Source organism: Rhizobium sp. 11_C7_N12_5 (genome assembly GCF_051811145.1).
Lineage (GTDB): Bacteria > Pseudomonadota > Alphaproteobacteria > Rhizobiales > Rhizobiaceae > Rhizobium > Rhizobium lusitanum.
The window spans coordinates 1-56,184 of record NZ_JBPWPY010000003.1; the positions used below are offsets into that span (position 1 = coordinate 1).

Genomic DNA, 56,184 nt, shown 5'->3' on the forward strand with positions numbered 1-56,184 from the left:
ATGCATCAGATGGTATCCAAAAGCGTCACAGATACCGCATCGAAAATCGGCGTATACACGTCGAAGCTTTCTGCGGAGCTCCGCGACATGCGCGAGGCGGTCTATCCGCCTGAAGCGCGAAAGACATTTTCAAAGACTTTCTCGACCGTCGATCTGGTTCGCCTCCTCGGCGTGCCCGAGAGCACCCTACGCCAACTCACTATCGAAGGAAAAGGGCCGCTTCCTGATAGAGCGGAGAACAACCGCCGTACCTACACGATCGAACAAGTTCGAGAACTACGCTCGTTTCTCGCTTCGCTGCGACCCGACGATGCCGGACACCTCGTGCCTCATCGCCGAAAGGGCGAAAAGCTCCAGATCCTTGCGACCGCGAACTTCAAGGGTGGAAGTTCAAAGACCACAACATCCATCCATCTTGCACATTTTCTCGGTTTGCAAGGTTATAGGGTCCTTTGTGTTGATCTTGATCCCCAGGCTTCGATGACCGCACTGTTCGGCATCCAACCGGAATTCGATCTCAACGATAACGAGACCACCTATGCTGCGATACGATACGACAACGAGCGACGTCCATTCCGGGACATAATCCAACCGACTTATTTCCCAGGCGTCGATCTCGTTCCCGGCAATCTCGAACTGATGGACTTCGAGTTTGATACACCAACCTATCTGACATCGAAAACGCGCGACGAGCTTGGTCTTTTCTTTGAGCGGATCAATACCGCGATAGCGAGCGTCGATGATCAGTACGATTTCGTCATTCTGGATACACCACCTTCACTGGGCTACTCCACGCTTGCTGCCCTGTATGCCGCAACGTCCCTCATAATCACTGTGCATCCAGCCATGCTCGATGTTGCCTCGTGCAATCAATTCCTGATCATGATCTCGGATCTTTCCGAAGTGCTCGCACAGTTCGGAGCTAAATTCGAGCATGACTTCTTTCGTTTCCTGCTCACGCGCGTGAACCCGAACGACGGCCCACAAAAATACATGGGCGGCGTGATGCGGCGACTGTTTGGTGATGACGTCCTTGTGGCCGAAGCCCTCGAATCCACGGCAATCGCCGGGGCCGCCGTCGCCAAAAAAACCCTTTATGAATTGGAAACAGGTGAGGTCGGCAGGGAAGCCCTCAAGCGCGCGCTCGAAAGCGCCGATCGGGTGAATTTCGAAATCCTGGCACTCGCTCACAAAATTTGGGGACGCAGCCCATGAAGAAGAGCATCCTTCAACGAATGGCCGAGGAGGCCGTCAATCGCGCCGAGACGGTTGAGGCTGACGCCACTGAAAAGCCTGTCCCTTCACGACGGCATTCATCGCCTGTTATCGCCAACGTCGGAAAATCCCTTGCGCACCTTGGTGAGGACAGCATCCTGTCGATCGATCCGTCTAGAATCGATCGCTCACCCTACCAGGACCGATTCAACAACGATCACGAGGCCGAAGCCGAACTTGAGGCCTTGAAGGTTTCGATCGCGGCCGAAGGACAGAAAATACCCGTCCTCGTTCGGCCGCATCCAAGCAAACCTGATTACTACCAGCTCGCTTATGGCCACCGCCGTCTGGCAGCCATAAAATCCTTGATGGCGGACTCCGAACGACCGGAGACCGTCAAAATAAAGGCGCATGTCCGCAATCTCACGGATCGGCAGCTCATCGAAGAACAGGCTGTTGAAAATGGTGTGCGCGAAAACCTGACCTGGATAGAGCAAGCAATGTGGGCGGTTCAGTTAAAGGAAGCCGGCTTGTCTCATCGTGCCATTTGTCCGGTATTGGCTCTGTCCGAAGCGGCCGTGTCACACCTGTTTCGTGTCACCTCCGTCATTCCGGCTGACATCATCTTTGCCATCGGTCGCGCCAAATCCGTCGGTCGTCCGAAGTGGACTGCTTTCGCCGAGCTTCTGAAGGACGATAGCAAGGTCGCCGCTGTTCGCCAGATCCTGGACACCACCGATTTTCTGTCGAAAGACGGAGCGGGCCGTATCGGCATGGCAATGGACAGGGCCAGTGGCATCATTCCTACAGAGCCGGACGAGTCGTCCAATGTGATCAACTTTACGCTCGGCGAACGGCTGTTCGGGCGGATGAAAAGTTCGTCCACAGGTACCACAGTCACTATCCCGAAAAAGCAAGATGCGTTCGCTCGCTGGTTGGCGGAGCGGATGCCTGAGCTCGTACGGGAGTACGATCATCAATTGGGCCGCGTAAAATGAGGTCTGGTAAAGCAGTCTATCTGGTTCAAAAGGAGCAATAGCGCAAAGAAAAAGGCCACCAAAACGTTCCCGTCGTGGAAGCCTTCCTCAAGTCCTTAAGCAAGATCGAGAATCGCATTTCCACGAATCACAGTCAAGAGTCTTGGCACCGTTTTTGGTGAGCGGATTTCTTTTGCCTTATGAAAGGTGAAGAAATGGAACGTGGACATGTCACGACGCCCTTTGGGCGGCGGTCGATGTCGTTTGCCTTGTTGGCACGGCAACGACAAATCAGCGAAGCAAAGCCTGAGACCAAGCGAAATAAATGGAAGCTCTTCAGGGCCGTTTGCGAGGCTCGCGAGGAACTGAATGTCTCCGATCGATCTCTATCGGTCCTCGATGCTCTATTGTCGTTCTACCCGTCTGATGAACTCACTGCGAACAACGACCTCATCGTCTTTCCGTCGAATGCCCAGCTTTCGATACGCGCAAGAGGTATGACTGCAGCTACGTTGAGACGTCATCTGGCCGCACTCGTCGACGCTGGCCTTATCCTTCGCAAAGACAGCGCTAACGGCAAGCGATTTGCACGGCGGAGCAGGGCAGGGGAGATCAACGAAGCTTTCGGCTTCAATTTGGCTCCGCTGCTGGTACGCGCAAGGGAGATCGAGGGGATCGCCGCGAAAATCACAGCCGATCGGGAGTATTTTCACACAACAAGGGAACGGATCAGCCTATGCCGGCGCGACATAACCAAGCTTATCCAGCTGGCGCTAGACGGTCACGTAGAAGGCGAGTGGGGCCTGATCCACGACCGGTTCCGCACGTGCCTTGCATCTTTGCCTCGCCGCCCGTCGCTCGAAGAACTCCAATTTCTCCTCGGCCGTTTAGTTGAGCTTCGCACAACGATCGTCAAGCTCTTGGACGAGCACGATAAAACGCAAAATATGTGCGCCAAAGAATCCCAAAATGAGCGCCACATACAGGATTCACAAACACAATCCATTTCTGAATCTGAAACCGTCCAGGAAGCGCAACCGACGAAGCCTCTTGGTTCACCGTCCGCCTTTGAGGCTGGGAAAAAAATCCGCCCATCCGCCGGCGAAACTACTGGCGTGCCGCTAAAGTCGCTTCAGCCCTCAGTTCCACTAGATACTGTGCTTCGAGCATGCCTTGAAATCGCTCCCTACGGTCCGGGTGGAGAGATCCGGACATGGCACGACCTCCTGACTGCAACAGCTGTTCTGCGACCCATGCTTCAAATAAGCCCGTCAGCTTTCCATGAAGCCTGCCAGGTCATGGGACCCGAAAATGCCGGCGTCGCCATTGCGTGCATTTTTGAAAGGGGAGGTCATATCAACTCTGCAGGCGCTTACCTCCGCAACCTCACAAGACGAGCTACAGAGCGACAATTCACAATCAGACCGATGGTCTCAGCCCTCCTAAGGGCTAGGGCAGGCGCATCGTGAAACGGCCGCGTCATTGATAGAAAATCTCGACATCGTCTTCTAGCTCGACGTAACCGGCGCCGACTCACCGCTGACCAGGGAAGTGGCAGGTCTGCTGCTTCAATGTGCAGAACTGATCGATTGCGTCTTTCCGTAACCGCCGTTCCGGCACCACGTTGTCCTAGCCGCTGTAATCTGTGATCGGCTTTCCATGGATGAGCGAAGGGAGTTTCTCCATGGAGAGTACATTGGAGGTTCTAGCGACCACGAAGTCTGGACGTGAGGTTCACCGGCACTGGCCGGACGAGGTAATCAGGAGCAGTATATCATTATGTGATTATCTGGCAGAAGGATCGAAGGCCGAGTGAATGCTCTTCCATTCGTGGCCGAAGAGCTGGTCGCAGCAACGGTCTATCAGGCTACTTGCAGCGCTGGCATCCTCAAGCGCTCCAGCGATCCGTCAACCACCGGGTCAACATACAAAATGCGATCGGGGAAGGATTCCACGATGAAGTCTAACCACGCCTCTAACCGCTTAGAGCGTTCGACTCCGCCATTCGACTCCTCACAAGGCGCGCAAGATCCGGTGTTGGCGATGACGCATGCCTTGGCTGAGGCCGCTTCGTCCGTCGCCATATCAAGTTCACGCCGACGATCGCTATCTTTGGCGATGCCACATGGTGGGCAGCAACCAAAGCTCGCCGGCGCGATCAAAGCGTTACTGCACGAGTTCCCGGATCTTGTAGGCAACTTCCGTGCGGTTCGTCGCATTGAGCTTCTTCATGATGTTGCGGATATGAACCTTCACGGTGCTCTCGCAGAGGTTCATTTCATAGGCAATGATCTTGTTTGCCTTGCCGCGCCTCAGCGCCTCGGCAACGACGACCTCGCGCGGTGTAAACAGACTGTCGAGGTAGCAATTCTTGCTCGCGGCGGGAGTAATCGACTCCTTGGCAGCCAGAATGCTGCTGGCAGGCACGAATACACCTCCCGCACGGGCAAGGGCCACCGCTTCCGCTGCGACCTTGACGTCGACACTGGTCGGAATATAGCCGCGGGCACCGCATTCCAGCGCTTGCAAAAGCTGTGCGAGCTCGTCGCTGTCGGCGCCGACGATCACGGGGCTGGCCTTGAATCTCTCCACCAAGGCGCAAATTTTCGTGCTGATTTCGGAGTCGGAAACCTTGCGTCCGCCAATCATGAAGAGAATGGCTGACGGTGCGACCTGCATGTCCCGTATCTGCCATTCCTCGAATGACGCTACGGTGACGATATTCATGCTGTCGTCATAGTCTGTGAGACTTCTTGAAAAATACTCGCGACCCAGAGCCCTGGAATCGATCAGAAGGATATAGTCCTCTGATTCTGCCGCGCCGGCGATGCCCGAGGCAACAAACGGCCTCAATGAATCCGGTGTTCGAACTGAAATGATGCGAGCTGCTGTTTCTGAAGCGAATTTCTCATTCGTTAATGACTGTCCGTTCATGGTCGATACCCCCAACCTTTAGTGTGACCCTTATTCTTCTTGTGACCGCCCGAATACTTCTATTCTTTGGATAGCAAAGCCCCTGTCTAAATTTCGGCATTGCTTCTTGCTTCATATTGTTCTCCTCAATCTAGGTTTCTCATATTGTCGACCATTAGCTAATATACTTAATCTTTTTTTAGTGCATCAACATGCGTTGATAATAATCAAGGATGTTGTCACGTATTGACGCCGCTTATGAGGGTGGTCATGGAGGTGATGAGATATAGAATTGGGCCATCGGTAATATGATCCGGGCGCGACACGGTTTTCCGCCGCAGCTTTGCTCGTGGCGGGGATCTGCTGCCGGAAATGTCGGCAACAAGAAACCTATAGTCCGTGTTTCACTTGCGAGTGGCCCTATATTGCTGACAGGCTGCGACAGCACCTGGGTGACAAAAACGAGCGATCGCAAGCGTCATTGCAGTCATCAGATATGCAGGTCAGCAATATCGTGTTTTCAAGAACGCGGGAAATTGCGAAACGGGTCAAGGGGTCGACTCCCTTCAAGAGCGCCAGGGTGCCGTCGTGCGAATGATCTAAAGTCATTGCCTGAGATCGGGTGTTGCCAAGACTGTTCAAGATACGCCGGATTTCCGCAATTTCATCCGGCCCTTGCCATTTGCATTAGGGTAACGCGTTGCTGAAGACGCCGCTGCGCCTGGTCGACAACCACGGCGATGATGATGACCAGCCCCTTGATGACCATCTGCCAGAAGGATGATACGCCCATCATCACCAGCCCGTCGGACAGGATGCCGATGACGAAGGCGCCGATGATCGTGCCTCCGATCGTACCGCGTCCACCCGACATCGAGGTGCCGCCGAGAACAGCAGCCGCGATGGCGTTGAGTTCGAAGCTCTCGCCGGTCGCCGGATGAGCGGCCATCAGCTCCGACGAAATGATGATGCCGACGATCGCAGCACACAGCCCTGAGAACATATAGACGAAGATCTTCACCCCATCGACGCGGATGCCCGACATGCGTGCCGCGCGCTCATTGCCGCCGACGGCGAAGATGTGCCGGCCGATCGGCGTCGAGCGGGACACATAGGCGGCGATCAGCGCGAGAAAGATGAGTATCCAGATGGAAACGGGGAGGCCGAGCAGCCTGCCGGCACCGAAGACGTCGAAACCGGTCGTGTCGAACTCCGGCCTGCCGACCAGGTTCGGAAAGGTCTGGCCGTCCGAGGATAGCAGCGCGAGGCCGCGAGCAACGTAGAGCGTCCCGAGCGTTGCGATGAAGGGGGCAACGTTAAGCTTGGTGATGAGTAGCCCGTTGATGAGCCCAATCAACAGTCCGACGGCAAGCGTGATCAGGATGATCTCGTATATGTTGAAATAGACGGTGTATCCGATCGGCAATGCGACGCCATTGAGGATGAGAGCGCCCGCCACCATGCCGCACAGGCCGACGATCGAGCCGACCGAGAGGTCGATGCCGCCGGTGATGATGACAAAGGTCATGCCCATCGCCAGGAAGGCATTAAGCGCAACATGCTTCGACATTAGAATCATATTCGCGCTCGAGGTGAAGTTCGGGGCGAAGATGGCGAAGAAGATAATGACGGCAAAGAGCGCGATGAAGGTTCTGAGTTTCATCAGCGTCAGGAGTGCCGAGCCATTCGACCGCTTGGCCGCAAAAGAAGTGGAGGTATCTGCCGTCATGACGCGAGTTCCCTTGTATGTCCGTGTCCCTTGGCCGAAGCGGCGATGATGGTTTCTTCCGTGGCATCGCTTCTTTCGAAGACCGCGACCAGCCTGCCGTTGCTCAAGACGGCGATGCGGTCGGAAAGTGCCATGACCTCTTCCAGGTCTGATGTCGAAAACAGGATTGCCAGACCCTTGCCGGCAAGCTTGCGCATGGTACGAAAGACATCGGCCTTGGCGCCGACGTCGATGCCCCGGCTGGGCTCGTCCATCAGAAGCACCCTGGGGTCTGTCATCAGCGCCTTACCAATGACGACCTTTTGCTGATTGCCGCCGGACATCGATGTCACCTCGAAATCCGGATTGGGTGCCTTGATCGACAGGTCACGGATCATGTCGCGCATGGCCCGCCTTTCGGCGCCGGCATCGATGTGAAAGAAGCGGGCGAAGCGTCCGAGGCTTGCGAGCGTCAGGTTGCTGGCAATGGACAGCACCTGCACCAGCCCCTCGCGCTGCCGGTCTTCCGGTATCAGCGCCAGGCCGCGCCGGATGCGGCGGGTGGTATCGCGTTCGCGAACCTCGACGCCGTCGATGAAGATCTTGCCGGTCGAATGCACGTGCCGACCCATGACGCATTCGAAGAACTCGCTGCGGCCCGCGCCCATCAAGCCATAAATGCCGAGAATCTCGCCTGCGCGAACGGAGAGCGAGACGTGATCGACGGCAAGGCCGCCGGTCGAGCGCGGAAGGCTGATCTCCTCGGCACGGAAGGCTTCCTTACCGATCGTGTGGCTGTCGCCCTTGGCAAAATCCTTGGCTTCCGATCCGATCATCGACCGGACGATCCATTTCGTATCGATATCGCGAACCATAGCCTGGCCGGTGATCTGCCCGTCGCGCAGCACGGTGATGTAATCACCGATCCGCATCAGTTCTTCCAGCCGGTGCGAGATATAGACGATTGCCACACCCTGCGCCTTAAGCTCGGCGATCACCTTGAAGAGAATGTCGACTTCCGCAGCAGACAGCGCCGATGTCGGCTCGTCCATGATCAGGATGCGGGCATCAAGCGAGATGGCCTTGGCGATTTCGACAAGCTGCTGCTGCCCGATCGGCAAATCCTCGATCATGGTCTCGGCATTGATGCCCGCGTCCAGTCTCTTTAGGAATTCATTGGCTTTGGTAATTTGCGCCTTGTGGTCGATGCCGAAGATGCGGCGCGTGATTTCGCGCGTCGCAAAAATATTTTCGGCGACCGACATGTTGGCGAAGAGGTTGAGTTCCTGGAAAATCATTCCGATGCCGCGCGCTTGCGCGTCAGCCGGGCTATCGAAATGAACGGCTTCACCTTCAAGGACGATGCGGCCGAGGGTGGGCCGCTCAACGCCGGCGATAATCTTCATCAGCGTTGATTTGCCGGCGCCGTTTTCTCCAACCAGGACATTAACCGCGCCGCGCCGCAGCTCGAGATTGGCGCGCTTGACCGCAACGATTCCGGAATAGACCTTCGATACGTCTTCCAGGCGAAGGATGATGTCGTCCTCTGTCGTGTCGCCCATGGTCATTGCCCCAACGCCAGCGCCGAAGGGGTGATCAGCGGAAGTTGGCCGGAGGCTGGCAGCGGATACGCGCCGGTCACCGTGACGGTCTTGCCCACGAGGCCATCGCGTGGCAGGGCCGCGAGGAAGGACGTGTTTGCCTTCTCGTTGAATGCCTTGCCGAATTGCGCCCATTCAATCTGGTTTCTGAATTCATTGAAGTCGAGGAAATCCAGCGCGTCGCGCAGCGCCGTACCGCGGACTGCCGGGCCAATCTGCACCTTTGCGTCCGCCTTGCCGTCGCTATCCACATCGACGTCGACGGTTCCTGCGCGAGAGGTTGTATCCGCGGCGACGATCTTGCCGCTAAGCTTGACCGCATAGGTCCAGGGCGATGAGGCCTGCTTGCGCGGATTTCCATATTTTGCGCCGGCCTCATCCGGGTTGGATGCGACTGCCTGCAACACCGTCTTGAAGTCGCCCGCTCGCTTCTCAAGGTCGGGAAGCACTTGTGACTGCCAGATCGCCTCGACCTTGGTCGTCGGATCGAAGGCGGTCTTTGCCGCTTCCGCCGCCTTTTCCTCAGGTGTCGGCGTTTTGATGATCTTGCAGCCAGGCAGCGCTGCGACCAGCATGAGGGCCGCGACGGCGCCTCTGATCCTCAACATGCAATGCACCTCTATCTCACAGGAAACATATCTGGAGAGCGTGGGTTTTCCACGCTCTCCATGGTGCTCGGTCTGCCGTTAGTTCTTCAGCGCGAAGGTCTCAAGCTTGTCGGCATTGTCCGCGTTGATGAGGACGCAATCCATCAATTGCTTCTCATCCTTCGGCACGGTCTTATTTTTGATGTAGGCGTCGGCCTGCTGGACCGCGATCTGAGCCTGGGCATAGGCCGGCTGCATGACAGTCGCCTTGATGCCGCCCGCCTTGATTGAGTCGCGCACGTCGTTGGAACCGTCGAAGCCCACGACGATGACATCTTTGCGGCCGGCCGCCTGAAGGGCTGCGATTGCGCCCATCGCCATAGTGTCGTTGCCCGAGATGACGCCCTTGATGTTCGGGTTCGCCTGCAGGATCGTTTCCATCTTGGCATAGGCTTCGGTTTGGCTCCAATTCGCCGATTGCTTGGCGACCAGCTTCAGATCCGGATAGTCATCGATGACGTCATGATAGCCCTGCGAGCGGATACCGGCATTGGTATCGGCTTCGCGGCCAACAAGTTCGGCATAATTGCCCTTCTCGCCCATCAGCTTGACGAATTCCTGCGCGCCGAGCTGTGCACCTTGGTAATTGTTGGAAACGATCTGGGCGACGGCGATACCGGTGACGTTGATTTCGCGGTCGATGAGGAAGGCGGGGATGCCGGCATCCTTGGCCTTCTTGATGGCGGCAACCGTCGCGTCAGCGCCGGCATTGTCGAGAATGATGGCCTTGGCGCCACGCCCAATTGCCGTATCGATGACCTCGGACTGCTTGTTCGCGTCGTCGTCATGCGACATGACGAGCGTGTCGTAACCAAGCTCCTTTGCCTTGGCTTCGGCACCGACAGCTTCGGCCTTGAAGAATGGATTGTCGAAGGCTGGCGTAATGATGGCAATCAGATCCGCCGAGAAGGCAGGTGCGGCCGTGCCCAGGGCAAGAACGCTGGTAAAGGCAGCAAGTGTCAGTCTGCGTGTCAGTTTCATGGTTTCCTCCCAGTTATGAAACAGGCCCCGTTCCCAGCGAGGCAGAAAAGGGAGGACTGACGCCCTCCCCAGGATCTCCTCAGGTAATGCGCCGGATGCTTTCGGCGATCTCCTGCGGTTCGAAAACCTTCTTCCAGTCGTCGCGCATCAGGGCGGGGATGCCGAACTCGATTGCCTTGTTGCAGGCATCGGAGAAGACGCCGTCGACTTCCTTGAAGATCACGGCACCGAGAACATTCATATGGCCGAGCAGGAAGTCGCGGGCGGCTTCCGCCGGAACGCCGCGGGAAACACATTCATCCATGGCCTGACGCATGACGACGAGCAGCGAGGCGCAAACCGTCTCGGAAAGGCCCGGCTCCAGCATCGCCATCTGCTCGACGGTCACGCGGTGCGAGCGCATGACGGGTGCCCAGATGACCTTGGCGATTTCCTCGCCGAGCGCATAGGCGGTCTCCGGCCCCTGCATCAGGGCCGAGACGATGTGCTGCTTGGCAAACAGGCCACCGAAATGGTCCTTCTTGGCCTGCATGTCCGTCTCGTCGTTGAAGATCGGCGGGTGGCATGGATGGGTGACGAAATAAGTGAGATCCTCGCGCTGCGGCAGATGGCCTGCAAAGGGAGCGGCGGCGTCGAGAGCGACGACCATCGTTCCTGGCTTGAGCTTGTCGACGATGCCGGCGGCGACCTTGCCGATCGCCGTATCCGGAACTGCAAGAATGACCACATCGGCGCCGTCGAGTGCTGCGTCCGCCGGTACGCAATCGATGGCAAGGTCATTCTTCAGCCGCGCTTTGCCGGCGTCGCCGACCTCGACATGGCGCACGTCGAAACGCGAGCCTTTCAGATTCTTGGCGAGCCGGTAGCCCATTTTGCCGCCAGCGCCGAAAAGAGCAATTGCAGTCATATCTTCCTCGCCTGTCTCCCATTCGTGGAATGGAGCACATACTGGTGTGATGAGTCAATCACCATGTCAGATGATATCTTTCGAGGCGCCGCCGAAAGGACTTGTTGATTATGGAATGGCCCGCCCTTCCGCGTTCTGTCGCAAACTCGAAGCTGCGACGCGGAAATGGTTCTGCTCAGTTTTCACGCGGCCAAGATTTCAATGCCCCGCGAAGGCCGCGCCGGGCACGACATGCCGCTGCGACCGACGTTAGGCGCGCTGGAGAAGTTCAGCCGGCACTATTGGCCTGTGGGGATGTCAATTGAAAGCTGACTGAAAGGTTGCGCGTGCGAAGCTACCTGGCTTCGTGGAGGAAGCTCATGCCAAGGCGGTGACCAGGTGTCGCCGCGGCATTCAAACAGGAGGAGACATCTATGCGTTCATCGCGCGCGCTTATTCATACCGCAGCCCTTTCTCTCATCATGACCGCCGTTTCCCTCGGCGCGACAGCGGCGCACGCCGCCGACAAGATTTCCATCATGGTGGGCGGCTACGAGAAGCAGATCTATCTGCCGGCCAAGCTTGCCGAAGGGCTCGGCTATTTCAAGGATGAAGGCCTCAATGTCGAGCTCCTCAACGAGCCGGCCGGTGTCGATGCGGAAAACGAAATGCTTGCCGGCGCGGTTCAGGGTGTCGTCGGCTTTTACGATCATTGCATTGACCTTCAGGGCAAGGGCAAATTCGTCGAATCCGTCGTGCAGTTCAGCCAGGCGCCGGGTGAAGTCGAGCTGGTGTCGGCCAAGCATCCGGAGATCAAGTCGCCCGCCGATTTCAAGGGCAAGAACCTTGGCGTCACCGGCCTCGGTTCCTCCACCAATTTCCTGACGCAGTATCTGGCCGTCAAGGCCGGTCTGAAGCTTGGGGAATTCACCTCCGTTCCGGTCGGCGCCGGCCAGACCTTCATCGCCGCCATGCAGCAGGACGCCATCCAGGCCGGCATGACGACTGAGCCGACGATCTCGCGTCTGCTGAAGACCGGCGAAGCCAAGGTCCTCATCGATATGCGTACCATGGCCGGAACGAAGGCGGTCCTTGGCGGCACCTATCCGGCCGCGTCGCTTTATATGGATGCGGCGTGGGTCGACGCCCATAAGGACGAAGTCCAGAAGCTCGCCAACGCCTTCGTCAAGACGCTGCATTTCATCAACACCCATTCCGCTGCCGAGATCGCCGACAAGATGCCGAAGGACTTTTATGTCGGCGACAAGGAGGGTTATGTGAAGGCGCTCGAAAACGGCAAGGCGATGTTCACACCTGATGGCGTGATGCCGGAAGATGGTCCGAAGACCGTTCTTGCCGTGCTCTCCGAGTTTTCGAAGAATGTTCAAGGCAAGACGATCGACCTGTCGAAAACCTATACGACGGCGTTCGTCAAGAACGCCAAGTAAGTGATGCTGCTCCGCTCTCGGTGTTGACCGGGAGCGGTTTCCGTCCGGAAATTTTTCGTCATCCCCGGCCGCACGTCAGCCAATCCGCTGTAGCCAGATCCTCGGTCTCGTCATTGTCGTGCGCCGACAACAGCACTGGATCGCTAACGTTACCAACATTTGGGCCTTTTGCTCAAAGCGATTTCATTCGAAATCGGCTACGGCACGAAAGTGGGGTTCGCGCCGATCCACACACGGCTCCCTGCTCTGCTCGACGAATTCGAGAAGGGCAGGGCGTGCGCAATGCGGTGAACTCATCCTTGAGCTCCGTGAGGGTCTTCAGCTGCGCTGCTTGCCCCGAAGCCCATCGCTGGTGGAATGCGCCTGTACAGGAACCGCCCGCGTCATGCCGACCGACGCCACGGCTAGGACCTGATGCGGCCTACAAACCACCTCTTCTATATGCTGCGTGATGCTCGGCAGGATCTCTGTCAAACTGCCGGCTTGAAAAATCCGCCGTCAAAGAGACGCAGATCACGGAGCGGCTTGGCGGGACATTATCGCACCGGCCAGGCGGGTCTTCTCCTCTGTGCATGTAAGGCAATCATATTTCTATTGCGGTCTACGGTGACTGATGCGCGCATTCAACCAAACACTCAAGACGGCGATGATGGGGGTCGCGAAGCTCAAACCCCACTTCCAGAGTGTAAACCCTAGTCCCAGAGTCAGCGAGCCACGCGGCCACGCGTGATAGGAATCAGCACAAAGCTCGTCGTTACTGCACGAGTTCCCGGATCTTGTAGGCAACTTCCGTGCGGTTCGTCGCATTGAGCTTCTTCATGATGTTGTGGATATGAACCTTCACGGTGCTCTCGCAGAGGTCCATTTCATAGGCAATGATCTTGTTTGCCTTGCCGCGCCTCAGCGCCTCGGCAACAACAACCTCGCGCGGTGTAAACAGACCGTCGAGGCAGCAATTCTTGCTCGCGGCGGGAGTAATCGACGCCTTGGCAGCCAGAATGCTGCTGGCAGGCACGAATACACCTCCCGCACGGGCAAGGGCCACGGCTTCCGCTGCGACCTTGACGTCGACACTGGTCGGAATATAGCCGCGGGCACCGCATTCCAGTGCTTGCAAAAGCTGTGCGAGCTCGTCGCTGTCGGCGCCGACGATCACGGGGCTGGCCTTGAATCTCTCCACCAAGGCGCAAATTTTCGTGCTGATTTCGGAGTCGGAAACCTTGCGTCCGCCAATCATGAAGAGAACGGCTGACGGTGCGACCTGCATGTCCCGTATCTGCCATTCCTCGAACGACGCTACGGTGACGATATTCATGCTGTCGTCATAGTCTGTGAGACTTCTTGATAGGCACTCGCGGTCCAGAGCCCTGGAATCGATCAGAAGGACATAGTCCTCTGATTCTGCCGCGCCGGCGATGCCCGAGGCAACAAACGGCCTCAATGAATCCGGTGTTCGAACTGAAATGATGCGAGCTGCTGTTTCTGAAGCGAATTTCTCATTCGTTAATGACTGTCCGTTCATGGTCGATACCCCCAACCTTTAGTTTGGCCTTTGTTCTTCTTGCGGCTGCCTGAATATTTCTTTTCTTTCGATAGAAAAACGTTTGTCTAAATCGAACCATTGCTTCTTGATGTACGCTGCACTCTTTATTCTCGTTTATGTTGTTGCAGATTGTTACTCATGACGCAATGTATTTATTGAGTAAGTGAATATATATGAATAATGTTTCGGGAGAGTTGCCACGCAGTTCTACGCCTATAGATGTACTCCGTAAGAGTAGTTTGATACCGAATTAGGCAGCGGCTTTCTATGATTGCAAAACAAGCGGTTTCGGCTACCTCTTAGCAAATGTAGTTCACGTAGCTAAAAGTATAATGTCTCCATCAGAACCGATTGGTTTTCACTATCTATTTGAAATCAATGGTTCATGTGTGAGACGGTCGACCAATCGACCGTTGGGGCCGACGGTTCCGATCCCTCAAGAGCTCGACTCTGATTGTTTACGCCGGAATGTCTGACGCAATGCCCATTTAGGATTCGGCGGGTCTCATTTGATGTTCGATCTGGCAATAGCTTTGACACAAGCAGGTCGACTGAAGTCGGTAACGAAAAAAATGCATCTGCCTCGTCTGCTAAACCTGGCAGCGATATGCCAGTTTCCCACTTGAAGGGCCAAACCGAAACGGACACTTGTGGGCGCCTTCAACGGCGATGTCCGGGTCCGATCCGATTGCAGGCCGAACATTCGGATGTGTGTGGCCGAAAGCAGGTTGGAGCAAGAATGTATGTTCTCAGAAGGCACCTTCACCTAGGTTAATTTGATAGTATCGCATATTATACTTTAGTTGTTGGCACTATTTCTGGGTGACCGTGTTTAAATAGTGTTGAAAGTCGTCAACGACGTCGAGAAGTGCCCGAATGTAACCATTCCTAGGCATTTTCGGGGGAAACCATTAATCCTGTTTCAATGAAGCTGGACTATTTTGTCTCCGATTGGACAGGCCATGAGGCGCCTGCGCTCGAGAGTCCCCTCAGCAGCTCGCGGACTGTTTTTGCAAAAAACCGCCGCAAGTACTCCAAAAATTCGGGTTTCGGCGAAGCGGGCTAGCGTCCCGGAGCCCCGAACGTAGGTTAGGAATTATGATTTTCTCTCTTCGCAATATACTCGTTGGAATTTTCCTTTTTCTCAGCCTTGCTCTGTGCGTGCTAACAGGATCGTCCATGCTCACTGCCTATCGCAGCGAGAGCACCTATGCCGACGTCTCGAAGTTCACCATGCTCGACCGCGCGTTCTTCCAGGCGCTGGCTAACTTCCGCAACGAGCGAGGTGACGGCTCGTCGCTCGCCAAGCTCGAGCTTGGCACTCAGGACGCAACGCTTGCCTTGTTGAAAACAGATCGGCCCATCGTCGACAAATATATGGCTGAGGCAAAGTCGGTCTCTGCGAACATTGACGACGAGACCCTCAAAGCGCCGATTGCCGACGTCATGAGCGCCTACGATCGGGTCGTCGCATTCCGCTCAAAGCTCGACGGCGAAGTCGCCAAGAAGCTCGCCGATCGCGATCCAACGCTGCAGGCAACCACGCTGGACCTCGGCCAGCAGCTCCTAACCGCGCTAGAAACAGGTTCGGCCGCCGTCGAGAGCCAGATCCGCGCGCGTGACCCCTCGATGGCGGCTATGATCCAGATCCGCGCATTGACGTGGTATACCCGCGCGACAGCTGGAGCGGCGAACCTCCTGTTCGTCAACACGCTCGCCTCGGGCGAGGCGATGAAGCCGGAGGACGTCAGCAAGATCCAACAGTTCGATTATGCTGCGAACTTCATCTGGGGGCAGATCGGCACCCTGGTCAACCATCAGTCAACGCCCCAGGTTGTCAAGGACGCCTACAAGGTCAGTAATGCGACCTATTTCGGCGGCGACTTTGCGGCGAAACACAGTGCATTGCTTGCGAAGTTCGCAGCCGGTGAGAAGAAGGCGATGCCTCTCGACGACTGGCGGCCTCTCGGCAACGCCGCCCTTCTCACGATCACAAACACCGCCGCTGCCGCCGCGGATGGCATGGTGGCCAAAGCAGCCGCGAGCCAGAATGATGCATTCATCAGCCTGATCGCCTACGGGCTTACCTTCCTTGTCGCCGCGGTTCTGAGTATCACGGGCATCTGCGTCATCCTCTTCCGCGTCACCAAGCCCGTCGGCGCGCTAACCAATTCGATGACGACGCTCGCCCGAGGCGACCTCTCGGTCTCGATCGGCGGCGTCGAGCGGCGCGATGAGATCGGCGCCATGGCGCGTTCCGTACAGGTGTTCCAGCAGGCAGCCCTGCGCAACAAAGCGCTGGAAGCCGAAGCTGCCGAGGCACGCGTGACATCGGAGCGTGAACGCGTCGAAGTCCAACGCCGCGCCGAAGCCGAGGCCGAGCAGAGGCTGCTGCAAGCAACAGGTTCGCTTGCGACAGGTCTGCGTCATTTGGCATCCGGCAACCTGGTCTGCGAGATCGAAACGCCGCTCGCTGAGCAGTTTGAAGCGCTGCGCCAAGACTTCAACTCGTCGGTCAGCCGGCTTCGCGCCGCCATGTCCCGCGTCGGCCAGGCCGCGTCGCTCGTAAACGGCGGCAGCTACGAGATCTCGCAGGCTTCCGATAACCTCTCCAAGCGCACCGAGCAGCAGGCCGCATCGCTGGAAGAGACGGCGGCAGCGCTTGAAGAGGTGACGGCCAACGTTCAGTCGACCTCCAAGCGAGCTGGCGATGCGCGCGACTTGGTACGCGGTGCCCGATCGCGGGCAGAAAACTCCAGCCAAGTCGTCAGCAATGCCGTCAGCGCCATGGGCAGGATCGAGCATTCCTCCAAACAGATCAGCCAGATCATCAGCGTCATCGACGAAATTGCGTTCCAGACCAACCTGCTTGCGCTTAACGCCGGCGTCGAGGCGGCGCGTGCGGGCGAAGCCGGTAAGGGCTTTGCCGTCGTTGCTCAGGAAGTGCGCGAACTTGCTCAGCGCTCTGCCAATGCCGCCAAGGAGATCAAAGCCCTGATCGGCAACTCCGAAGTTGCCGTTAGCGAGGGAGTGAAGTTGGTCAACGACACCGGCGAGGGCCTCGCGGCTATCGCCGACCTCGTCCTGCAGATCAATCATCACATGGATGCGATCGCCACCGCCGCCCATGAACAGTCCATGGGTCTATCGGAGATCAACAGCGCCGTCAATCACATGGACCAGGCGACACAGCAGAACGCCGCAATGGTGGAAGAGATGAACGCGGCTGGCGCAGGCCTCGCCGAGGAAAGCAGCCGTCTCGGCGAACTTCTGAGTGCATTCCGCACAGGCGAAACCGAGCGTAGGGAGCCGCAGGCGAGGGCCGTCGCCCGGCCTGCCCCAGCCCCGACAACGGGCCGACTTGCTGCACGCGCCGCTCCGGTCACGCAGGGTAATGCCGCGCTGAAGCATCTCCAGCAGGAGTGGTCGGAGTTCTGATGGTCTGAGGTCGAGAGAGGCACTCAAGTCTTGTTGCGGTTAACGCCCAAAGAATCGCCCCGGACAAATCGTCCGGGGCATTTTTGCGTTGCCGTTTCAGCCACCCCTAACGCAGACTTCATCTTGATGCTTATCGCCATCGAGATTCCATCATCTGGTTATGGTAACTTATGTGATTGCAGAACGTAAGTTCGGAGCCTTTCAAGAGCTTCGGTTGCCATACAGTAGAACGACCGTTCAATTTCATTTAACTGCGTAAAGCCATTGGTTCGGCGAGCAGTTCCACTCTCAATCGCCATGACGTATCGGCGTGGCGCGGAGGCCGTTGAGCGATCATCGATCCGCTCCGGCAGTTTCACAGTGAGATGACGTCCGGCCGCAGCACCTTAAACTTCAAGCCAGTGTGTCCTCGCAGGGCAGGCGATCAGATAATCATGCCACAGATGATGCCATCGGCGCTTAATTCGCACAGGGACAGTGGTGCTTGCGAACGACCGTGGGCAATCTGGAGCCTCCAGTCGCAAAGATCCTTGCGAGGTTCTGTTCGAACGTGTCCTGGATATCGCCGCGGCCGGGACCGAGCATCCTGATGCGCTGTCGCTGCACACGGCGGCCAGTCAGGAACAGGCGACCATCGCGCATCGGGCCGAGCAGGACGGCGCTGGCGGCCGACAGATAAGCATTCGGATAGAGATATTTGGCGATGCGTACAGCATGGGTCCGTATTGTCTGGTCTATATCGTCGTTAGCATCGACATAGATGCCGCGCACGAGGTGCACGAGCTTACCGGCCTCCGCTTGGCGGTGACCGCGCATTTTGTCAATATTTTCGCCGACGAGATGAAGAGGCATATATGTAACTATCGCGTATTTCAAATACGCGATAGTTTCACAATGAAAATCTCCAATCGTGTCGACTTTATCGATAAGGCGTTGATTATAAAACAATATCCATTAAATTGTCATTGCGGGTTCGAAGGGATGCCCAGGGGCTCAGCTAGCTGGCGAGCCGGCTTGCCGCGCGGCGCTGAAACACCATTCGGCAGCACCTTTGTCGCTTAGCGGCCGTGAATAGAGGTAGCCCTGCACCAGCGTACCTCCCAATCCCCTAAGCGCCGCAAGCTCTTCTGGCGTTTCAACACCTTCAACCACGCATTCAAGCCCCATGTCTCGGCTGAGAGTGAGCAGAGACTTTACTATTTTGAGGCTGGCAGGCCTTTTGTGTAAGTCTGTGACGAAGCTGCGGTCTATTTTGATCTTGGTGAGAGGAAGAGCATGTAACCGTGTCAAGCTGGAGTAGCCTGTGCCAAAATCGTCCAGTGAAATGCCGCAACCGAGGCGTCGTAGCATTTCCACTGACAATTTGATCTGCTCGAAATCATGTGCAAACGCCGTTTCAGTAATTTCAAGATCAAGACGCCATGGGTCAAAGCCGCTGCTTTCGATAATCCCGATTAACGACAGCACTCCTTCGCAGGTGTTGAGATCGTGGGCCGATAGATTGAACGACAGGCGCAAGGATTTTTCCCACTCCGACGCGAAAACAAGTGCCTTTTTAAGCAGAGGACGCGTCAGCGAACCGACGATGCCGGCCCGTTCTGCAATGGAGAAGAATTGCGCCGGTGACACACATCCGAGAACTGGGCTGTGCCAGCGGGCCAAGGCTTCAAAGCCAACCGTTTGCCCGTAGTCTATATTCACAATCGGCTGAAACATGACCGAAAGTTCGTTTTCCAGATTGGCTTGCTTGAGCAGGTGCTCAATGCGTGCTTCGATGTTGATTTGCTTTTCATGCTCAACGTCAAATAAGACCGCGCCCCCGCGGCGTGTTCTTTTGGCATGGTAAAGGGCGTAATCCGCCCTGTCGAACAGCTGCTCCAGCGTGGAAGCGAGGTTTGGAAAGACAGCTATTCCCATCGACGCGGATATGTGCACCGTTCCTTCGGGCAGATGATAGGGTGCCCGTAGCCATTCGGAAATGGCATTGGCGTTTGCTAGGAGCTGAGTATCGTCAGGTGCGATCGGCGCGACAATTGCAAACTCGTCACCGCCCAATCGAAATGCTCGACTGGCTTTCAAACTGGTCGTCAGGCGCCTGCTGACGTCGATTAGCAGCTTATCTCCCGCTGAATGTCCGTAAAGGTCGTTGACCGGCTTGAAGCCATCAAGATCAATGACCCCCAGGGCCAGTCTGGTGTTCTCGGCTTTGGCCCTTTGGAACTCCGTTTCCAGATGCGCAAAAAACGCGCGGCGGTTGGGTAGGTCCGTCAGACTGTCGATATTCGCAAGCAAGAGGTTTTCATTGCTAAGCGCTTCTGTGCGTTGTTGCGCGATGACCATGCGCTCGAAATTGCGGTAATTGGTGAGGAGAATCGACATCATGCCAGCGCAGACCAGCGCCACATTGACAGCTATGGCAATAAAGGTCGGCTGCCTTGATGTGATGAAAAATACAATGAATGCTCCGTTGACGATCACAGTCACTATGAATGCTGCCGAACGAACATACATCAGACAGAAAATGCAGGAGATAACGGTGATTGCCATATAGAAGGCAACATGAGACTGCGCATATGCATCGCCGTAAGGCACCAGCAAAAACGACCAGACGGTAAATGCGATGGGAATGCCGACAGCCAGACGGTTGGTGCGTACGAGTGCGGTGTAAGCCACGTCCGGCCCGGGCTCCGCATTCCGCGTTCTCCACCAGAATCCGATCCTAAGCGTACAGCCGAGCGTGAAAAGTGCGGGAATGCCAACAGTGAGCCAAATCGGCGCTGACTGCATATGGGTAATGGAAAGCGCCCAAGTGCTCGAAATCAGGATGAAATACATCATCGGCATCTGCCGTGTGAAGGCGCGGTACTGAGCTTTCAGCAGGTCCGCGTTATCCGACCGAATGGACATGAAGTTCAGCAGTTTTTGTTTGGCTTTTAGTATTTCCATCGCGCGACTTACAGCATAACGGCGCTATTTATGGCATATTGGTCGTTACGCTATTTGAAATACACATGGTTAATCGCCAAAGAATTGATTCAACCTCCGAGTGCGGCGTTATTATGCTGATCGAAATAGGACTTTTTCTTATTTAAGCTGTGCGAATGTCGCCAGAGCAAGTTTTGGTAGAATAAATATACATTTTTGTACCTGGATCGACCTTCAATCTCACCGCGATTGATCGCCGGATCAGCTCCACAGGCGCCAAACTCGGCCGTGGCGTCGATGAATTATCGCCGTTCTGGCCGCTTCAAGCGCGAAAGGCTTCGGCTTCAGCGACGCCTCGGACCTTGCCATCGCGCGACTGCAACGGTGGTCAGTATGCTAACCACCAACTGAGCTGGCTCGGAGATTCTCCGGCAGGTGCGTGACCTTGGGCCTTTACGTCGCTCTAAACATTGAAGCGCTACTGCCGTAATGTTCGGCCTGACTGTGCATCGAAGAGATGTAGCTTTCCGACGCGCGGGACAATGGTGACTTCGTCTCCAGGACGGAAATCGTGCCGTTCGGAAAAGACCGCAACCAGTTCGCTATTGCCGTAGCGCAGGAAGACCATGGTTTCGTGGCCGGTTGGCTCCGTCACATTCACTGTTGCTTTCAGGCCGGCTTCGCCGAGCTGCAGATGTTCTGGACGAACGCCGAGCTGGACTGCCTGACCGTCAGTGGCAGCGGGAGCAAAACCAAGAGCGATCTCGTCACCGGTCTCGGAAACAAAGACGTGCCCATCGGCCTTGTACTTGCCCTTCATGAGGTTCATGGACGGCGAGCCGATGAAGGTCGCCACGAACGTGTTGTTCGGCCAGTCGTAGAGGTCGAGCGGCGTGCCGATCTGCTCGACATGGCCGCCCTGCATGACCACGATCTTGTCAGCCATGGTCATGGCTTCCACCTGGTCGTGGGTTACATAGATGGTCGTCGTATTGAGCCGCTGATGCAGTTCCTTGATTTCCTTGCGCATTTGTACGCGCAGCTTAGCGTCGAGGTTGGATAGCGGCTCGTCGAACAGGAAGACTTGCGGCGAGCGGACGATTGCCCGGCCCATGGCGACACGCTGGCGCTGGCCGCCGGAAAGCTGACGCGGATAGCGGTCGAGATAAGGCACGAGATCGAGCGTTTCGGCAGCGGCTTGGAGGCGCTGCTTGATGACGTCTGCCGGCTGCTTCTGCAGGCGTAGTGCAAAGACCATGTTTTCCGCCACTGTCTTGTGCGGATAGAGCGCATAGCTCTGAAATACCATCGCGATGTCGCGATCCTTAGGGGGCATGTTGTTAACGACGCGGCCGCCGATTGAAATCGTGCCGCCCGTAATGCTTTCCAGTCCCGCCACCATCCGCAGCAACGTCGACTTGCCGCAGCCAGACGGGCCGACGAGCACGACAAATTCGCCATCATCGATTTCGATGTCGATCCCGTGAAGGACTTTCATGGCGCCATAGGTTTTTTGCGCCCCAGATACCTTAACTTCAGCCATCTCGCTCCCTTCTGCCCCATCAAAGCCTGTTCTCGAAGGCTGATACCGAGGCATTCTCCCATTCTTTCGACGCTTTTTTCATCCGCGGCCAGGCAGACTCCGCCCGCACCGCGTTTCCGAAATCTCGCGGAATTTCCCCTCCATGAAACGTTTCATTTTCGATTGACATTTTACCGCCACTGTCTAATTCTTACCATCGAGACCGAGAGGAGCGGTGTCACACGCAAACGATGAAACGTTTCATTTCTTTGCTTAACAGATAGTTCTGTAGGAGACCAGTGTAAATTTCGCGACTGGTTCCGCCTCATCCGGCGGGCAGATCACCGGGGATAAAATGGAGGAGAACACATGAAACTCGAAGTATACGATGCATTAATGCGCCGTCAGGCAAGCCGTCGTGATGTCCTGCGCGGCACGGCGAGCGCTGCCGCGCTGATGGGTGTTTCCAGCGTCATGGGCGGATTGCCGGCTCCGGCGTTTGCCGCCGATGACGTCCGCGCACAAATTCTAAAGATTCCAGGCGTAGGCAAGGGCGCACCTACGGACGCGGACTGGCAGAAGGTCGGTGAGCTTTGTCTTGGGCCAACCAAGGCCAATGTCAAGCAGGGCGAGTTTGCCGGCGTTGAGCTGACCTTCATGGGGCTCAACAACCAGAACCTCCACAATTTCCTGTTCCGCGGCTTCCTGAAGCCATGGGAGGCCTATACCGGCGCCAAGATCAACTGGATCGACCTCGCCCAAGCCGACTATAATGCCCGCCTGCAGCAGTCGATCGCCACCGGCACCGTCGATTTCGACATTCTTGAAATGGGGGCGCCCTTCGAGGGTGATACGGCCGGCAAGGGCCTGCTGTCCGAGATGCCCGATTGGGTAAAGAAGCAGATCGATATTGACGACTACGTCGATTATCTGAAGCCTCCTGTCGGAACTTGGGACGGTAAGACCTATCGCGTGACGATTGACGGCGATTGTCATAACTTCAACTACCGCGCTGACTATTTCAAAGACGAGACCCTTGCGAAGGCTTGGAAGGACGAAGGCCATTCTGGTGAGTGGAGCGTTCCGAAGACTTGGGCCCAGGTTCAAGAAGTCTCCAAATTTCTGAAAGGCAAGAAGGATCCGCTGTCGGCCGGCCCGGCATATGGTTACCTCGACCCGTACAAAGGATGGGGTGGGTTTGGTTTCTACTTCCTGGAAGACCGGGCAACCGCCTATGTGAAGATGCCGGGCGATCCGGCTTGGCTGTTCGACCCGGAAAACATGAAGCCGCTCGTCAATAGTCCTGGCTGGGTCCGCGCTATTCAGGAAGCGATGGACCTCCTATCTTACGAACCCACCGACCAGATCAACGCCGATCCGGGCACGACCGGGTTCCAGCAGTTCCTCGCCGGCACTGGTTCCATGGTCACCTGGTGGGGCGATATCGGCCAGCAGGCAAACACATCCGACACATCGGTAGTCGGCGAGGTTGCTGCTTTCGACATTCTGCCCGGCTCCGAGGACGTGTACGACCGCAAGGCGGGCAAATGGGTGAAGGCAAAGGATGGCGTGAATTACGCGCCGAACTGTGCTTATCTCGGATGGGGCATTTATGTTATGGCCCGCGTGGAAAGCGACAAGCTGAAACACCGCGCTGCCTGGAGCGCCGCCGCCCATCTGGGCGGCAAGGACCTGGCGATATGGACGGCCATGTATCCGTCCGGCTTCCAGGTGCACCGCAACAGCCAGTCCAAGATCGAGGAATGGGTCGCCGCGGGCTACAAGGGCGACTACATTTCGAACTATCTAAAGTCGCAATTCGGCTCCTATAACCACCCGAACCGTGCTGTTGAGCCGCGTATCCCGGGCATTTTCCAATACTATTCCGTTGCGGAAGACGAATTGGCGAAAGGCTATGGTGGCAAGTACAAGTCGGCCCAGGAAACGGCGGACGCCATTGCCGCCGCCTGGGAAAAGATCACCGATCAGATCGGCCGCGACAAGCAGCTGAAACTGTATCGCGCGAGCCTCGGGCTCTGATCTCGTAAAAGTGATTGTGCCGGCGGGACATCGCGTTCCGTCGGCCTTCGAATGGCTTGACGGGGACTATCATGTCGACAATGGAAGGCGACCTGTTGCATACGGTCGAAACCGGCTCGATTTCGGCGAGCCGGCGTTTTTGGGGTTATGCAGCCCTGTGGGTGAGCGCGGCCTGGCTTGCCGCCTCGTTTATGCTTCAGTCATCCCATGACCTCGGCTGGACGCAATTGGGCTTCGAAAACTGGCGGCCTGTGCTCTACGCCTACTTTATCTGGGCAGCGGTCCTTTGCGCGACGCGTGTCGTCATTCACGGCGAGGCGGGAAAGAAGGCGCTGTTCGTGCTGCCGGCCGCCCTTTTTGTCGTGTCCATGGTGGTCTTCCCGCTTTTCTTTGCGCTTTGGGTCGGATTTTCCGACTGGAACCTGGCTTCGCCGACAGGACGGCAATTCAACGGGCTGGATAATCTGCGTCAAATGTTGGGGGATGCGTTTTATCTCAATGCGCTTATCAACATGCTCTATTATGCCCTTGCGATCGTGGTTGAATATGCGATCGCGTTTGGTTTGGCACTGCTGCTGAGCCAGGAGATCGTTGCTCGCAAATTCTGGCGTGTGACCTTTCTCCTCCCGCTCATGTTGTCACCCGTTGCGGTAGGCTGGATGGTCGGAAAATCGATGCTGGAGACACGCTTCGGGCCAATTGCTCGGCTTGCCCGGTGGCTCGGCTGGGAAAATCCGTCCTTCTTCGGCGATCCGCTGACCGCCAAGCTTTCGATCATGGTCATGGATGCCTGGACGTTCATTCCTTTCATGATGATCATGCTTCTTGCCGGCCTGCAGTCGTTGTCGCGCGAAGTACTGGAGGCTGCAGAAGTCGACGGCGCAACGAAATGGCAGCGCTTCTGGCAAGTCATCTTCCCGCTGATGCTGCCGGTTTCGGTGACGGCGGTCATGATCCGCATCATCTTCAAGCTCAAGCTCGCCGACATCATCATCACGGTCACGGCCGGCGGCCCGGGCGGCGCCACGGATTCCGTTACCAGCTTCATCTATCGCGAGTATCGCGACCGTTCGAACGTGGGTTATGGAACGCTTCTGGCGCTCGTCTACCTGGTAATAATCGTCATTGGCATGACAACGCTGATCAATATTTCCGACCGCATCGTCAAGCGCATGACGGGGAGAATCTGATGGCTGCAATCGACTTCGACAAATTCGCCCGCCGCCAGCGCGCTCGCTGGTGGGCAATGCGCTTTGTGGTTTATGGCCTTCTGGTGACCTGGGCGATCGTTAGCCTTTTTCCGCTTTTCTGGACGATTTCGACCTCGTTCAAGACTGCGCCCGATGTGATGAAGGGCAATATCGTGCCCTGGTACGACTTCACGCCGAGCTGGCTCGGCTGGCGCTCTCTTGGGCTTTCGCCCGACGCGCTCACCCAGACTTCGACCGTTCGCGACGAGTTCATGCACCGGCTGTGGAACAGCGCCCTGATTTCGGGGACCGCCTCGGCGCTTGCCGTCTTCCTTGGATCGCTTGCCGCTTATGGGCTCAGCCGCTTCTCCTATAAATTCGGGCATATGCGCAATTCCGACATATCTTTTTTCTTCCTGTCGCAGCTCATCATGCCGCCGGTCGTTCTGGCCTTGCCGTTTCTGGTCCTCTACAAGCAGCTTGCGCTTCTTGATACCTTTGGCGGACTGATTGCGGTCTACACGTTGATGGTTCTGCCGATCGTCATCTGGATCATGCGTGACCAGTTCGCGACTATTCCTGTGGAACTCGAGGAAGCGGCACTCGTCGACGGCCTATCAATCTGGGGCGCGTTCAGCCGCATCATCGTGCCGCTGGTGGCGCCGGGTATGGTCGCGGCCTTCATCCTGGCCCTGATCCTGTGCTGGAACGAATATTTCTTCGCGGCCCTACTGACGTCGACAAACACGAATACGCTGCCGGTCATGATCGCCAGCCAGACAGGCAGTCAGGGGATTAACTGGTGGTCCATGGCGGCGCTTTCTACGGCTGGGATCTTGCCACTTGTATTCGTCGGCATCCTGCTCGAAAAGCACATCATCGCGGGCATGACAGCCGGCGCAGTGAAATAGCGGCGGTAGTGTTTGCCCATGGACAAGATACCCACAGTCAAGGATGTCGCCATGCGGGCGGGTGTCTCGGTGGGTACGGTGTCGCGGGTGCTTGCCGGCGAGCTTTCCGTCAAGACAGCGCTGCGCGACAGGGTCCAAGATGCGATCGATGCGCTCAGCTATCGACCGAATGTCATGGCCCGGGCGCTGCGCACCAGCACGACGGATGTGATCGGGCTGATCGTTCCCGATATTACCAACCCGTTCTTCTCGCAAATGGCGGCCAGTGCAGAACGCGCGGCCTTTGAGTACCGCCATTCGCTGATGCTGGCGAGTTCACACAACGACCGCGAGGCCGAGCAAAGCCACATTTCGGCCTTTCTGGATCGTTCTGTGCGGGGCATCATTATTGTCGCGGCGAATGTTAGCCACTCCGCGCATGTGAAAACCAAGGTGCCGATCGTGTCGCTCGATCGCCGCTTTGCCGATTTTCCGCTGATCTCCATCAATCACGCCGAGGCGGCCGCGCTCGTTGCCGATCATTTTTACGAACTCGGTCATCGCCGCATCGCCTATATTGCGGGTCCGGCCGATACAGAGGCGGGGCGCGCGCGCCGCGAGGGTTTTGTGGACCGCATCCGCGCGTTGGATGCCAAGGCCGAGCTGGAAATATTTTCCGGTCGGTTCGACTACGAATCTGGCGAGGTCATCGCGCGCCGGCTTCTTGCCCAGCCGCCCAACATGCGGCCAACAGCTATCGCCGCCGCGAGCGACCAGCAGGCGATCGGAGTGCTTCGTGCAGCGCGCGACCTTGGCCTCGATGTGCCGGGCGCCCTCTCCATTGCTGGTTTCGATGATATCCATCTCGCCAATCTTGTCGTGCCACGCCTGACGACCGTGCGCCAGCCGACGGACCAGCTGGCAAGGCGGGCCGTCGAATTGTTGCTCGAAAAGGCACTAGAACCTGGCGATGAAGCCTTGAGCGCCTCGCTTGTCATCCGCGGATCGACAGCGCCTCCGCCGCCCGACCAAGCCGGCGATCAACTGACAGAAGGCCCGAAGAGCCCCCAACAGGAGTAAACAATCAATGCTCAAAGGTATCAGGCCAGAACTCAATGGCGATATTCTCCAGGCGCTGTCCAACATGGGCCATGGTGATTACCTCGTCGTTTCCGACACGAATTTCCCCTCGGATTCCGTCGCGCGGCACTCGCTACTCGGTCACCTTCTGACAATGGAGAACACGCCCGCACCAAAGGCGATCGAGGCGATCCTCTCGGTCTTCCCGCTCGACACGCCGCTGCAGCCATCGGTTGGCCGCATGGAAGTCATCGGCAAACCGGACGAAATTCCGGACGTGCAACAGGAGGTGCAGGCCGTGGTCGATCGTGTAGAGAGCAAGGCGGCGCCCATGTATCCGATTGAGCGGATGGCTTTCTACGACATTGCCCGCAAGGCCTATTGCGTTATCGCGACTGGAGAGATGCGATTCTACGGCTGCTTCATTCTCACCAAGGGTGTCATTCCAGCTAACGAGGTGGCGCGATGAGTGACAGAAAGACCATTGTTATTTTAGGCATCTTCGCCGCCGATACCGCCTATAAGGCCAAGCGCCTGCCGCATATCGCGGAAACTCTGATCGGTTCCGGCTTTTCTCTCGGCCCCGGTGGCAAAGGCTCGAACCAGGCAATTGCTGCGGCGAAAGCAGGCGGCCAGGTCGTCTTCATCTCGCGCGTCGGCAACGATCCATTCGGCGACATGGCACTTGCGGCCTACGCGGCGGCGGGCGTGAAGGCCAATGTGATGCGCATGGACGGCGTGTCGACCGGTGCCGCCTTCATCTTCGTCAACGAGGACAATGGCGATAACGCCATTATCGTAGCTCCCGGCGCGGCCGGCCTGATCGGCATTGAAGACGTCGACGCCAACCGGGCGGAGATCGAAGCCGCCGCTATCTTCATGACCCAGCTCGAACAGCCGATCGAAGCCGCCATCCACGGTCTCACGATCGCGAAGAAGGCTGGCGTTACGACGATCTTCAATCCTGCGCCGGCACAGGTGATCCCCGATAATATCTATCCGCTATGTGACTTCATCGTCCCGAACGAGGTCGAGGCCGCGGGTATCGTCGGCCATCCGGTCGACACCGAGGAGCAGGCGGTGAGGGCGGCCGAAACGCTTCTCCAGCGCGGCGCGAAGACGGCAATTATCACGCTCGGCGGGCGAGGCTCGCTCTATCGAACAGCAGGCCATAGCGAATTCATTCCGGCTGTTGCCGCGGGCAAGGTGATCGACACGACCGGGGCGGGGGACGCCTTTCTCGGCGGCTTTGCGGCAGCCCTTGCCGAAGGCCGCGCGCCGATTGACGCCGTGCGCTTTGCGTCAGCGACGGCCGGCATTGCAGTGACGCGCCCCGGCACAGCGCCCGCCATGCCCGCGCGAGCCGAAATCGAGGCACTCCTCCGTTCTGCATGACGGAATGAACCGTACGGCAGGGGGAGGATGTCCACTCTGTCATTGCACCCACGCGGTAGCTAAACGAGATGCCGCCGACAAGCGGGCGCGATCATCAGCGCTTTCGTACGAATTCCGTGCGCAGGACCAAGCCCTTGATGGCGTCGTGCCGGCAGTCGATCTCCTCCGGATTTTCGGTGAGGCGGATCGACTTGATGACAGTGCCCTGCTTCAACGTCTGGCCGGCTCCCTTGACCTTCAGGTCCTTGACCAGCACAACACTGTCTCCATCGACAAGAACATTGCCGGCGGCATCGCGAACTATTGATGCCTTTGCAGCCTCTGCGGCAATCTCGGAGGCTGGCCGCCATTCACCGGTGGCCTCATCGTACACATAATCGTCGTTCTGGTCGCTCATGGGGTCCCCTGTCTGATGTTCGCGTCGCGATGTTGGTGCCCGTGCTTCACAACGCGGCGACGGCTGAAGCGGCTTCGGGCGAATGTGAGCCTCTATCGCGAATGGCGTGGCAATGCAAATCGCACCATTGGTGACTGAACACAGTAGACGGGATCGCAAAGTTATCGCCGGCAAGCTGAGCATAGATGTTGGCGCTCATTTTTTTACGCGACATTGAGGCGAGCGATTTCATGCCAGGTCTGGATGGCAGAATGGCGAAAATCTCGGAAGTCGGATGACGTCATTTCATAGCGTGGAAGGTGGAAGAGATTTTGTCCATTTCATTTTCGTTCGCACGCCTGCTAATAGCGGCGTTCGCATCCACAGACTGGATGCAAAACGGGCCGGTATAACCGGCCCATTCTCGATCAACGCTGCTCGACGGGTGCAGGCACCGCAGTCAGCGACTCCTGCCGGCCAAGCCGATCGGAGACGAGCAGCGACAGCATCATTTCCATGAGGCCATTTGCGGCCGCCTTCTCGCCACCGGTACCACCGATCTGGATCTGCGGCACCAGCGGTAGCTTGCCATTCTCGATCGCCTCCGCGAAGCGCATGAGGACCTGTGAGTTGAGTTGGTAGTCCGGGCCACCGAAAGCCGCGACCTTCTTCTCGGTGGCCTCGGCTTCCGCCAAACCGACGGCGCGCACCTTCTCGGCATCTGCAAAACCGGTCGCCTTGATGCGTTCAGCATCGGCAAGCGCGATGGCTTTGATCCTGTCTGCCTCGCCTAGACCGGCAAGGCGCACTTTTTCGGCCTCAGCCTTGGCGGTGACCTGAATGGTTTCCGCCTGCTGGCGGGTGCGGGCGAGCTGCGCCTTGCCCTCGTTCTCGCTGATCTCGATAGTCAGAGCTGATGTCGTGATCTTGGCCTGCTGTTCGGCTAGTGCCTCTTTCTCTCGCAATGTGCGCTCCTGGATCGCGGCCGCCTCCTGCAACTTATAGGTCTCGACTTTTTCAACCGCGATCTGGCGCTCGCGTAGCTGGATGAGAATCTGCTCTATGCTGTTCTGGCCATTAGCGGCGCGCGGCGTGCCGATCAGCACTTCCTGGAGCTCGAGGCTGTAGGAGGTGAATTTATCGCGCATTTCCTCACCCGACTTGCGCTGGATATCGCTACGCTCCTGCAGAAGCTGGATCAGCGTTTTTGTCTGGGCGATATTCTTGAAGTAGGCAGAGACCATAGGATCGAGCGTCTGCTCGACCAGCCGCTTGATGTCGCCGAAACGCTGCACCACGAGCGGCGCCTTCATATAGTCGATATGCACGACGACGGAGAGCGGCAGCACAGGCTCGAACGCATCCTTGGTGATCAACGACACTTCAGACAGGTTCTCGTCCAGCCTGTGTTCGCCAAACTGTTCCTTCGTCCATTTGAGCACGAAGTTCGTGGTCGGCACTGTGATGATATTGCCGGCATAGGTATTGAATGCGTACTTGCCGGGCAGCAGGGGTGTTGACCAGACACCCCGTGCGCCGACTTCAACCAGTTCGCCATGACGGTAGGCCGACCCGGAAATATCCGTGCCATGCCGGCCGTTATAGGAGACGACGACGCCCACGGTGCCAACGTCAATGATCGTCTTCTCGACCAGCTCGACGGTCGCGAAGATGCGGTTCAGGAAGTAGCTGCCGTCGGCCAGCACCTGCAGCTGCCGGCCGCGGTAACCACCGGCATTGAGAAACTTCTCCGGGTCCTGAAAATTGTTATGGAAGTTCGGGTCTTTCGGATCGTTAGCAACGGTTGGTGCGATGATCTCGCCATCCGGCAGCGCCGGGCCGTCATGAATGGTGACGATGCCGATCATGTCCTCGGCATTATGGATGACGACGGGCTCGAAGCCGTCCCGCTCCGTGATCATACTGGACATATCCGCGAATAGGGCTTGTTCTGACGTGCTCAAATTGACAGCATAGATCGACTGGGCGGTCAGCACGATGAATTGCGCGAGATTGATGGCATAGGTGCCTTCGCGCAGGATCTTGCGCTGCGGTCCTTTCTGTCCGCCTTTTTCGAGAAAGCTGCGTACATCCTGGAAGTCATCGGCGTCAGTATTGGAAGCCAGTGTTTGCGTCGGAGGCAGCGGCTTGCCATCCCGGGCAAAGACATAGCCGATCTGGCCCTGCGGAATGGTCACGAGATTGGCGCGATGCATCGAATATTGGAACGGCATGAAGAAGTGCAGGCCGCCTCGCACGACTTCCGGCTGATAGCCGGCCTCGCGGTTGAGCGCGATGAAGCCGTTCTCGACGGAGCCGCGAAAGCTCCACAGCTTTTCGAGGATGCCGAGCCTGTCGTTGGGGATATAGCGAACTATGCCGCTCCAACGAAACAGGACGGCCAGCACGACGACCGGAACGGCGATTTCGATTGCCATCCATTCCATCGGACTGAGACTGGGTAGGGCTTCCATCTTTTTCTCTCCTAAGGGCGCACGGATTCTTCCACCCGACTGCCGCCCGGTTGGTGTATGGTTGATAAGTTGGGGAGATTGCCCCCATGCGCTCGACGCACTAAGGCTGCGTCGAATGCCGGGGCTGCTCATCGTCTGGAAAGATGACCGCGCGTCTCCAGTCCCCACTGAGGGACGGCGTGGTCGTGAGGGGTCTCACATCGGTGTTGCCTTGATAGACATAACGGGAGATGACGTAGGGACTGCGCCCATAGGTTTAAAGATAGCTGACATGGAAATCGCATAAGTATTTCCAACGATTTCAATATTTCGAGCATTCCATTCTGCTGAATCACACTTGGCGCGCTTGATTGTTTCGGCGGGCGTTGCGAGAAGGCGGGATCGAGGTGACTGCCGTCCACAATCACATGCTCGACAACGAGCCTCGGCTGCTTTTCATGTATTTCTGGGCAAACGACGATGTAACCAAGCTTGCGCGGGGTCTCAGGTCGGCCTTGGACAAGATCAGTCTTCGTCATTCGTGAATGTGTTAGATTGCACGGAGGAAATCCCCGCGCTTGTTGGTCGCAACAAGTACTTCCGTCGGAGGGATTCTTGGCACGATGCCTTACGCCGGTGTTCAAAGCTTTCCGCTCTTTTGTGGAAGCTTGGCTTCCGGAACGAGCCGGTAGAGTGCGAACTCCGGGCAGGAGGTCTTGTGAGTTTAGAGAATGCTGGTGATAAAGCGATCGACACGGGTTTCCGGCTTGTAGAGGGTTTTGACGATGATCGCCGCGAAAATCCCCGTCAGCGCGCCACCCATGATGTCGCTGATATAGTGCGTACCGATGTAGACGCGCGAGAAAGACACCAGAATCGCCGCTAGAAGGAGGAAGAAGGCAAGCAAAGTCACGCCGGTTGTGGATGCAAAAGCGGCACCAACGACAACGGTGCTGTTTGGCCCGATCTTATTCCCAGCACGGCTGGTTAACTGCAGGCGGATGCAGTTCACTTGCCTGATCCTATCCAGGGGGATAGGAAGAAGCCGAATACGCTGCGGGGCTATCCCGTATGGATTGGATCTGACGACGAGGCTTTCATGTTCACGACTATCAAGGAATGGCTCGCTTTCGGAGGCGCTGATGTGCTCCAAGGGCATGGACACGGCGCCCATGGCCACTCGCATGGGGAGGGTGGGGGGCACGGCCATACCCACGGGGTGGTCGACCCAAGCATCGCGACATCCGAACGCGGCATCTGGGCAATCAAGTGGTCTTTCGTGATCCTCGCGATCACCGCGATCCTACAGTTGATCGTCGTCTTCATTTCCGGTTCGGTGGCCTTGCTTGCCGACACCATCCACAATGTCGGCGACGCGACAACCGCCATTCCGCTTTGGATTGCCTTCGTGCTTGTGCGGCGACCGGCGACAGCCCGGTTCAACTACGGGCTTGGCCGCGTCGAGGATCTGGCGGGGATGCTCATCGTCCTCATCATCCTATTCAGTGCTGTCGTGGCCGGCTATGAGGCAGTCCATCGTCTGATCCACCCACAGCCGATCACACAACTTGGCTGGGTCACCGCTGCAGGCATCATCGGTTTCCTTGGAAATGAAATCGTTGCGATCTTCCGCATCAAGATCGGCCGTGCGATGAACAGTGCCGCCCTGATCGCCGATGGTTATCACGCCAGAACCGATGGTCTCACGAGCCTGGCTGTTGTTCTGGGCGCGATCGGCGTCTACCTGGGCTTCCCGCTTGCCGACCCGATCATCGGGCTTCTGATTGCGATCGCAATCTTTGGCATCGTCTGGCAGTCGGCCCGTGCCGTCATTACCCGGAGCCTTGACGGTGTCGAGCTGGGCATTGCAGATGAAGTCCGCCATGCGGCCGCACACGTACCGGGCGTCGCCAAGATCACCGATGTCAAAGCTCGATGGCTTGGCCACAAGCTGCACGCCGACGTCACGATCGCAGTCGAGGACGGTAAGACGCTCGCCGAGGCGAATGGCATCTCACTTGCCCTTCGCGAGGAATTGCATACTCATCTTGCGCCGCTAGGCAGCGCGACGATCCAGTTCGATACCGCGGGTGCCTCAGCCGTGGCCGCCAATCACGGCGATCAGGGGCATCACCATGCTCCCGACCCGTTCACCGTCAACTCCTCGCTGGCGACCGGGCTTCTCGAGATCGTTGATACCCCCGACGGCGAGCGGATGCGGCTGTCGATCGCCAGCCACGATCGCGATCTCCAGGCGGTGGTGAACATCCAACGGCCAGGCGGTGTCATCGAAACGTTGCCGCTGTTGCCATCCCCGATCGACCATCATGCAATGCAGAGCGCGGAAGCTCCCGCCGAACCGCATGAGTTCGATGCCGAACTCGTTCTGAAGGCAGGTGACAAAGTCGAAGTCCTTCCGTTCCGGATGGACGAGCCGGAAGAGCATCATCATTGAAATCGTTCGAGATTGCGGGTTGCGCCTCCTTGACCCCCAGTCAAGTGCGCTTCCGGGCCAACATTGACACTCATCCCCACTAGGGGGATACAGGACGATATGACCGAGCACACCCACGCTACCCATCCAGAGATTATCAAGCGCCTGAAGCGGGCCGAAGGGCATCTGAAGAGCGTCATCGCCATGATCGAGGGTGGCAAACCATGCATTGATATCGCCCAGCAGCTCTCCGCTGTCGAGAAGGCGATCGTTAACGCCAAGCGGACGCTCATTCAGGATCACCTCGATCACTGCCTTGAGGAAACGGTCGGTGCACTGCCACGGGACAAGCGGCAATCCATCGACGAATTCAAGTCGATCACAAAGTTTCTTTAAGGCCACTGCTCGCCTGCTGGCCTATCTCGCGCACCTCGGAGGCGATCCTTGCAGGGCTGCTTCTAACGGAAAACTAATCGGCTCCCCTGTTGTCGATCGCGGAAATGATCGGGCGAACTATGGCCGCCCGGCCATTATTGTCGGCAGCGAGCCACGCCAGGTCGGTGCGGCAAGGACATGCGCCTCTCCGTTTTCCGCGCGCGGTAACGTTCTGCCGTCATCTTGCGACGATCAGCTATCGAGTAATCCGTAGTCCTTCGACGACACGGTCGGCCATCGCTACGCATCGCGCTCCGTCGAACGGAAACAGCGAAGAGAATGCCCCCACCAACTGCTTTTCGATAGCAATCCGCATCATCTTGCGTGCGCGGTGTAACCGCGTCTTGGCCGTTGCGGGCTTGATGCCGAGATACGACGCTGCCTCCTCCGTGCTCATTCCCTCTACGTCCCGCAGCACGAAGATCACGCGGAATTCGTCGGGTAACCTGTCGACCGCCCGTTCGAGTAGACGGCGCGCTTCTGCGCGGGAGAACTCGGCCTCGGGGTCATCGACCGAGAACGGGGTCGGAAATTGTAGCAGCGCGCCCCGTCCTGATTCTGCAGTCATGTCGACCTCCTCCAAACCGACGTTGCGCTGCCGGTGTCGTATGCGCCCGAGCGCCTCGTTGAGCGCGATCCGGGTAAGCCAGGTGGAAAGCTGGGCCTCGTCGCGAAATACATCGAGATGGGTGAAGGCATGCACATACGTCGCCTGAACAATGTCCTCCGCTTCTGCGTCGTCCCGGACGATGGCACGTGCCGATCGAAACAGGCGGCGGTTGTGTCGCTGCACAAGGACACGTATGGCCTTCTCGTCGCCCATCCTGGCATGAACGACGAGATCGGCATCGGGTAGCCTTGTCATGTCTGGCACGTGCCTCGGTGCCGCAGTGGGAATGCCAACCATGATCAACCCCAGCATAATTCCGTGCGTCCACCGCCCAGCCTATGGCAGGACATCAAGCGTGCCGGTCATCATCGGGTGAAAGCGGCAATAGAAATCCACTTTTCCCGCTTGTTTGACCGTCATGCTTTTTTGCGCCTTCGGCGGCAGATCAATGTCGAAGCTCTTGTCGCGTGCGGTCACGCTATGGCGGAATGTATCATCATTACGCCAGGTGATCACGTCGCCGACATGCAACGGCGGCACCGCGCCGAATTGCATCTGCGCGATGACGATGTCGTGATTGGCGGCCACCGCGCTCGCGGGGCCTCCAACCACGAGCCCTGCGAATACCAACGCGGTAAGGATGCAAAGCAGGGGGCGCATGGCGAGCCTACTTGACCATCGATGAAAGATGCTCGGCGTGCGTCTGGTGCTCCTTGAAGAGCTTCAGACCCGTCTCCAGCAGCGATTTCAGTTCGCCATTCTGAGCCGACGGGATCAGCAGTGTCTCAAGCGCGCCGTTGACCTGCTTGTGATAGGCCACCTCGTTATCGACATAGGCCTTGTCGAAGGCTGCGCCATGAAGCTTGGAGAGCTTTTCCAGTTCCGTCTTGGCGGCAGACGACAGCGACTTGCTGGTGTCGTTATCTTCGGGCTTGACTTTCAATTTCTTGAGAAGGGCAAGCGCCTCTTGGTTCACGGCCGTATGGTCGCGCTCCATTGTCTCGGCGAATTGCCGGACCTCGGCGTTCTTGCTCATCTTGAGAGCTTGCTTGGCGGCGGCGATGTCGATCTCGCCGGCCGTGTAGGCGATATGCGCGATCTGTGGATCCGTCGGCTTGTCGGCTGCAAGCGCCGCAGTTGCAAGTGCCGCAGCCATCGCAGTTGCCGTGAGAAGTCGCTTGAACATGTTGGTCTCCTATCCCCATGGGAAAACTCCAGACGCCTCCGGCATCTGAAACAGCCATTAGATGCTGCTTCCGGCAAAAGGTTCCCGAATTTCTTTCTACGCTGGCCTGGCGCGGTGTACGGAGTGGAAAAAAGATGGGTCTTACGCTGCAAGACTGAGCTTTGCCTGCTTGAGACGACCATCGGCGCCGGCGGCTCGGACCTGTAGAACCCGATGAGCGCCAATCGGCGACCAGCGCATCTGACGCTTCTTGTTCATTCGGGCATTGACAAGGCTCTTGGCTGCACTTTCGGCCGGCACAAAGGTATCAAGTACACGAGCAGCCTCTCGAAAGGACTGAGGGGAACCCAACTCAGCTTGGATCCGCTCCAACTCCGGCGCACCGCACACCAAGCCTAAATAAATAGTACCGCGCAAGTTGGCTCGCACCAACGGTGCTTGGCACCAAGCTGACCGCAGGTAACCTTGATTCCGATCAATGCAATGGACCCGCGATACGCTAGGTTTTTCCCGAGGCGTATGGAATTGGCGGCTTTTCTGCGACCAAGCTGGTGGTTTACGGCACCTGCGTTGCAGCTCGTGGCCAAATAAACAAAGAAAGCGAAGATAGGTATTTCACTGTCGGATCGTTGGCTTGCTCAGGATCAGCGGCTAGAGCCGGGAAACAACAAGGGTCGGTAACGAATATGAGGCCGACTGGAGAATGACCATGCAAAAGCAGTCCCCCTCATCGTCGAGGCAATATATCGGAAAGTACAGGGCTCTCCTCGACCAACGCCGGCGCGAGTTGCAAACCCGCCTCCGCGCGATTGAGTATGATTTCGAGCAGCCCCGCAATCCTGATGATGATGATCGTGCGACAGAGCGAAATAACGATGAAGTCCTGGGAGAACTCGGCGAGGCCGGACAGAAGGAGCTCCTAGCTATCCAAGCGGCTTTGGACCGGATTGAGGCTGGCACTTTTGGCACCTGTGTGAAGTGCGGCACACCAATCGGCGAGCAGAGGCTTGAGGCTGTCCCACACACGCCTTTCTGTCAATCCTGCGCTCATTCGATTTAACGCCTCGCTTGCACGCTCAAAAGCGCCTGACCTCAACACGCCGAATAGAGAAGAGCCGATGGAAGATCTTTCAGCAAAATCCGTTCAGTTTAAGGATCTTATGCGCTTCGATCGATGCTCGAAGCTCGTCCTCGGAAGTGCGGTCGCCTTGGTTGGCATCCGGATGGTGCATTTTGAGCCTTTCCTTATAGCGGCTTTTGATTTCCTCCGGCGTTGCAGCTGGCGACAGACCGAGTGTCTCAAATGCCTTTGCTTCCAGCACCTTGAGTTTGCGTATCAGGAGATCCGCCTTTTGCGCCTTGCGCTGCGCGGCGGTTTTGCGGGCATTCAATGCCTTTGCAGAACCGGAACGGACGTTGCCCGGGAGCGGAGTTTCGGACGCCTGACTGACGCTGGTCCCCCAGGTCGGACGGCCGCCAGTGGCCGCTTCCTTCTGATAGCGGGCAATGTCCTTGTCAGATAGACCCGTCGCGAAATTGTAGCCCTTGTTGTACTCCTTCACGTGCTCAAGACAGAAGAACAGATACAGGCCTTCTGCATCCCGACCCACCGGGGCGCGGTGCGTACCATTCTTTTCGCAGCCGTCCCATTGGCATCTGGGACCGCTGGGTTCACTCTGCGGGACAGACCTCTTACGAGTCGATTTAAGGCCAACAAATATTTTCGAATCAAGCGTCATGGCACTTATATGGCGGCAACGCTTCATCTCGGCAAGAAATAGCGAACTGGCTGTTGGCGGATTCCAGTCAATCTGTGGATGGCCCAGCCAATTCACCAACCACCTGAATTGTGAATAAAGCTCTCACGGGTTGATGGTTCGATTCTCATCGGGAGACACTTCCACCGAAACGAATTTGAGATTTCAACGTCCATCACGATAAGCGGGCGTCGACTAAAATCATTTCACAATCCACTCACAAGATTTTTATAAATTAGATTACACTAATTCCGGGTCGGCTATTTTCTTCCCGGCGACTTCACCTATCTCGCACTTGCGAAATGATCGCGCATTCCAACCCGCCGGGCATGGGTACGCCCCCTGCCTGCCGTCCGGCCCATTACAAGGACTCGACAATGGGTGATTTGCTTAAAGGGATCTCCAGCTTTCGCGGTGCCGTCTTTCCAGACCATCAGGCACTTTATCGCAAGCTGGCGGAGGAGGGACAGCAGCCGCAAGCGCTGATGATTTCCTGCGCCGACAGCCGGGTGATGCCCGAAACGATCACGCAGTCCGGCCCCGGCGAACTCTTCGTCTGCCGGAATGCCGGAAATATCGTTCCCCCGTTTTCGACGGCCAATGGTGGCGTATCATCGGCGATAGAATATGCCGTCGTCGCACTTGGCGTTCGTGATATCATCGTGTGCGGGCATTCCGACTGCGGCGCCATGAAAGGGCTTTGCCACCCCGATCTGCTGAAGCCGATGCCGAATGTCGCTGCGTGGCTGAAACACAGCCATGCGGCCCATTCGATCGTTTGCGAAGCCTATCCTGCCGATCTGCCCGAGCGCCAAAGGGTTCGCGCCATCGCCATGGAAAACGTCGTTGTCCAGCTTGACCATCTGCGCACGCATCCTTCGGTCGCGGCCAAGCTGGCGACCAATGACATTACCCTGCATGGCTGGTTTTTTGATATCGAGACCGGGGAAGTGCTGGTCTATGACGGTGCGGCCGTTCGTTTTACGGATATCATTGAGGACAGGCCTTTGCCCGTCGCAGTCACCGGTCGTGGTCGTCCACATGTGATGCCACAAGCTGCGGAGTAGGCCGATGATGTCCAGCTCTGTTCTTTCGCGAGACTTCGCATCGTCGCTTGTCGTGTTTCTCGTTGCTATACCGCTTTGCCTCGGGATTGCTGTGGCTTCAGGAGTTCCGGTGGCCATGGGTCTCATTTCAGGCATTGTCGGCGGCATTGTCGTCGGCCTTTTGGCCGGATCCCCACTTCAGGTGTCGGGTCCGGCGGCGGGATTAGCCGTGATCGTCTTCGGCTTCGTCGAGCAATACGGCGCCGCCATGCTCGGGCCGGTGCTCATCGTGGCGGGATTGCTGCAGGTCCTTGCCGGATTCCTGAAGATTGGATCGTGGTTTCGCGCAATTTCGCCTGCGGTGGTCCACGGCATGCTCGCCGGGATCGGCATCCTCATCATTCTTGGCCAAGTCCATGTGCTGATGGGGGCAAGACCTGCTGCCGGAGGCATCGAGAACGTCACCGCCATGGAGCAGACCCTCGGTCGCGTGTGGGGCTCCGGACTGACCCGGGAATCGGTTGCCCTACTCGTGGGCTTGATCTCCCTGCTGGCCATGATCGCATGGGAGAAGTTCAGGCCGAAGCCATTCATGCTGGTGCCCGGGGCTCTGGTGGGGGTCGCGGCTGGCACGATATTGACGGTCGGGATGCAGCTGCCGATCACCAGGGTGGAGGTGCCGTCCTCTCTCATCGACAGCATTTCGCTGCCGACGCTCGATGGTTTTGCCAGGATGGTCGAGCCCGGTATCATTATGACGACGCTGGTTATCGCGGTGATCGCCAGTGCGGAAACGCTACTGTCGTCCGCGGCCGTCGATCGCATGCATGATGGCGTGCGAACCCGCTTCAACAAGGAGTTGTTCGCGCAGGGCATCGGCAATGGACTTTGCGGTTTGCTTGGCGCGCTGCCGATAACGGGTGTCATCGTCAGATCGTCCGCCAATATTCAAGCAGGCGCACGCAGCCGGGCATCGGCCGTGCTGCATGGTGTTTGGATCCTTGGACTGGTGGCATTTCTGCCGCAGTTGCTCGCGATGGTGCCGCTGACTGCACTTGCCGCGGTGCTGCTGGTGACAGGATGGCGGCTGATCAGTCTCCACCACGTCCGGCACCTGTTCGATCATCACGGTTGGGTTCCCGTTGGGATCTGGACCGCGACGGTGGCGATGGTGGTACTTCAGGACCTGCTCGTCGGCGTGGCGCTCGGCCTTGCACTGTCCATATTGGAAATCCTTCCGCACCTGCGTCGCAAACTTGCCATCGACCGGTTGGAGGATGAGGAAGGCATCCATCTCGACCTCGTGGGCGTGGCGACATGCAAGGACGTTCCTGCCCTGCTCAACACGCTGGAAACGCTTCCCGAGGGTCGCAAGATCAGGATCGCGGGCGCCCGCCTGCATTATCTTGACCATACGAGCGCAGAGACCCTGCGTGAATGGCTGAAACGACAGAAGAAATCAGGGCGCGTCGTCGAAATTGAGCATCCGCCGGTCGGACGCCATCGGCGGCTGAAACCGATCTTTGAACGGCTGTCAGAGGAAGTTGCCTGATCGGCGGAGAGCGCACCAGCTACCTAGCGACAACGTTCTTGCCCCGCTTGCCGGGGCGAGGCACGCACATAAGCGAACCGCGAAACATTCCGTCATTTCCATGGCCGCGGCCATACGAGATGCGACGTTACAAGCGCGGACACCTGCCCGGGGAGGCACTCGGCTTGACGGAAGAGTTCAATTCATGACAGTTTTATGACAAGCAATTGCTGGGCATAGCAGCAAAACATCTGGCGCATTTGGCAAATGGCATTTCTTGATCTGATCAACGTTAGCAAGTCATTTGGAAGCCTGCCCGTTGTCGAGGAATTCACAGTCCAAATCGAGAAAGGAGAATTCATCTCCTTCCTCGGACCATCAGGCTGCGGCAAGACGACCGTGCTGCGCATGATTGCCGGCTTCGAGACCCCGACCGCCGGCACGCTGACCATCAACGGCAAGGATCAGCGGCCGCTGAAGCCGAACCAGCGCAACATCGGCATGGTGTTCCAGGCTTACGCGCTGTTTCCGAATATGACCGTGCACGACAATGTCGCCTTCGGCCTCAAGGTCGCCGGCATGGCAAAGCCCGATATCGACAAGCGCGTCAAGGAGATGCTTGCTCTCATCAAGCTCGATCATCTCGCCACCCGCTTCCCCTACCAGATGTCCGGCGGTCAGCAGCAGCGCGTGGCGCTCGCCCGCGCCATCGCCGTCAAGCCGCAGGTTCTCCTGCTCGATGAGCCGCTTTCGGCGCTGGATGCGAAGATCCGCGTATCGCTGCGCGAGGAAATCCGGGCGATTCAACAGCAGCTCGGCATCACCACCGTTTTCGTGACGCATGATCAGGAAGAGGCGCTGTCGATCTCCGACCGTATCGTCGTCATGAATGCCGGCCGCGCGGATCAGATCGGTTCGCCTTTCGAGATCTACAACACTCCGGCCACCCGCTTCGTCGCTTCCTTCGTCGGTACGCTGAACCTGATCGAAGGTAAGGTCGTCGATCCCGACAACAGCCGCATCATGATCGGCGATCAGGACGTCACGCTGAAGCAATCGGTCACCGCCTACAAGCCTGGCGACACGGTATCGCTGGCTTTGCGCCCGGAGGCAGGCTCACTGGCCGAATCGGCCAAGGGCGACACGGCCCTGACGGGCGAGGTCATATCAGTGCATTTTCTTGGCTCAGTTGTTCGCACCCGCATGAACGTCGCCGGCAACACGATTTCTTTCGACATGTTCAACAACCCACGGCGCACATCGCCCACCGTGGGTGAGCGGGTGACTATCAGCTTCAAAGCGTCCGATTTATTGGTCTTGCCGTGACTGATGGCCGCGAACTCAGTGCCTTTCAGTATCCCCACCGGACGGCTGAGATCGGACCTTTTAGTCATGCGCGGTCAATGCCGCCTGGGGGATCGGGCTCGGCGTCCGCTCTGCAAGTGTTCGCCGCACTCTTCCAGGATGGGATGAGCAGCAGCTGCGACCAGGTGGGAATTGATCCGCTTGAGATCACGCAATAAGTCGAGGTTGTGAAAAAGCATCCAAGGATGACCCTGCTGGTATGAGGCTTAAGTCATTGAAATATATTCCATGCTGTGGAGAAAGTGGCGACCACACCGGCGTTGCGTATGAACCGTTGGTGGTCCGATGTTCCTATCAATTTCAAACCGTTACAGGGGATCTCAACGGGGTCATTGTTCAGAGCCGGTTTACAAACATGACATCGCATCCCTCAATCAATCGTTCCGATTGAGAGAAGCACAAATCAAAACATCGGTCTAACCATACCCAAATAGGTCTCCTAACTTGCGCTAGAGGCCGAGCGAGTGATCTCGTCCCTTCGGCGGACACAACAAACTACTGGGTGGTTGAGCGCAGCAGCGGCGCGCTTCGCTGATCGTGCTCGATCATCGATTTGATCAGCGGGATGCTGAAGATGGTGGCAAGCATCAGAATAACAACGATCAACAAAAGATGATCGATGAGAAACCAGCGTACCCATCGTCCCGCGGGAAAATGAATCATGTCATTGCTCCGATCATGGGTCATGAGCCAATGGCAACCTTTGTTCTACGGCACTTTCCCAATCTTCCACAAAGCCACAGTGTATACCGCGTCAACGAAGCGGCTTTGCGAAGGATCAATTTTCTGCTCACCCGATATCTCGGCGGCTTCGAAGGCGTTATTGCTGCCGAGGAATCCAAGACGATGAAAACCCGCCTCGACATCATGGAGAGCACGCAATTCGAGCGCGGCTATGTTTTCGCTTTATTTCGCAACGGACGCGAAGAAGATGGGCGCATTTTCGAGGGTGCCCGGATCCCGATCTTCGAGTGGAAAAGCCTCCACACTCGGCGAGCTGGCTGGTCTGCTCGAGGAAAATAGCCGAGCCCGGCAGACCGCCACTCGTCATCGCCGAAGACGTGCAAAACGAGACGCTGTAACCTTGATCGTCAATCAGGTCCGAGGCACCTTTCGCAAATGCGCGATTGGGGTCCACGGCTTCGGCGATCGCCGCAAGGCGATGCCGCGGGATCTGGCAATCCTGACGCGAGCTCAATCTCGCAAGATCGCAGCTTCAGGCTTAACGCGGCAACGCTCGGGGACCTCGCGGCAAGGCACGTCCGTCTTCTAGACGAGCGCGAGGACAACCTTAGGCGGCGGCTTGCAGCAGACTGTCAAAGCAAGGATCAAGTGGATCGGCAAGGAATCGAGGCGATAACCAGCGAGCACGACAAGGAAAAGCTGTAGAAGCGGCTTACAGAAATCTCCGGTGAGGTATGCGATGGGCGCAATGTAGGAAGCAACCGTCATCGGCCGAACGGCGGCTGCGAGCAATCTGGAGAAGCAAACGCCAGAAATATCGCCGGAATTAGCTCCGAGCTTCCGTATGGAGCGCGCCGATGACCATTCTCGCTTCGGAAGCAGCCTCCACGAAAGCCTCCCGCGCCGTTTCGGGAGAAACCTGCCCGAGTGCCGCAGCAGCACAGATCTCTCTTGCAAAGCTGTGCTTCTTCCGCGAGCCTTTCCACGCGTTGGCGAGGAAATTGAGTGCCTCGGTTGGGTTGTGGATGGTGTCGGGCGCCCGCCTTGCCACCTGAACATAGACGGGCTCATTCCAGTCCGATCTTGTCTTTTCCTCTAAAACCATCGTTTCTCTCCATGAATGCGGGTGAACAATTCTCCAGAATAGTCCGTCCCGTAGAAGTGGTCGCGAAATCCTCTGCGTTCGCCGGCGCCGCCGACACCAGCAAGTTCAGATGCCGTTCCGCTTCGTTGAAGCGATAAATCGGTCCAGGTAACCTATTTTAGCAATCGCCTTCTCCTGCAAGGAGGAGTGACCTGAATGGCGCCAACGTTACGGATGCTACAAACGTCTTCAGTATGACCCATTCCCTCCTATTCGATGATGGCACCATTTTCGCGCTGGCCCGGTTTCCGCGCATTGAGCTTGATCAATTAGTCCGTCGAACCGAAGTTACTGCGTTGATGTACAATAGAGTGGGCTCCGTCTTGGAAGGACATCACATCGTTCGCAACTGGTGGCGGAACACGTAGTCCGGAGTTCCTTGATGCAGACCGCTCTACAAGTTCGACCTTCTCGGCTACACTTCCCGCCCGAGATGGTGAGCAAGAGGGTCCGGGACATTCCAGTCCCGCTGCCAAACCGACGATGACTAAGGCGTTTCGGGGCACCATCCATAATTGGTCCCCGCACCTTCGCGGTGACAAGGCTCATCGATGATCTGGCGCGGATGTTCAACTCGCACCTCCGCTTATGGTTGGGTCTGTCCTTCAGTTCTCCAACCCCCGGCAACATCGTGCCGCCGATACTGTAAACCTGGCGCAAAATCGCTGTGTCGATCACTCAGTGATCATTCCCTATCTTCGACCTCTATCGATCCGGGTCGAATTAAGACGGCGTGTCATGTCGCGTTGGCGAGCCGTGTCACTCGAAGCGCTCGCTGATGCTGCTGTCTGCGGGCACAAGTATCAGCAGCGCAACGATGCCGACCACTGCGAAAACTGCTCCATAGACGAACACGGCCTGATGGCCCAGGTGATCCCAAAGCAGACCGGCGATGACGCTGGCAATGAGTTGAGTGAGCCCAACCAGGGAATTGTACCAGCCGATGCCGCCGGCGCGCAGTTCCCGGGGTACGAGGCTAGAAGCGAGCGCCTTTCCAGCGGCACGGAAGGTACCCTGATAGGCGCCATAGCAGACGAACACTACGGCCACGATTGGGAATGCTGCAAGGCGCCTCCTGGCTGGGATTGACCAGGGTCAATGCGGCCTCACGGGATGGGGGAATATCTTCGTAGCGGTCTAACGAAAGAGGACAATGTCATGAACGATGCAATCATTCCTTATAATGCTTGGATTCTCGTTTCAGATGCCAGCAAGGCACTCTTGCTCCGCAATGTCGGGAACGCGTTCAATCTGATGCTTGAAGTCCAGCAAGTCATCGAGAACCCGCATAACGCCCCGGCCCGCGAGCAAGGAACGGACAAGCCGGGCCGTGTTGCGATGGGCAGCCATCGCAGTAGCGTCGGGCAGACGAATTTTCATGAGCAACAAGAAGAGCGGTTTTCGTCGATGGTTGTCGAAAAGCTGGAGTCGATTTGCGAGCAAAACGATATTCACAAGCTCTTCGTGGTTGCTCCGCCGAAAGCGCTTGCTGACCTGCGGCGCGCCATGCCTGAGACAATCAAAAGACGGATCGCAGCGGAATATGATAAGGACCTTGTTAATCTTCCGCTGAACGAGATCGAAAGGCATTTAGCTGCGTGATGCGGCAATCGAGAACGCGGTGCTTTGGGGGTGGGCAGGCATTCCGGAAAGCCGGAATTTATCGCGCGAGGTGTCCAAGACGGCCCGGCGTGGTCAGATCGAACTTTTGAAGTTTTATAGGCGCCCGCTTCAGTTGTACGAGGCCTTTTTTTAAGACCTTGTGGAGGCATTTGCCGCCTGGACCTGCGCTTGAGAATGACCTGCAATGCATAGGTCGCCCCAATGTGGTGTGTCCATCGGTGAGCGTGCGATTGGAATGCCGATATATCGGCCGAGGAGACCAAGGTGCGCCGCATGCGAGCTGCTGCAGCCCGGACACCATGGCGAGTGCATTTTTAACGCCGGTGGATGGCTGCCAGCACGGCAGGAACTCGGACAAGGCGGGGAGTGGCTTTTCGCCTAGTTAAGCAAAGTGCGTCTTCGAGCCGCGGCGGAGAGGAAATGAACATCGTACCAGTCATCATCTCGGCAGGCATGATTTTGTTGGTTGCAACGCAATTCGTAAGCGTAGCGCTAGCGGTTTTGCGGAAGTTGCTCTGGAGAAGGTCGGCAAAATGCGGCCCTGACGGAGTTACGATCATAAAGCCGGTCTGCGGATTGGAAAACAACCTGCGCCGCACATTACGAAGCAGTTTTGCCATCGACTATCCTCAGTACGAGTTGATTTTTTGCGTAGCCTCACCCGATGACCCGGCTATACCGCTTGTTCGTGAGCTCATAGCCTCCCACCCTGCCGCGGATGCGCATCTGCTCATTGGCGACGATAAAATATCACAAAATCCGAAGCTGAATAACATTTGGAAAGGCTGGCGCGCCGCGAAATATGATTGGGTTGTCATCTCCGACAGCAATGTTTTGGTCCCTCCCGCTTATATTGATGATCTTCGCGAGCGCTGGTCCTCCGCGACCTCTGTCATTTGCTCGCCACCCGTCGGCAGCGATGCAGAAGGGCTGGCGGCGGCCTTGGAAGCGGCGTTCCTCAACACATATCAAGCGCGTTGGCAGCTGGTGGCCGACTTCCTGAGGTACGGTTATGCGCAAGGCAAGACGATGATGCTCTCTCGGCGGGAGTTGGAGCATTCGGGCGGATTGTCAATACTAGCAAGCGAGGTCGCCGAGGATGCGGCTGCGACCAAGATAGCTCGCCGGACGGGCAAAAAAGTTGCTGTCGTCCGTGAGCCTTTTCAGCAACCACTGGGTCGCAAGACGTGGTCTCAAGTCTGGAGCAGACAATTGCGCTGGGCACAATTGCGGCGCTCCTCTTTTCCGTTGGCTTATTCGGCGGAAATTTTGACAGGCATACTGCCGGTGGCGATTCTGTACTGCATCCTGGCAACGATGGATGTGCTGGCGTGGATCGGACTTCCTCTGCTCATCGTCTGCTGGTATTCGGCGGAAGTCGCCCTCGCGGTTGTCTATCGATGGCCGCTCGGATTAACATTGATACTTGCCTGGATCTTGCGCGATATCTTATCGCCCCTGCTGTGGTTGCAGGGTTTGCTCCAGCGCGGCTTCACCTGGCACGGCAATAACATGACGTCGCTAAAGCGCTCGAAGCTGAAACGAGGGGTGGTAGGGTCCCAAACGTGATAACCAACCGCGATCGACTGTCTCAGAAGCTTCTGCCGATGGCAGCTTCGATAGCCCTGTTGACTTCAGGCGCATCGAGCCGGGGGATGAGGGCTGGAGCGGTTAACTAGGCGCCGAGCTCCCTGAAAGCTCTGTCACCTTGGACCGTCAGGAGGCGCCAAGACATCGTTCGGCATCAATCTATATTGACGAAAACAGCCGGGAGCGAACGCGCGTTGCATTCGGGCGTCTCAGATGACGGCTCCAACAAGATGGCCTATGCCTGCCGTCAGCGCCATCGCGAACGCACCCCAAAATGTAACACGCAGCGTTGGCCTCACGACACCGGCCCCGCCAGCCCTCGCCCCAATGGCGCCAAGCAGCGCCAGGAAGGCGAGCGACGCCACAGAGACGGTTATGACAAGCATGGATGCGGGCGATACGATCACCATGAGCAGCGGCATTGCGGCTCCAACCGCGAAGGTTGCGGCGGAGGTCAAGGCAGCCTGGATCGGTCGCGCAGTCATCATTTCGGAAATCCCGAGTTCGTCGCGTGCATGGGCTGAAAGTGCATCTTTCGCCATCAGCTGATCAGCAACCTGCCGAGCAAGAACGGGCTCAACCCCACGATCGACATAGATTTGCGCCAGCTCTTCCCTTTCGAAATCCGGTTGTTTTATAAGCTCCTGCCGTTCGCGGCCGAGGTCTGCCTTCTCCGTGTCGGACTGCGAGCTGACCGAGACGTATTCGCCCGCCGCCATAGACATGGAGCCGGCGACAAGCCCCGCAATACCCGCTACCAGAACTTCCGAGCTTGCCGTTGAGGCCGAGGCGACCCCTACGATAAGGCTTGCCGTCGAGACGATGCCATCATTTGCGCCGAGCACGGCGGCCCGCAGCCAGCCTATTCGGTTTACGAGATGCAATTCTCCGTGGCTTCTCATCGGGACTTCTCCGGTTTCGTCGTGCTTAGCGCGGATGTTCGGAGGATACTACTTCGCCGGCAGCAGCATGCGCTTCAACGTTCCATCTTTGAGAACGAACTGATGAAACAGCGCGGCTACGGCATGAAGTGCAATTAGAGCGATAAAGGCGGGCTTGGCGAGCTTATGAATATCGCCGAACTCATCTGAGACATAAATTGCCAGCAGACCCGTGGCCGGGACTGCGACAAGGAGAATGTAAAAAAGCCAATGTGACGCCTTTGCAGCGTACGTCATCCACGTTGTATCGCTGGCGGACTCTGGCGCGCCCTGGACGATACGCAGGATGAGCCTAATGGCCACAAGACAGAGGATTGCTATGCCGACCCAATAATGGGCGACACTGAGCGTGAGATCGCTCGGCGAGGCAGTGGTTCCTTCTTCGCCTGCGTCGACGATCGTCGTCATACTCTCTCCAAACAGGAGCTGGAAGAAAATCAGTGCCGCGACTGTCCAGTGCAATGCGATCTGAAGGCTGGAATATCCATTGGTTTTCTGTTCACTCATGGTCGACTCCTCAAAAAAAGGGCGAGATACCCCAGTTTGTTAAGCTTTATGCCCTTTCGGCCCACTTATGTGCTCGCAGGGAACCACGGCCATACGGATAGGCAAAGCGCCGCAAGGGCTCTCCACGATTTCGATGAATTACCGTGAAATGAAAATCGGATACGCCGCCAAGTCCGAACTGGCCGTCAAACAAGGGTAGGTCGATCGATAGACCAATCGAGGCGAGGCGTGCAGGATGTCGGGCTCCAACGCGTGGAAATTGCTGATCCATAGGATATCACCGATGTCAGATGCTCGCTATAACTTGCTCAAGCTTCGCCCGAACATTCCCTGCCACCTGCTTTAGTGCGGCGTTTTCGATTGCTCGCATGGAGGCAACCGGATCGATAGCGCTGATCATTATATCGCCGCCGCCAAGGGATCTGACGATTACATTGCAGGGAAGCATTGCGCCGACTTTTGGCTCCATATTTATCGCTTCGAAGGCCATGCTCGGATTGCAGGCGCCCAGAATGAGGTAGTTGTCAATGTCAGCATTAAGCTTCTTCTTCATCGTCGCCTTGACGTCAATCTCCGTCAGGATGCCGAAGTCTTTGCGCGCAAGTGCTGCTTTCGTCCTTTCGACTGCGACATCAAACGAGCTCCCGGATAGGGTCTTGTCTAGAGTATAAGTCATGGCTTTGGCTCCGATATAGGTTCTTGGCGCTGACTTCCGAGAGAAGTCGGATGGGACCTCGTTGGCAAATCACTGTCGCCGACCTGGTCAACACTACCTAGCGACGAGTGGCGTGAAGAAAAATGGATGCACGCCTTGATCAAGGGGCCGCGACGAGTTGACCTTGGTCAGCAGTTTTTCCTACCGCGCAATCAAAGACAGAAATTCCCGCAAAAGGATTTGACCTACATCAAGGCGGATACTCGCAAGCAGGCCATTATTCGGGTCTAAACGACAGGAGGCATCCGATGTCACAGCCCAAACTGCCCACCATAGTCGCGCTGACCGCCTTCCTAACTGTTGGGGGCATTGGCGTCGCTACAGCACAGTCCAAAGCTCCGGATCAGGACCGATGGGGAAGATCGGCGATGATGCCCGATGAAATGGAGCACGCAGATATGATGGATCGAAGTGCTGCGCCGTGCGGAATGGCGGAGGGAATGCCTATGGGGAAAATGCGCGGACATATGATGAAGATCATGTTCGCCATTGCGGATACCAACGGTGACGGCGCACTTTCATTTGATGAAGTAACGGCAATCCATAAGCGGATCTTCGACCTGATTGATGCCAACAAGGATGGCAAAGTGACGCCCGAGGAAATCCAGGCCTTCATGCAAGGTCAATAGTCTCCAGGCTCTACGTCATCAGCTATCAGTAGAGACCTCATCGGCGCGATCCCAGACGGCCTGGGTAGGGACGATATCTAGAACCGCAAGCTTTGTAATTGTAGCAGGATAATCGAGCGCCATCCGGTGAGCGACACGACCGCCGCGATCATGACCGGCGATCATGAACTCGCAAAAGCCGAGCTTTGCCATAACCTCGACCATCTCGGCGGCCATCGCTCGTTTTGAATAGGGCAGGTGATCTGGAGTCGACGAGGGACAAGCGCTGGCACCGTATCCACGTAGGTCGGAACAGATGACAGTGAACTCGGAGGCAAGCAGAGGAGCGACACCGCGCCACATAAGATTGGTCTCTGGGAATCCATGCAGCAATAGAACCGGCGGGCCGCTCCCGGCAATGGTGGTGTATATCGACCCACCCGATACGGAGATTGTCTGTGTGCGGCTGAGGTTTGGCACGTTGTTCCCCTGCAAGGCGATCAGACTCACGCTCAATAGAGCGGAGGCGTCGCACCACTGTCGATCGAAGGTGATCCAGTGAACTGGCGGACTTGGTTTTCGTCCCGATGTTGTTCACCAACGCGGACCTCCGCAATGTGAGCGTTCAATTGAACGGCCAGCCGGCTCCGGCAACGTTCACTTCGACGGAAACGATTTGACCTGTGCCGGCCATTTGACTCATCTTGTCCATGCCGAACCATTGTGCGGTGGTGACGAAGAGGGTGGATCGATCCTCGCCGCCGAGCATGCAGGCGAATGCGCCGCGATCTACCTTGACCTCGTCAAGCATTTCGCCGCCTTCTCGTACCCGGCGGCAATAGGCATTGGGGACATCGGCATACCAGATGGCTCCCTGGCGGTCGAAACATATTCCGTCTGGCGGGCCGGGAAGCTCTGACCAGATCCTCCGGTTGGAAAGGCGGCCGTCATCGGCCACATCGAAAGCAGTCAGGTGCTTGGCCCAGCTTTCCGCGCAGACCAAAGTGCGGCCATCAGCAGATAATGCCATGCCATTCGGGAACTGAAAGCCCTCGGCCTGCTTTTCAACGCTGCCATCAGGGAGGACCAGCGTAATCGCTGGCCCATTGACATAGATCCTGCCTGCAGCGTCGACGAGGATTTCGTTCCACGCGCCGGACCCCAGCGCTGCGAATTCCTTCAAGCCCATGCCATCATAACGCATGAGTGATGAAGAACCGGACTGGATCACGAAAAGGTCGTTCTCTGGGCCAAAATCGAATGACAATGGTGGAGCTTTCGCCGGAATCACGAGCCGCGATTGGTTCCCGTCTTCAAGGACCCGTATCTCGCCACTGGTCCAATCGGCAAACCAGAGCTCGCCTCGATGCCAACGGGGACATTCGACAAGTCCTCTTCCCTTCAACAATACATCTGCGCGCACGTTCGTCTCCTTGGTCCTCTGCACCTGCGAAGGACGTGCGACGCCCAATCGCTCCGACAGGTTGAAAGCAGATTTTGGCGTTTCGCTAATTTTTTACTAGCCGCGCCGTGATCCTAGACGGCGAATTTCCCATTTCGGATGCTGTGCTGGGGCAGGAAGACGAGTCGCCCTGCCGGCTGCGGAGGAGTTCGACCTGCAGCATTCTTTCCGGAGCGACGTTGACGTTGGCAGAGATGCTCTGCGCCATCCTAACGTCGATGATCGCGGTTGACGTATGGCGCGGCGATCAGGATGAGACTCTAGCGACAATCTAGATGAGACTCTTAAGTCGCGGTCGGATGTTGATTGTCGCTGGCAAGCGTCTCATCGGTTTCTGATTGCCGCTCCGCGACAAACGGGACGGAGCTTTTGATTGTCGCGAACGAGGCGGGCCTTCCACGCTGGCGTTTGGCTTCCATGGCTGATTTGCGCCGCCCGATCCGCAGCCAGGAGCCGGGGAGGTCCGGGTGAGGGTCGTCGCCTCCGGCATCAATCCTTCCGACATCGAGACCAGAAGAGGTTTCGGCGCCAAGGCAATGCCGTTCTCGTGGATTATACCACATCAGGACGGGGAGGGCGTTCGGTACCGCGGCGGAATTCGTCGTCTTGCCCTCCGTGCAGTCCGTCAGGCTGGCCGACAACGTGTCCTTCGAGGTCGGGGCGTCCCTCAGAGTTCCGGCGATGACCGCGCACCGATGCCTGTTCGCCGACGGCGGCGTTCGCGGCAAGCGAATCCTCGTCCAGGGTGGAAGGGGCGTCGCGGGCAATGCGGCGATCCTTCCTGCGAAACGGGCGGGGGCGTGGGTGGCGGCGACGGTGAGCCGCGACGAGCAGGCGGACGTCGCGCGAGTGGCCGGGGCCGATCTGGTCATCAACAGGTACGAGGAGGATGTCTCCTGAACGGTGAGATCGGCGGCGGCTGGCCACGGAGTAGATCGCATCGTGGACGTTGACATCTCCGCGAACATCGACGTGGCGATGACCTGTCTCGCCCGCGACGGAGTCGTCTCGGGCTATTCGACGGAGTCGCCGCAGGCCTCTCACGATCCCGTTCTTCCCGGCGCTGCTGGGCGGCTTCTCGTTCCGTTTCGTCTACGTCTACACTATGCCAGAGGCAGCGATGCGGCAGGCGACCGTGGAGGTCTCGGCCTGCGCCGCCTCCGGGGTACATGCCCCAAAGATCTCGAAGACATTTGCCCTCGACGCAGTGGCCGAAGCACACGAGTTCCAGGAGAGCGGCAAGGCTGTTGGAAAAGTCCTCGTTCGATTGCAGAACCCGTAAACCGCACACTTCAGACGCTGCCTCACGTATCGGTCGTCACAAGATGACGGCTTTCGGTTCCAGGAACGCCTCCAGTCCGAACACGCCATACTCGCGACCGATCCCCGACTGTTTGAATCCGCCAAATGGAGCGAGCGGCTCGTGGGGCGCCCCGTTAACGACCACGCGGCCGCAATCCAGTCGATCCGCAAGCGCCTGCATGCGTGTGACGTCGGTGCCATGAAGATAGGCCTGAAGCCCGTACGGGGTGTCGTTTGCGATGGAGACGGTCTCGTCCTCGTCGCGATAGGCGATGACCGACAGGACCGGACCAAATATCTCTTCTCGCGCGATACGCATCTGGTTGTCGACGTTGGTGAATATGGTCGGCTTCGTGAACCAGCCGCGATCCAGTCCGGCCGGACGTCCGAGACCGCCTGTCAGGAGACTGGCGCCCTCCTGCATCCCTAGTTCGATGTAGGACTGGACGCGATCGTACCGTTTCCGGCTGACCATCGGACCGATCATTGCGTCCGGATCATCGGGGGCGCCGACCTTGAACGTCTCGATCTCCCGCTTCAGCCTGGTCACGACCTCATCGAGCCGATGGTTCGGTACCAGAATGCGGGTGCCAGCGATGCAGGCCTGGCCGCTGTTGATGAAGCCCATCCTCAAGACGGCGGGGATGGCCACGTCCAGATCGGCGTCGTCGAGAATGATGTTCGGACCCTTGCCGCCAAGCTCCAGCGTGACGCGCTTGAAGGTGTCGGCCGCGCTTCGCAGGATTTCCCTGCCGACCGCGGTTGAACCCGTGAAGGTCACCTTCGCGATGTCCGGATGCCCGCTGAGTTCCGCGCCGACGACATTGCCGAGCCCGTTGACAATGTTGAACACGCCCTTGGGCAAGCCCGCTTCATGCAGGCACTCTGTCAGGGCCTGCGTCTGTACTGCGCTCATCTCGCTCGGTTTGATGACAATGGTCGAGCCGGCAGCGATGGCCGTCGTGAGCTTCGAGGTGATGAAGCCGATGTTGCTATTCCACGGGGTGATGGCTGCGGCTACGCCGATCGGCTGCATGACCACCCGCGCTCGACCCATCCTGCGCTCGAATTCGTATTCCTCCAGAACGCTCGCCATGGTGAGAAAGCTCGAAGCAGCATGGGAAATAGCGAAACGCGTAAAGGTCTGCGGAGCGCCGTATTCGAGTGACATCGCTTCGGTGAGGTCAGAGACGCGCGCAGCGACGGCGGCGTTCAACCGCTTCAGCATGTCGATGCGCTCGCCTTTCGTCGTTCGCGAGAACGCAGGGAAGGCCCGTTTCGCCGCAGCGACGGCGTCGCGCGCGTCCTCGACGCCGCCTAGCCGCACCGTTCCAATTCGTTCTTCCGTGGAAGGATTGTAGAGATCGGCCGTCCCGGTGCCCTTCGGGGTGACGAACTGGCCGTCGATGTAGATTGTGTCGATGTCGCGCATGCCGAACTCCTTTGGATTGCTACGGCATATCTGGCATTTCGGGATTGTCCTGATAAGTTGGTCATATATGCTCAGCCTGATAGGGAATTGCGGACAATGATGCGTGGCTCTCTTGCCGAACTAGAGGCGGTTCTCGCCGTCTCCTCCCACGGTGGGTTTCGAGCTGCGGCTCGCGAGCTAGGAATCTCGTCGTCGTCGCTTAGCCAGCAGATCGCCGCTCTGGAGACCCGCATGGGGGTCAGACTGTTCAATCGCTCCACACGCAGCGTCGTCCTTTCAGCAGCAGGCGAACAGTTTGTGGCAAGTGTCGGTCCAGCGCTGGAGGCGATCCGTAGCGCCGTCGAGCACGTCGACGAGCACCGCGCAGAAGCGACGGGCACCCTGCGCATCAACACATCAGTGGGTGCGACCCGGATGATCCTGACGCCGCTAATCCTGGAATACATGCGCCGGAACCCGCAAATGTCGGTAGAAATCGTCACCGAGGGCGCGCTAGTCGACGTCAACGCCAAGGGCTTCGACGCCGGGATCAGGATTCGGGAAGCCGTTCCCCCTGATATGGTCGTTGTCCCGATCGGCGACACCGTCCGCCCAGCCATCGTCGGTTCGGTCGAATATCTTCAGCGTCATGGGAGGCCGCAGGTCCCGGCAGATCTCCAGAACCACATGTGCATCCGCGCCCGAATGGCAAGCGGCGCGATCTACCGCTGGGAGTTCGAGCGTCGGGGAGAGAGCTTCGCGCTCGACGTTCCGGGCAGGCTCACGCTCGATGACAGCGACCTGATGCTCCGGGCGGTCCGCGACGGAGCCGGGCTCGCCTATCTGAACGAATGGCAGGTCGCAGACGACTTCGCTGCCGGAAGGCTGGAGCAGGTCCTCTTCGATTGGACCCCGCCGTATCCGGGGCTATGTCTCTACTATCCTGGTAGGCGCAATATCCCGGCGAAGCTGCGCCGCTTCGTGGACTTGATCAAGGAACTGCGGCAAAGCAGCGACGTTGAAAGGCAGTCTTCGATTTAAAGGATTCTTCGACGAGCTTGGTACTAAGTTCGAGCCAGGGTCTTGGTGAGGGTTGTCTGCGGGGCAGGGTCGCACGCCGGGACCCTGTCCTCTGGATGCACCAACTAGCTTTGGATGAATGCCTGCATATCCGCGTTCAGTGTTCGGGATTGGTGGCGAGCATGCCGTGCAGACAGTCCGCGTCCATTGCCGTGGCAGGTCTCGATGCTCACAAGCATAGACGGCAGCGCAAGCCGCCGTCTATAGCCAAGGAATAGGGGCCGGGGCCGTGCGACCATCAAGCGACGGACCGTTCCGAGTCGAGCAGATCGCGCTGCTTGTGGCTCAGATAAGACTTCAGGTCCTCGATCGTGACCACAAGCAGACCATGGCGCTCTCCAAAGCGTTCAAGGTCCGGCAGGCGGGCCATCGTCCCGTCGTCGTTTGCCACTTCGCAGATGACGCCCGACGGCGCCCGCCCGGCGAGTCTTGCCAGATCGACCGCGGCCTCTGTGTGTCCGGGACGTCCGAGCACGCCAAGAGGATGGGCGCGCAGAGGGAAGATGTGCCCCGGCCGGGCAAAATCGTCAGGTTGAGTTCCTGGCGTGATAAGAGCGCGAACGGTCGCAGCCCGGTCTGCCGCCGAGATCCCCGTCGTTGTTTCGGGGATATAGTCCACGGACACCGTGAAAGCGGTTTTGAGAACTTCCGTGTTGCGCGGAACCATCAGCGGGATGTCGAGCTCGTCGAGCCTCTCGCCCTGCATGGGAACGCAGATCAGCCCACGGGCATGGTTCATCATGAACGTGATCGCTGCGGGGGTGACTGCGTCCGAAGCAATCACGAGATCGCCTTCGTTTTCTCGGTCCCGATCATCAACGACGATCACGATCTCGCCGCGCGAAATGGCTGCGACTGCATCTTCGATTTTGGCTATTGCCATGTGTCTTGCCTTTCAAGGGTTAGCTGCCGTGGCAGCATCATGACCTCTTTCGAAGCCACCGTTTCCCTTGGGCGAACAAGCATGCGACCCGCCACGGACAGGTGGCGTTTGCAGCATTGCTCTCTTCCATCCGGACTATACCGTCGGCTCCGGCATCTCACCGGATCTGCTGACCCTTCCGTCTTGCGGCGAAAGGCGCTCGCGGGCTCCGGGCTTTCGCCCAATACCGCCGGTGGGGAATTTCACCCCGCCCTGAGAACGTTACCAACATAGGCGATGGGGACCCCGTCCGGCAAGGGGTGCTTTGACGCCGGAGCCATTTGGGGCACTTCTCCTATTGAACAGACTGTCTCCAATTCGTCAGGACATGATCAATCCGCCGTCGACGTTGATCGTCTGACCGGTAATATAGGCCGCGTCGTCGCTCGCAAGGAAGGTGACAAGCCCGGCCACATCTTCGCCAGATCCAGCGCGTTTCATCGGAATTCCGTTCACCCATTCCTTCATGAGTTCGCCGGGCGCGTAATTTCCGAGCAGCTTTCCCCAAGCTTGGTCGTTGTAGGCCCACATGTCGGTTTCGATGATGCCCGGGCAGAACGCATTGACGGTGATCTTTTCGGCCGCAACTTCCTTTGCCAGGCT

51 protein-coding genes, 3 pseudogenes and 1 riboswitch (1 of these 55 only partly in view) are annotated in these 56,184 nt (G+C 57.6%); of the genes and pseudogenes, 25 read left to right on the forward strand and 29 right to left on the reverse strand.

Annotation, left to right across the window (positions count from 1 at the left end; genetic code table 11):
- The 3 genes from repA to repC all read left to right on the forward strand — a co-directional run bounded on the left by repA (window position 1) and on the right by repC (window position 3,661).
- Window positions 1-1,215, forward strand: a complete 1,215-nt coding sequence (gene repA / locus AB8B29_RS29315) for a plasmid partitioning protein RepA (protein WP_037200148.1) — start codon at window positions 1-3, stop codon at window positions 1,213-1,215.
- The gene (repB, locus tag AB8B29_RS29320; protein WP_439006937.1) at window positions 1,212-2,213 is read left to right on the forward strand and encodes a plasmid partitioning protein RepB; all 1,002 of its coding nucleotides are present in this window, start codon (window positions 1,212-1,214) and stop codon (window positions 2,211-2,213) included. The genes repA and repB overlap by 4 nt, the downstream gene beginning before the upstream one ends.
- A 194-nt stretch (window positions 2,214-2,407) precedes the next feature.
- On the forward strand, window positions 2,408-3,661 hold the full coding sequence (gene repC, locus AB8B29_RS29325; RefSeq protein WP_037200150.1) for a plasmid replication protein RepC: 1,254 nt from the start codon (window positions 2,408-2,410) through the stop codon (window positions 3,659-3,661).
- Window positions 3,662-4,358: 697 nt separating this feature from the next.
- Here repC and AB8B29_RS29330 read toward each other — a convergent pair.
- The 6 genes from AB8B29_RS29330 to AB8B29_RS29355 all read right to left on the reverse strand — a co-directional run bounded on the left by AB8B29_RS29330 (window position 4,359) and on the right by AB8B29_RS29355 (window position 10,949).
- Window positions 4,359-5,126: a response regulator transcription factor gene (locus AB8B29_RS29330; protein ID WP_037200153.1), complete on the reverse strand. Its 768-nt coding sequence runs from the start codon at window positions 5,124-5,126 to the stop codon at window positions 4,359-4,361.
- Between the two features lie 643 nt (window positions 5,127-5,769).
- On the reverse strand, window positions 5,770-6,834 hold the full coding sequence (locus AB8B29_RS29335; RefSeq protein ID WP_037200154.1) for an ABC transporter permease: 1,065 nt from the start codon (window positions 6,832-6,834) through the stop codon (window positions 5,770-5,772).
- Complete coding sequence (locus AB8B29_RS29340) at window positions 6,831-8,381, reverse strand: sugar ABC transporter ATP-binding protein (protein ID WP_037200156.1); 1,551 nt, start codon at window positions 8,379-8,381, stop codon at window positions 6,831-6,833. Before AB8B29_RS29340 ends, AB8B29_RS29335 begins: the two co-directional genes overlap by 4 nt.
- Entirely contained in the window at window positions 8,378-9,022 is a 645-nt protein-coding gene (locus tag AB8B29_RS29345) for a DUF2291 family protein (protein ID WP_037200157.1), read from the reverse strand. The genes AB8B29_RS29340 and AB8B29_RS29345 overlap by 4 nt, the downstream gene beginning before the upstream one ends.
- A gap of 78 nt (window positions 9,023-9,100) precedes the next feature.
- Window positions 9,101-10,042 carry a D-ribose ABC transporter substrate-binding protein gene (locus AB8B29_RS29350; protein ID WP_037200159.1) on the reverse strand — a complete coding sequence of 314 codons (942 nt, stop codon included), beginning with the start codon at window positions 10,040-10,042 and terminating at the stop codon, window positions 9,101-9,103.
- Between the two features lie 79 nt (window positions 10,043-10,121).
- Window positions 10,122-10,949, reverse strand: coding sequence for a phosphogluconate dehydrogenase C-terminal domain-containing protein (locus AB8B29_RS29355; RefSeq protein ID WP_037197430.1), 828 nt, complete (start codon window positions 10,947-10,949; stop codon window positions 10,122-10,124).
- A 413-nt stretch (window positions 10,950-11,362) separates the two neighbouring features.
- Between AB8B29_RS29355 and AB8B29_RS29360 the strand changes: the two genes are divergently transcribed.
- Window positions 11,363-12,376, forward strand: a complete 1,014-nt coding sequence (locus tag AB8B29_RS29360) for an ABC transporter substrate-binding protein (protein WP_037200160.1) — start codon at window positions 11,363-11,365, stop codon at window positions 12,374-12,376.
- 754 nt (window positions 12,377-13,130) lie between these two features.
- Here AB8B29_RS29360 and AB8B29_RS29365 read toward each other — a convergent pair.
- Entirely contained in the window at window positions 13,131-13,691 is a 561-nt protein-coding gene (locus AB8B29_RS29365; RefSeq protein WP_246703193.1) for a response regulator transcription factor, read from the reverse strand.
- A gap of 1,326 nt (window positions 13,692-15,017) precedes the next feature.
- On the opposite strand from AB8B29_RS29365, the gene AB8B29_RS29370 reads away from it, so the two are divergent.
- The gene (locus AB8B29_RS29370; protein WP_037201085.1) at window positions 15,018-17,357 is read left to right on the forward strand and encodes a methyl-accepting chemotaxis protein; all 2,340 of its coding nucleotides are present in this window, start codon (window positions 15,018-15,020) and stop codon (window positions 17,355-17,357) included.
- 579 nt (window positions 17,358-17,936) lie between these two features.
- Here AB8B29_RS29370 and AB8B29_RS29375 read toward each other — a convergent pair.
- The 3 genes and pseudogenes from AB8B29_RS29375 to AB8B29_RS29385 form a co-directional block, all read right to left on the reverse strand.
- Window positions 17,937-18,209 (reverse strand): annotated as a pseudogene (locus AB8B29_RS29375) (type II toxin-antitoxin system HipA family toxin); the annotation flags it as partial.
- A 141-nt stretch (window positions 18,210-18,350) separates the two neighbouring features.
- Window positions 18,351-20,303 carry a putative bifunctional diguanylate cyclase/phosphodiesterase gene (locus AB8B29_RS29380; protein WP_162732621.1) on the reverse strand — a complete coding sequence of 651 codons (1,953 nt, stop codon included), beginning with the start codon at window positions 20,301-20,303 and terminating at the stop codon, window positions 18,351-18,353.
- A 457-nt stretch (window positions 20,304-20,760) separates the two neighbouring features.
- Window positions 20,761-21,825, reverse strand: coding sequence for an ABC transporter ATP-binding protein (locus AB8B29_RS29385; protein WP_037201091.1), 1,065 nt, complete (start codon window positions 21,823-21,825; stop codon window positions 20,761-20,763).
- A gap of 348 nt (window positions 21,826-22,173) precedes the next feature.
- Here AB8B29_RS29385 and AB8B29_RS29390 point away from each other — a divergent pair, with 348 nt between their 5' ends.
- From AB8B29_RS29390 to AB8B29_RS29415, 6 genes are all read left to right on the forward strand, one after another.
- Window positions 22,174-23,844 carry an ABC transporter substrate-binding protein gene (locus AB8B29_RS29390; protein ID WP_037201095.1) on the forward strand — a complete coding sequence of 557 codons (1,671 nt, stop codon included), beginning with the start codon at window positions 22,174-22,176 and terminating at the stop codon, window positions 23,842-23,844.
- Between the two features lie 71 nt (window positions 23,845-23,915).
- Complete coding sequence (locus AB8B29_RS29395) at window positions 23,916-25,034, forward strand: carbohydrate ABC transporter permease (RefSeq protein WP_037201098.1); 1,119 nt, start codon at window positions 23,916-23,918, stop codon at window positions 25,032-25,034.
- Entirely contained in the window at window positions 25,034-25,945 is a 912-nt protein-coding gene (locus tag AB8B29_RS29400; RefSeq protein ID WP_037201102.1) for a carbohydrate ABC transporter permease, read from the forward strand. Before AB8B29_RS29395 ends, AB8B29_RS29400 begins: the two co-directional genes overlap by 1 nt.
- An 18-nt stretch (window positions 25,946-25,963) precedes the next feature.
- Window positions 25,964-27,004, forward strand: a complete 1,041-nt coding sequence (locus tag AB8B29_RS29405; RefSeq protein ID WP_439006938.1) for a LacI family DNA-binding transcriptional regulator — start codon at window positions 25,964-25,966, stop codon at window positions 27,002-27,004.
- Between the two features lie 7 nt (window positions 27,005-27,011).
- Window positions 27,012-27,473, forward strand: a complete 462-nt coding sequence (locus AB8B29_RS29410) for an RbsD/FucU domain-containing protein (protein ID WP_173412741.1) — start codon at window positions 27,012-27,014, stop codon at window positions 27,471-27,473.
- Window positions 27,470-28,399: a ribokinase gene (locus tag AB8B29_RS29415; RefSeq protein ID WP_439006939.1), complete on the forward strand. Its 930-nt coding sequence runs from the start codon at window positions 27,470-27,472 to the stop codon at window positions 28,397-28,399. The genes AB8B29_RS29410 and AB8B29_RS29415 overlap by 4 nt, the downstream gene beginning before the upstream one ends.
- Window positions 28,400-28,493: 94 nt before the next feature.
- On the opposite strand, the gene AB8B29_RS29420 is transcribed toward AB8B29_RS29415, so the two are convergent.
- The 3 genes from AB8B29_RS29420 to AB8B29_RS29430 form a co-directional block, all read right to left on the reverse strand.
- Entirely contained in the window at window positions 28,494-28,796 is a 303-nt protein-coding gene (locus tag AB8B29_RS29420) for an alkylphosphonate utilization protein (protein ID WP_113102908.1), read from the reverse strand.
- A gap of 46 nt (window positions 28,797-28,842) precedes the next feature.
- On the reverse strand, window positions 28,843-29,028 hold the full coding sequence (locus tag AB8B29_RS29425; RefSeq protein ID WP_439006940.1) for a hypothetical protein: 186 nt from the start codon (window positions 29,026-29,028) through the stop codon (window positions 28,843-28,845).
- Between the two features lie 175 nt (window positions 29,029-29,203).
- Window positions 29,204-31,249 (reverse strand): SPFH domain-containing protein, encoded by a 2,046-nt coding sequence (locus AB8B29_RS29430; protein WP_439006941.1) that lies wholly within the window; start codon window positions 31,247-31,249, stop codon window positions 29,204-29,206.
- A 359-nt stretch (window positions 31,250-31,608) separates the two neighbouring features.
- Here AB8B29_RS29430 and AB8B29_RS29435 point away from each other — a divergent pair.
- A pseudogene (locus AB8B29_RS29435) lies at window positions 31,609-31,773 on the forward strand (DUF1259 domain-containing protein); the annotation flags it as partial.
- Between the two features lie 179 nt (window positions 31,774-31,952).
- Here the strand turns inward: AB8B29_RS29435 and AB8B29_RS29440 are convergent.
- Window positions 31,953-32,240 carry a phosphatase PAP2 family protein gene (locus AB8B29_RS29440; protein ID WP_439006942.1) on the reverse strand — a complete coding sequence of 96 codons (288 nt, stop codon included), beginning with the start codon at window positions 32,238-32,240 and terminating at the stop codon, window positions 31,953-31,955.
- Between the two features lie 87 nt (window positions 32,241-32,327).
- Here AB8B29_RS29440 and AB8B29_RS29445 point away from each other — a divergent pair, with 87 nt between their 5' ends.
- Together AB8B29_RS29445 and AB8B29_RS29450 are read left to right on the forward strand one after the other, a co-directional pair.
- A complete protein-coding gene (locus AB8B29_RS29445; RefSeq protein ID WP_439006943.1) occupies window positions 32,328-33,683 on the forward strand; it encodes a cation diffusion facilitator family transporter in 1,356 nt (451 codons plus the stop codon).
- A gap of 99 nt (window positions 33,684-33,782) precedes the next feature.
- Window positions 33,783-34,058, forward strand: a complete 276-nt coding sequence (locus AB8B29_RS29450) for a metal-sensing transcriptional repressor (RefSeq protein ID WP_168598814.1) — start codon at window positions 33,783-33,785, stop codon at window positions 34,056-34,058.
- Between the two features lie 235 nt (window positions 34,059-34,293).
- Here AB8B29_RS29450 and AB8B29_RS29455 read toward each other — a convergent pair whose 3' ends face one another.
- The 3 genes from AB8B29_RS29455 to AB8B29_RS29465 are packed head-to-tail and all read right to left on the reverse strand — an operon-like array spanning window position 34,294 to window position 35,893.
- Window positions 34,294-35,004, reverse strand: coding sequence for an RNA polymerase sigma factor (locus AB8B29_RS29455; protein WP_439007140.1), 711 nt, complete (start codon window positions 35,002-35,004; stop codon window positions 34,294-34,296).
- A 39-nt stretch (window positions 35,005-35,043) separates the two neighbouring features.
- Complete coding sequence (locus AB8B29_RS29460) at window positions 35,044-35,367, reverse strand: amicyanin (RefSeq protein WP_439006944.1); 324 nt, start codon at window positions 35,365-35,367, stop codon at window positions 35,044-35,046.
- Between the two features lie 7 nt (window positions 35,368-35,374).
- Window positions 35,375-35,893, reverse strand: a complete 519-nt coding sequence (locus AB8B29_RS29465) for a DUF4142 domain-containing protein (RefSeq protein WP_037201117.1) — start codon at window positions 35,891-35,893, stop codon at window positions 35,375-35,377.
- 709 nt (window positions 35,894-36,602) lie between these two features.
- On the opposite strand from AB8B29_RS29465, the gene AB8B29_RS29470 reads away from it, so the two are divergent.
- Complete coding sequence (locus tag AB8B29_RS29470) at window positions 36,603-36,953, forward strand: TraR/DksA family transcriptional regulator (protein WP_439006945.1); 351 nt, start codon at window positions 36,603-36,605, stop codon at window positions 36,951-36,953.
- Window positions 36,954-37,023: 70 nt separating this feature from the next.
- Here the strand turns inward: AB8B29_RS29470 and AB8B29_RS29475 are convergent, their stop codons facing one another.
- Window positions 37,024-37,632 carry a J domain-containing protein gene (locus tag AB8B29_RS29475; protein ID WP_047562124.1) on the reverse strand — a complete coding sequence of 203 codons (609 nt, stop codon included), beginning with the start codon at window positions 37,630-37,632 and terminating at the stop codon, window positions 37,024-37,026.
- Between the two features lie 395 nt (window positions 37,633-38,027).
- Here AB8B29_RS29475 and AB8B29_RS29480 point away from each other — a divergent pair, with 395 nt between their 5' ends.
- From AB8B29_RS29480 to AB8B29_RS29490, 3 genes are all read left to right on the forward strand, one after another.
- Entirely contained in the window at window positions 38,028-38,717 is a 690-nt protein-coding gene (locus AB8B29_RS29480) for a carbonic anhydrase (protein WP_439006946.1), read from the forward strand.
- Window positions 38,718-38,721: 4 nt separating this feature from the next.
- On the forward strand, window positions 38,722-40,248 hold the full coding sequence (locus tag AB8B29_RS29485) for a SulP family inorganic anion transporter (RefSeq protein ID WP_439006947.1): 1,527 nt from the start codon (window positions 38,722-38,724) through the stop codon (window positions 40,246-40,248).
- A gap of 246 nt (window positions 40,249-40,494) precedes the next feature.
- The gene (locus AB8B29_RS29490) at window positions 40,495-41,553 is read left to right on the forward strand and encodes an ABC transporter ATP-binding protein (RefSeq protein ID WP_439006948.1); all 1,059 of its coding nucleotides are present in this window, start codon (window positions 40,495-40,497) and stop codon (window positions 41,551-41,553) included.
- A gap of 534 nt (window positions 41,554-42,087) precedes the next feature.
- Here the strand turns inward: AB8B29_RS29490 and AB8B29_RS29495 are convergent.
- Window positions 42,088-42,255, reverse strand: coding sequence for a hypothetical protein (locus tag AB8B29_RS29495; protein WP_439006949.1), 168 nt, complete (start codon window positions 42,253-42,255; stop codon window positions 42,088-42,090).
- Between AB8B29_RS29495 and AB8B29_RS29500 the strand changes: the two genes are divergently transcribed.
- Window positions 42,247-42,615: a hypothetical protein gene (locus AB8B29_RS29500; RefSeq protein WP_439006950.1), complete on the forward strand. Its 369-nt coding sequence runs from the start codon at window positions 42,247-42,249 to the stop codon at window positions 42,613-42,615. The two genes, AB8B29_RS29495 and AB8B29_RS29500, sit on opposite strands and share 9 nt — an antisense overlap.
- A gap of 487 nt (window positions 42,616-43,102) precedes the next feature.
- Here the strand turns inward: AB8B29_RS29500 and AB8B29_RS29505 are convergent, their stop codons facing one another.
- Window positions 43,103-43,381 (reverse strand): DUF982 domain-containing protein, encoded by a 279-nt coding sequence (locus AB8B29_RS29505; RefSeq protein ID WP_439006951.1) that lies wholly within the window; start codon window positions 43,379-43,381, stop codon window positions 43,103-43,105.
- Between the two features lie 798 nt (window positions 43,382-44,179).
- A complete protein-coding gene (locus tag AB8B29_RS29510; protein ID WP_439006952.1) occupies window positions 44,180-44,470 on the reverse strand; it encodes an MFS transporter in 291 nt (96 codons plus the stop codon).
- 108 nt (window positions 44,471-44,578) lie between these two features.
- Here AB8B29_RS29510 and AB8B29_RS29515 point away from each other — a divergent pair, with 108 nt between their 5' ends.
- Together AB8B29_RS29515 and AB8B29_RS29520 are read left to right on the forward strand one after the other, a co-directional pair.
- On the forward strand, window positions 44,579-45,022 hold the full coding sequence (locus AB8B29_RS29515; RefSeq protein WP_439006953.1) for a baeRF12 domain-containing protein: 444 nt from the start codon (window positions 44,579-44,581) through the stop codon (window positions 45,020-45,022).
- A gap of 441 nt (window positions 45,023-45,463) precedes the next feature.
- A complete protein-coding gene (locus AB8B29_RS29520; protein WP_439006954.1) occupies window positions 45,464-46,612 on the forward strand; it encodes a ceramide glucosyltransferase in 1,149 nt (382 codons plus the stop codon).
- A gap of 230 nt (window positions 46,613-46,842) precedes the next feature.
- Here the strand turns inward: AB8B29_RS29520 and AB8B29_RS29525 are convergent, their stop codons facing one another.
- From AB8B29_RS29525 to AB8B29_RS29535, 3 genes are all read right to left on the reverse strand, one after another.
- Window positions 46,843-47,535: a VIT1/CCC1 transporter family protein gene (locus tag AB8B29_RS29525; RefSeq protein ID WP_168596813.1), complete on the reverse strand. Its 693-nt coding sequence runs from the start codon at window positions 47,533-47,535 to the stop codon at window positions 46,843-46,845.
- Window positions 47,536-47,583: 48 nt separating this feature from the next.
- On the reverse strand, window positions 47,584-48,081 hold the full coding sequence (locus tag AB8B29_RS29530; protein WP_168596812.1) for a cytochrome b: 498 nt from the start codon (window positions 48,079-48,081) through the stop codon (window positions 47,584-47,586).
- Between the two features lie 286 nt (window positions 48,082-48,367).
- The gene (locus tag AB8B29_RS29535) at window positions 48,368-48,757 is read right to left on the reverse strand and encodes a DUF302 domain-containing protein (RefSeq protein ID WP_168596811.1); all 390 of its coding nucleotides are present in this window, start codon (window positions 48,755-48,757) and stop codon (window positions 48,368-48,370) included.
- A gap of 287 nt (window positions 48,758-49,044) precedes the next feature.
- Between AB8B29_RS29535 and AB8B29_RS29540 the strand changes: the two genes are divergently transcribed.
- Window positions 49,045-49,425, forward strand: a complete 381-nt coding sequence (locus AB8B29_RS29540) for an EF-hand domain-containing protein (protein ID WP_439006955.1) — start codon at window positions 49,045-49,047, stop codon at window positions 49,423-49,425.
- A 39-nt stretch (window positions 49,426-49,464) separates the two neighbouring features.
- Here AB8B29_RS29540 and AB8B29_RS29545 read toward each other — a convergent pair.
- Both AB8B29_RS29545 and AB8B29_RS29550 read right to left on the reverse strand, forming a co-directional pair.
- Window positions 49,465-49,857 (reverse strand): annotated as a pseudogene (locus AB8B29_RS29545) (alpha/beta fold hydrolase); the annotation flags it as partial.
- A gap of 172 nt (window positions 49,858-50,029) precedes the next feature.
- Window positions 50,030-50,851 (reverse strand): SMP-30/gluconolactonase/LRE family protein, encoded by an 822-nt coding sequence (locus AB8B29_RS29550; RefSeq protein WP_376774254.1) that lies wholly within the window; start codon window positions 50,849-50,851, stop codon window positions 50,030-50,032.
- 696 nt (window positions 50,852-51,547) lie between these two features.
- Between AB8B29_RS29550 and AB8B29_RS29555 the strand changes: the two genes are divergently transcribed.
- Together AB8B29_RS29555 and AB8B29_RS29560 are read left to right on the forward strand one after the other, a co-directional pair.
- A complete protein-coding gene (locus tag AB8B29_RS29555) occupies window positions 51,548-51,766 on the forward strand; it encodes a hypothetical protein (protein WP_439006956.1) in 219 nt (72 codons plus the stop codon).
- 220 nt (window positions 51,767-51,986) lie between these two features.
- Window positions 51,987-52,148 (forward strand): zinc-binding dehydrogenase, encoded by a 162-nt coding sequence (locus AB8B29_RS29560; protein WP_439006957.1) that lies wholly within the window; start codon window positions 51,987-51,989, stop codon window positions 52,146-52,148.
- A gap of 36 nt (window positions 52,149-52,184) precedes the next feature.
- Here the strand turns inward: AB8B29_RS29560 and AB8B29_RS29565 are convergent, their stop codons facing one another.
- The gene (locus AB8B29_RS29565) at window positions 52,185-53,600 is read right to left on the reverse strand and encodes an aldehyde dehydrogenase family protein (RefSeq protein ID WP_439006958.1); all 1,416 of its coding nucleotides are present in this window, start codon (window positions 53,598-53,600) and stop codon (window positions 52,185-52,187) included.
- Between the two features lie 99 nt (window positions 53,601-53,699).
- Here AB8B29_RS29565 and AB8B29_RS29570 point away from each other — a divergent pair, with 99 nt between their 5' ends.
- The gene (locus AB8B29_RS29570; RefSeq protein WP_197070368.1) at window positions 53,700-54,620 is read left to right on the forward strand and encodes a LysR family transcriptional regulator; all 921 of its coding nucleotides are present in this window, start codon (window positions 53,700-53,702) and stop codon (window positions 54,618-54,620) included.
- Window positions 54,621-54,897: 277 nt separating this feature from the next.
- Here the strand turns inward: AB8B29_RS29570 and ribB are convergent, their stop codons facing one another.
- Complete coding sequence (gene ribB / locus AB8B29_RS29575) at window positions 54,898-55,542, reverse strand: 3,4-dihydroxy-2-butanone-4-phosphate synthase (RefSeq protein ID WP_037199489.1); 645 nt, start codon at window positions 55,540-55,542, stop codon at window positions 54,898-54,900.
- A gap of 114 nt (window positions 55,543-55,656) precedes the next feature.
- Window positions 55,657-55,806, reverse strand: a riboswitch (FMN riboswitch).
- Between the two features lie 96 nt (window positions 55,807-55,902).
- Window positions 55,903-56,184, reverse strand: partial view of a glucose 1-dehydrogenase gene (locus AB8B29_RS29580; protein ID WP_047560495.1) — the 3' portion only. Its footprint extends 501 nt past the window's final position; only the last 282 of its 783 coding nucleotides appear in the window; its start codon lies beyond the right edge, outside the window; it ends in the stop codon at window positions 55,903-55,905.

Excerpts from the sequence above, each read along its gene's own strand:
- repA (WP_037200148.1), top strand. The coding sequence starts at position 1 with ATGCATCAGATGGTATCCAAAAGCGTCACAGATACCGCATCGAAAATC.
- repB (WP_439006937.1), top strand. The coding sequence starts at position 1,212 with ATGAAGAAGAGCATCCTTCAACGAATGGCCGAGGAGGCCGTCAATCGC.
- repC (WP_037200150.1), top strand. The coding sequence starts at position 2,408 with ATGGAACGTGGACATGTCACGACGCCCTTTGGGCGGCGGTCGATGTCG.
- AB8B29_RS29330 (WP_037200153.1), bottom strand. The coding sequence starts at position 5,126 with ATGAACGGACAGTCATTAACGAATGAGAAATTCGCTTCAGAAACAGCA.
- AB8B29_RS29335 (WP_037200154.1), bottom strand. The coding sequence starts at position 6,834 with ATGACGGCAGATACCTCCACTTCTTTTGCGGCCAAGCGGTCGAATGGC.
- AB8B29_RS29340 (WP_037200156.1), bottom strand. The coding sequence starts at position 8,381 with ATGACCATGGGCGACACGACAGAGGACGACATCATCCTTCGCCTGGAA.
- AB8B29_RS29345 (WP_037200157.1), bottom strand. The coding sequence starts at position 9,022 with ATGTTGAGGATCAGAGGCGCCGTCGCGGCCCTCATGCTGGTCGCAGCG.
- AB8B29_RS29350 (WP_037200159.1), bottom strand. The coding sequence starts at position 10,042 with ATGAAACTGACACGCAGACTGACACTTGCTGCCTTTACCAGCGTTCTT.
- AB8B29_RS29355 (WP_037197430.1), bottom strand. The coding sequence starts at position 10,949 with ATGACTGCAATTGCTCTTTTCGGCGCTGGCGGCAAAATGGGCTACCGG.
- AB8B29_RS29360 (WP_037200160.1), top strand. The coding sequence starts at position 11,363 with ATGCGTTCATCGCGCGCGCTTATTCATACCGCAGCCCTTTCTCTCATC.
- AB8B29_RS29365 (WP_246703193.1), bottom strand. The coding sequence starts at position 13,691 with ATGAATATCGTCACCGTAGCGTCGTTCGAGGAATGGCAGATACGGGAC.
- AB8B29_RS29370 (WP_037201085.1), top strand. The coding sequence starts at position 15,018 with ATGATTTTCTCTCTTCGCAATATACTCGTTGGAATTTTCCTTTTTCTC.
- AB8B29_RS29380 (WP_162732621.1), bottom strand. The coding sequence starts at position 20,303 with ATGGAAATACTAAAAGCCAAACAAAAACTGCTGAACTTCATGTCCATT.
- AB8B29_RS29385 (WP_037201091.1), bottom strand. The coding sequence starts at position 21,825 with ATGGCTGAAGTTAAGGTATCTGGGGCGCAAAAAACCTATGGCGCCATG.
- AB8B29_RS29390 (WP_037201095.1), top strand. The coding sequence starts at position 22,174 with ATGAAACTCGAAGTATACGATGCATTAATGCGCCGTCAGGCAAGCCGT.
- AB8B29_RS29395 (WP_037201098.1), top strand. The coding sequence starts at position 23,916 with ATGTCGACAATGGAAGGCGACCTGTTGCATACGGTCGAAACCGGCTCG.
- AB8B29_RS29400 (WP_037201102.1), top strand. The coding sequence starts at position 25,034 with ATGGCTGCAATCGACTTCGACAAATTCGCCCGCCGCCAGCGCGCTCGC.
- AB8B29_RS29405 (WP_439006938.1), top strand. The coding sequence starts at position 25,964 with ATGGACAAGATACCCACAGTCAAGGATGTCGCCATGCGGGCGGGTGTC.
- AB8B29_RS29410 (WP_173412741.1), top strand. The coding sequence starts at position 27,012 with ATGCTCAAAGGTATCAGGCCAGAACTCAATGGCGATATTCTCCAGGCG.
- AB8B29_RS29415 (WP_439006939.1), top strand. The coding sequence starts at position 27,470 with ATGAGTGACAGAAAGACCATTGTTATTTTAGGCATCTTCGCCGCCGAT.
- AB8B29_RS29420 (WP_113102908.1), bottom strand. The coding sequence starts at position 28,796 with ATGAGCGACCAGAACGACGATTATGTGTACGATGAGGCCACCGGTGAA.
- AB8B29_RS29425 (WP_439006940.1), bottom strand. The coding sequence starts at position 29,028 with ATGAAATCGCTCGCCTCAATGTCGCGTAAAAAAATGAGCGCCAACATC.
- AB8B29_RS29430 (WP_439006941.1), bottom strand. The coding sequence starts at position 31,249 with ATGGAAGCCCTACCCAGTCTCAGTCCGATGGAATGGATGGCAATCGAA.
- AB8B29_RS29445 (WP_439006943.1), top strand. The coding sequence starts at position 32,328 with ATGTTCACGACTATCAAGGAATGGCTCGCTTTCGGAGGCGCTGATGTG.
- AB8B29_RS29450 (WP_168598814.1), top strand. The coding sequence starts at position 33,783 with ATGACCGAGCACACCCACGCTACCCATCCAGAGATTATCAAGCGCCTG.
- AB8B29_RS29455 (WP_439007140.1), bottom strand. The coding sequence starts at position 35,004 with ATGGTTGGCATTCCCACTGCGGCACCGAGGCACGTGCCAGACATGACA.
- AB8B29_RS29460 (WP_439006944.1), bottom strand. The coding sequence starts at position 35,367 with ATGCGCCCCCTGCTTTGCATCCTTACCGCGTTGGTATTCGCAGGGCTC.
- AB8B29_RS29465 (WP_037201117.1), bottom strand. The coding sequence starts at position 35,893 with ATGTTCAAGCGACTTCTCACGGCAACTGCGATGGCTGCGGCACTTGCA.
- AB8B29_RS29470 (WP_439006945.1), top strand. The coding sequence starts at position 36,603 with ATGCAAAAGCAGTCCCCCTCATCGTCGAGGCAATATATCGGAAAGTAC.
- AB8B29_RS29475 (WP_047562124.1), bottom strand. The coding sequence starts at position 37,632 with ATGACGCTTGATTCGAAAATATTTGTTGGCCTTAAATCGACTCGTAAG.
- AB8B29_RS29480 (WP_439006946.1), top strand. The coding sequence starts at position 38,028 with ATGGGTGATTTGCTTAAAGGGATCTCCAGCTTTCGCGGTGCCGTCTTT.
- AB8B29_RS29485 (WP_439006947.1), top strand. The coding sequence starts at position 38,722 with ATGATGTCCAGCTCTGTTCTTTCGCGAGACTTCGCATCGTCGCTTGTC.
- AB8B29_RS29490 (WP_439006948.1), top strand. The coding sequence starts at position 40,495 with ATGGCATTTCTTGATCTGATCAACGTTAGCAAGTCATTTGGAAGCCTG.
- AB8B29_RS29500 (WP_439006950.1), top strand. The coding sequence starts at position 42,247 with ATGAATCATGTCATTGCTCCGATCATGGGTCATGAGCCAATGGCAACC.
- AB8B29_RS29495 (WP_439006949.1), bottom strand. The coding sequence starts at position 42,255 with ATGATTCATTTTCCCGCGGGACGATGGGTACGCTGGTTTCTCATCGAT.
- AB8B29_RS29505 (WP_439006951.1), bottom strand. The coding sequence starts at position 43,381 with ATGGTTTTAGAGGAAAAGACAAGATCGGACTGGAATGAGCCCGTCTAT.
- AB8B29_RS29515 (WP_439006953.1), top strand. The coding sequence starts at position 44,579 with ATGAACGATGCAATCATTCCTTATAATGCTTGGATTCTCGTTTCAGAT.
- AB8B29_RS29520 (WP_439006954.1), top strand. The coding sequence starts at position 45,464 with ATGAACATCGTACCAGTCATCATCTCGGCAGGCATGATTTTGTTGGTT.
- AB8B29_RS29525 (WP_168596813.1), bottom strand. The coding sequence starts at position 47,535 with ATGAGAAGCCACGGAGAATTGCATCTCGTAAACCGAATAGGCTGGCTG.
- AB8B29_RS29530 (WP_168596812.1), bottom strand. The coding sequence starts at position 48,081 with ATGAGTGAACAGAAAACCAATGGATATTCCAGCCTTCAGATCGCATTG.
- AB8B29_RS29535 (WP_168596811.1), bottom strand. The coding sequence starts at position 48,757 with ATGACTTATACTCTAGACAAGACCCTATCCGGGAGCTCGTTTGATGTC.
- AB8B29_RS29540 (WP_439006955.1), top strand. The coding sequence starts at position 49,045 with ATGTCACAGCCCAAACTGCCCACCATAGTCGCGCTGACCGCCTTCCTA.
- AB8B29_RS29555 (WP_439006956.1), top strand. The coding sequence starts at position 51,548 with ATGACCGCGCACCGATGCCTGTTCGCCGACGGCGGCGTTCGCGGCAAG.
- AB8B29_RS29560 (WP_439006957.1), top strand. The coding sequence starts at position 51,987 with ATGCGGCAGGCGACCGTGGAGGTCTCGGCCTGCGCCGCCTCCGGGGTA.
- AB8B29_RS29565 (WP_439006958.1), bottom strand. The coding sequence starts at position 53,600 with ATGCGCGACATCGACACAATCTACATCGACGGCCAGTTCGTCACCCCG.
- AB8B29_RS29570 (WP_197070368.1), top strand. The coding sequence starts at position 53,700 with ATGCGTGGCTCTCTTGCCGAACTAGAGGCGGTTCTCGCCGTCTCCTCC.
- ribB (WP_037199489.1), bottom strand. The coding sequence starts at position 55,542 with ATGGCAATAGCCAAAATCGAAGATGCAGTCGCAGCCATTTCGCGCGGC.